The following is a 55,062-nucleotide window of genomic DNA, read 5'->3' on the forward strand; positions in this document are numbered from 1 at the left end:
AGAAGGCACCCCTGCTGAAACCCGCGTGTTCGGCGATCTGCTCGACGGAGGCACCATTGACACCACGTTCGGCGAACAGCGCGCTGGCGGAGTCCAGCAGCTTCTCCCTTGTCCGCGCGCGACTTTCCTCTCGCGTCAGACGCTTCGCCATGCGCACCTCCTCCCGGCGTCCGGGCGACGTTAGCAGCCCGCGTCCGGCCGTTCAGCCGATCTCAGTCGTGCTGCCGGGCGCGGTAGGCCCGCACCTTGTGACGATTGCCGCAACGCTTCATCGAGCACCAGCGCCGTTGCCCGGCCGCGAGGTGTCGACGAACAGCAGGCGGCAGTCGCCCGCCTCGCATTCGCGCATCCGGTCGGCCAGGCCGGTACCGAGCAGGTCCACGATCTCGTGTGCGGCAGCGGCGAGCACCTGCGCGCCGGTCACCGGTCCCAGCCAGGTCCGCGTGCCGTTCTCCGGATCCAGCCCGAGCACGGGGAGTGCTCCGACGCCCTCGTTCACGGCTGCGAGGTCCGCAGTGGACGGTCGCCCGCCTGCGGCGATCGCCCACATCCGGTCGCGGAACGCCTTGAGCCGGAGCAACTCACGAGGGCGGACACGGATCTCGACGTCGTCGAGCGGCGCGGTGGCCGCCAGCCGCGAGCCGATGAGCCAGTCGGCGACGTCGTGGGCCGGTGCAGGATTTCGAAGCGGCCGTACGATCCGGGGGCCGCCGGTGAGGAGCAGTTCGAGGCAGAGGACCCCCGGATCGAATTCGCAGCTCTGCCCGTCCCCGCCGGTGAGCAGCCTCGTGCCGGGTTCCGTGGTTACCGGGACGACGCCGTGGACGAGCATCGCGAGGATGGCGAAATGGCCGTGGGCGAGTCCAAGGACGCGAGTTGGACGGTCGGAGTTCTCCGAGACGGTCGCGTTGCCGATCGCCACCATATGGGACTTCATGCGGAATGGGACTTCATGCGGAGCCGGAACGGCCTCGCGACCTGGCTCGGCGGCGATGTCAGCCTCCGGCCGGAAAAGGGGGCGCCGTACGAAACGACGAGCGGAACCGTCGGCGAAGTACGCGGCTTCCGGGAACACGACCGGGTCCGGCTGACCTGACCCCCGAAGGGTGCGTGCGAGTCGACGATCCCGTTCACCGTCTCCGCCACCGGCGAGAAGACCGCTCTTCGTTTCCACCAGGAGCGGCTTGCCGGGCCGGAAGAACGCGAGGCGCAGCGAATCCACTGGCGCGGCGATCTCGACACGGTCGTCGGCAAACTGGCGCACTAGACCTCGACGTTACTTGAAGTAATACCGTCGCAGGCATGGCCGATACCGCATTGATCGTCGTCGACGTGCAGAACCTGTTCGTGGCCGTCACCGGTGATGAAGGACTCGCGGCCGTGGCCGCGATCAACGAGTACGTCGCGAAAGCCGTCGCGAACGAGTGGCCGGTCTACTACCTCCGGGACTACCGGCCGGACGCGGACACGGACCCGCACGGCGACGACACCCTGCTCCACCCGGCGCTCGATGTCCGCGGCACTGTGGTGGAAAAGGGACCGGGTCACCGGGGCGCCTTGTCAGGATTTCTCCGCCTGCCCACGGACATGAAGGGGCCGGAACTGGGTGCCGGCGGTTTGAGTCAACTGGCGGAACATCTTGCCCGCGACGGGGTCATGGCGCTGGTGGTCACCGGGATCGCGACCGACGTGTGCGTGTCCGCGACCGCGGTGGACGCGGTCCGGCTCGGGTACGAGGTCACGGTGCCGCTGTCCGCCTGCGCGCCCGTTCACGCACATCCCGACGGTGACGACGCAGCCGTCGAAGCGCTGCGCGAAGCGGGTGTGACGGTGATCGCCTGACCGCCGTCGCCGCAGCTCAGACCCCATATCCGCAGGTAGAGCACGATCCTGTACGCTCTCCTGCGGAGGATTGGCCGAGCGGCCTAAGGCGCACGATTGGAAATCGTGTTGGGTGTAAAAGCCCTCACGGGTTCGAATCCCGTATCCTCCGCCATCGAATACCGCCGAACGCCGGATCTTCGCGGCAACACCGCGAAGATCCGGCGTTCGGCTTTTTCCGGCCCCCATGAGGGAGTTGCCGTACTCTGGAGTGGCTGACCCCCCGTCACTGATCGGGTGTCGGTGGCCTCACGCTAGGTTGTGCGCAATCGGCCGTCTGCACGGCCGGAACCGCATCAGAACAACGGCAACCGAGGAGTTCCGCCCCCATGGCCGGAGTGGAAGAAATCCGTGCTGGAATCGCGCTGGCGAACGAAAAGGCGTCCGCCAGCATCGCCGCGTTGCAGCAGGCCGCGCAAGCGCTGGAAGAGGCGCAGCAGTCTCTCGCGCAGGCCACCCAGGGCAGCACCCAGGACGAGGTGGCCCAGGCGCACGGGATGCTCGCCGAGGCGCTGCAAGGCATCACCGGCACCCAGAGCACCATCCAGGCCTGCATGTCATCGGCGGACGCCTACTCCGCGCGCCTCTGACCGTGTCCGCGCTCGAGGAGTTCCACTCCCTGCTCGCCCTGTCGCGGGCGAAGGTCGAGGACGCCGGCGCGCACACGCGGCGCGCACTGGAGTTGCTGGGCGAGGCACGCGCGGCGATCGTCGACGGGCATGAACAGGCCCAGCCGTGGCTGCCGCCGCAGCTGGACGGGGCGCTCGAGAAGATCGGGAACGACGCGGCGCTGCTGTCCACCGCCGGCGAACTGTTGAAGGAGTACGAGGCGCGCCTCTGATGGGGTTCTCCAAGAGCAACGAGCAACGCACGCGCGTGATGAGCGCGCTCGATGCGATGCGCCAGCAGATCGGGCTCGTGCTCGGCGCTGCCCGGGCCGGACGCGAAGTAGCCGAGACGGAACTCGCCGGCTTGGAGCTCGAGCAGAAGGTCGTGCACGCCGGTCTCGACGAGGCGGCGCAGGACGAGGAGATCCTCGCCGCGCTTCGCCGTCCGGCGATGTCGCAGGTCAGCTCGTGGCTCAACACGGTGCGCGCGCAGTTCCACACCGACGCCTCGACCGTGCCGAGGCGGCTGCGCGAGCTGGTCGCGGAGACCTCGGCGGGTGCCGGGCGCCTGCCGCCCGGCGAGTGGCTCGGGAAGATCGGCACGGGATCGGCGCCGCCGGAACTGTGGCGCGTCGGCTCGGCCGCTCTGTCCACTTCGGACCCCCGTGATCGCTTCGACGTCGCGGTGCCGCTGCTCGACGAGTCCCATCTCGCGATCACGCCGGCGCCCAAGACCAGGGAGCAGGTGGACGCGCTCGTCGAGGCGCTGCTGATGCGCGTCCTCAGCTCGGTCGAACCGGGCGCGGTGCGCGTGCACCTGTGGGACATCGGCCAGCTGACGTCGGTGCTGCCGAACCTGTACCCGCTCAGCAAGACGAGCGCGCTCACGCTGTACGACCCGACGCGCCTGCAGGACCTGCTCGACGAGCTGTCCGGGCACATCAGGCGCATCCACGCGCAGGCGATGCAGGCTGGGCACACGTCGCTGCGCGGGATGCGCGCCGCACTGGGGAAGCGCACCGAGCCGTGGCGGATCGCGGTGCTGTTCGGCAACGGCGAGACGTGGGCGACCGAGCCGCTGCGCGAGCTGAAGCGCATCGCGGGCGGCGCGCACGCGGCCGGGATCTCGCTGATCGCGGTGGACGTGCCGCATGTGCTCGGCGGCTCGGTGGAGAACATCCGCCTGCTCGACGAGCGGCGCGTGGTCACCAGCATGACCGGCCCGAACCTGGTCGCCCAGCTCGATCCGGCGATCCCGTCCGGGCAGGTGTCGGGCGCGGCCGGCAAGATCGCGGAGGCGCTGATCGCCAGGCAGGGCGGGCCGCGCTCGTTCGCGGACCTGCTGCCCCCGGAGCTGGGGAAGGCTAATTCGGCCGAGGAGCTGCGCGCGCCGGTCGGGTTCTTCGAGGGGGACCCGGTCGAGGTCGTCATCGGCGACTCGAGCCCGCACGCGCTGATCGGCGGGCCGAGCGGGTCGGGCAAGACGAACTTCCTGTACGCGCTGCTGGGCAGCCTCGCCGCGCGGTACCCGCCGGACGAGCTCGCGCTGTACCTGCTCGACTTCAAGGAAGGCGTCTCGTTCGCCGGGCTCGCCCCCGGCCGCAAGGACGCGACCTGGCTGCCGCACGCCAAGCTGATCGGTGTCAACGTGAACACCGACCGGGAGTTCGGGCTGGCGCTGCTGCGGTTCCTCTCCGACGAGCTGCGGCGCAGGTCGACCGCGGCGAAGGAGCACGAGGTCACCAACCTCGCGGGACTGCGGCAGGAGGACCCCGACGGGCACTGGCCGCGGATCGTGGCCGTGGTCGACGAGTTCCAGTACCTGTTCGCCGGCCGCGACGCGGTGACCAACCAGGCGACGGCGCTGCTCGAAGACATCGCACGGCGTGGGCGCGCGCAGGGCATCCACCTGATACTGGCGAGCCAGGACGTCGCGGGGATCGAGGCGTTCTGGGGCAAGCCCGCGGTGTTCGAGCAGTGCACGCTCCGGATCGCGATGCCGAAGGCGCGCCGCGTGCTCGCCGAGGCGAACACCGCGGCCGTCTCGGCGCCCCGCTGGCACGCGGTGCTCAACCACGACTCGGGGGTGGCGCACGGCAACCAGCTCGCGCACGTGCCGGATGCCAGCGGCAAGGACGTGTTCGCCACGCTGCAGCGGCGCCTGTGGGACGCCTACGCCGACGAGCACGACCGGCCGCGGCTGTTCGACGGCGCGCATTCGCCGGTGCTGGAGCACGTGCCCGCGTTCGGCGAGCTGAAACCGGGTGGCGCGGTGACCGCGCTGCTCGGCCAGTCGATCGACGTCGAGGACACCGCCTGCGGGATCGAACTGGCGCACGCGCCAGGCCGCAACCTGGCCGTGCTCGGTACCGCGGCGGCCGAGGCGCTGTCCATTTTGGACTCGGCGGCGCGGTCACTGGCGCGCCAGTACGAGGAGGGGGCGGTGGAGTTCCTGCTGCGCTGCCCCGTCGAGCGGTGCCTGCCCGCCGTCGAGCGGCTGGCCGAAGACCTCGTCGCGCACGGGCACCGCGCCGTGGTGCTGGACTCGCTCGCGCCGACGCTCGCCGAGCTGGTGGCAGCGGAGCCGGAAACCGCGAAGATCCTGCTGCTCTACGGCGTCGACGCCGAGCTGCCGTCGCTCGAGGTGAAAGAGCCCGGGCAGCTCAAGAGCGGCCTCGACCACCTGCGCGTGGTGCTGAAGCAGGGGCCGGGCAAGGGCACGCACACGCTCGGCTGGTGGCGCGGCACGGCACGGCTCAAGGACACCCTCGGGTTCGGCGGCAACGACGACATCGGCGCGTGGGCCGCGCTCGACGTGCAGGGCAGCGAGCTGAGCCCGTTCGCGGCAGGCCAGGTCGTGCACTGGTCACCGCGGCCGGGCAGGGCGCTGTACTTCGACCGGAGCACGCACGCCACCCCCGAGGTGATCATCCCGTTCCTCCGGCCCGATCGGGAGAACCCGTGAACCCTGACGGAGTGACCGCCGCGATGCGGTACAAGGACATCATCGCCTCGCTGTCGCGGGCGGACGAGGACCTGCGCGCCTGGGAGCGGACCAGGGCGATCGAGCTGGAGGGCGCGATCACCGATGCGGTTGCCTCGGTCGAGGCGGCGCGCGAACGCGAAGAGCGGGCCACCCAGCGCGCCCAGCACTGGTGGCGGATGGCCGCGGACAACGTCTCCCGCCTCCCCTGGCTCGAACTCGACGAGCCGCCCGGCCCGAGCCCGACCGCGAGGTACGACTGGCTCTCCCGCTACGTCGACGGGGTGAAGCCGCTCTACAACGACCTCGTGCAGGCGGTGCTCCAGCTCGGCTGGCGCGCACGCCGCTGAGACGAGCCCTGCGCGAACCGGTGCCGATGCAAGCGCATCGGTTCGCGTCAGGGCGAAGTCAGCCCGCACGCCGGGCGCTCGCGGTGACCGGGCCCGCGAGCAGCAGCGGTGCCGCCATCAGTGCCGCCGCGACCCACGGCAGCGCCGCGGGTGCCCCGCCGAGCACGATCCCGCCCGCCAGCGCTCCCCCGGCGACGGCGCCGTTCCAGCTCGCGATGGTCAGCGACTGCGCGGTATCGGCCGTGCGGCCCGCGAGCGCGGCGGTGACGGCTTGGAACGACGTCGGCGCGCCGCCGAAGGCGAGTCCCCACAACGTGCTCGCCACGAGCAGCACGCCGACGTCGCGGCCGCCGATGGCCAGTGCGGCGAAGCAGCAGGCCGCTGTGGCCGCGCAGCACAGCAGCACGGCGCGCGGGTGCCGGTCGAGCAGGACGCCGACCAGCCACAGCCCGGCCACCGTGGCCAGCCCGAACAGCAGCAGCCCGGTGCTGAGCAGCCCGGCGTGCCCGGTGCGGGCGTAGACCGGGCCGAGATAGGTGTAGAAGAGGTTGTGGCCCAGCGAGAACGCGATCACCAGCGCCAGCAGCGGGCGCAGGCCGGGTGTCCGAAGGACGGTGCGGAGGCTCGCGCGCGTGCCGCGTGCCTCGCCGTCCAGCGGCGGGACGACCGCGGCGACCCACCACAGCAGCGGCACCGCGATGAGCGCCATCACGACGAACACCCAGCGCCAGCCGACGAGGTCGCCGAGCGCGGCTCCGGCAGGCACGCCGAGCGCGAACCCGACCGGGGTGCCCGCCATCGCGACGGCGAGCGCGCGGCCGGACCGTTCGACGGGGACGAGCCGCATGGCGTAGTTCGCGACGAGCGACCACAGCACACCGGTGACGGCACCCGAGACGACCCGCGCCAGCAGCACGAGCGCGAACCACGGGGACACCGCGACGACGAGGTTGGTCACCACGAACCCGGCGACGAGCGCGAGCATGAGCTTCTTGCGCGGCACGCCCGCGGTCATGGCGGTCAGCGGCACCGAGGTGAGCGCGGTGGTGATCGCGTACACCGTGACGAGCTGCCCCGCCGCTGACGGTGAAACGCCGAGATCGGCCGAAGCCGGGAGCAGGATCCCGGCGGGCACGACCTCGGTGAGGCAGCCGAGGAACACCGAGGTGGCCAGCGCCAGTAGCGCGGGCATCGGCAGCTTGGTGGCACGGCCGGGTGGCGCGGCGAGGTTCATGATCGAGTCCCCAACTCTTCGAGCGGCACCCGGCCGCGAGACCCGCACCGGACGGCGCAGGAAGGTGTCCGGCCCGGGATCGCGGCGCGTGCGCCGAAGACGCGGCCGGGTGCCGGGCGGCACCCGGCCGCGGGTCCTACGCCGTGTGGAGCAGGAGGTTGTTCGACCCTTCGCCGGGGTCGGTGACCTTGTCCTTCGTCGCGGCCCCGGTCAGCGCTTCGACGAGCGCGTCCGAGGTCGTGCCGGGATGCGCGGACAGGTACATCGCGGCAACGCCCGCGGCCTCCGCGGACGCGATCGAGGTACCCGACACCGTCGTGCAGGCCGTGTCGCTCCGGCTGTCCGCGGTCCTGATGTCCTTGCCCGGCGCGTAGAGGTCGACGCACCCGCCGAAGTTCGACGACGCCACCCTGCGGTCGGCGGCGTCGGTGGCGCCGACCGTGATCCCGGTCGTCTGGCGCGCCGGGGTGCTGTCGCAGGCATCGGCGCCCGCGTTGCCCGCCGCCGTGGTGTAGGCGAGCCCGAGCTGCGTCATCTTGTAAAGCTGGATGTCGACGACCGTGCCGCCAGGGCCCGCGAAGCTGAGGTTGAGCAGTGCCGGGCGCTTCGCGTTGACGTTGACCCAGTCCAGCGCGGTCAGGATCTGCTCGGAGGTGCCCTTGCCGTCACAGCCGAGCGTCCGCACCGACTCGATCGACGCCTCCTTCGCGATCCCGAAGTTCTTGCCCGCGATGGTGGCGGCGACGCGCGTGCCGTGCCCGTTGCAGTCGGTCCCGCTCTTGTTCCCCGACGGGTCGACGGCGTCGAACGCCGCGTGCGCGCGGCCGCCGAAGTCCTGGTGGCTCGCGCGGACCCCGGTGTCGAGCACGTAGACGTGCACGTTCGCCGCGGTGTTCGGGTAGGTGAAGCGGTGGTCGAGCGGCAGCGCGGGCTGGTCGACGCGGTCCTGACCCCACGACGGCGGGTCGGTCTGTGTGCCCGCCGCGGTGTAGACCTGGTTGGCGCCGACGGTGCTGACGCCCTCGTCGGAGAGGTACTTGGTGTGCTGCTCTTCGGTGAGGTCGGCGGAGAACGCCTGCGAAACGGAGTAGTAGACGCGACGGAGGGTGCCCCCGTACTTGCCGATCATCGCGTTCGCGGCCGCGGTGACCTTGTCCTTGTCCGCGGCCATCGGCTTCAGGCGCACGATGTACACCGCGGTGGCGGCGGTCGTGGCGCTCGAGGGAGCCGCGGTCACGGCGGCCGCGGGCAGCACGCCCATCGCGGCGGCGAAACAGGCCACCAGCACGGCGGCCCTTGGCTTGCGCTTCATGGAGAAACCCTTCGATGCTGCGGGTGGACCACCGCCGGGACCGGTCTGCCCGGTCCCGGCGGCGAAGGCGTCAGAACCTCGGCGGCCTCAGAGGCCGTTGAGCCAGGTGCGGAGGTCCTTGGGGCCGCTGCCCGTGTCGAAGCCGACGACCCGGCTGCCCTTCTCCTTGCCGCTCGCGATGTCGATCAGCGTCGGGATGTACTCGACGTTGTACTTGTTCGCGATGGCCTCGTTCGTCTTGTGATCGCTCAGGTCGACCTTCGCCCAGATCCACTTGCCCTTGTCCGCGGCGTGGTACTTCTCCAGGTACGGCTCCATGTTCTTGCACGGGCCGCACCAGGTGGCGTAGAAGTCCAGCACCACCGGCTTGGTCTTGGACATCTCCATGACCTGGTCGTAGTTGGCCGAGGTGACGTCGACGACGGTGTCGTCCTGCGGCGCGAGCGTCGTCGCGGCCGCGGGGGTCACCGCCGCCCCGCCGACGAGCCCGGCGGTCATCGCGACGGCGGCCACGAGCACGCGCATCCTGCTTCCCATTTTCTCTCCTTCTATTCGGTGCGGTTACCGGAAACCGGCGCGGGTCGCGCCGTCGTCTGGGGCCCTGTCTCGGTCTCGTACCCGGCGGCGACCCAGTCCTCGATCCCCTCGCGGTACTTGCGGACGGCGGTGTAGCCGAGTTCGACGAGGCGCGCGCCGACGAACTCGCTGTTGCGGCAAGGCGTGTTGGCGCAGTAGACGACCACGGCGGCGGACTTGTCCGGCAGCACCGACGGGGCGTGGGCGTCGGTGAACTCCGCCGCCTGCTCGTACGGGAAGCCGGGGATGTTCCGGGCGCCGGGGAGGTGCTCTTGCTCGTAGTAGGTCACCGGCATCGTGTCGACCACGATCACCGCGCCCTCGTCCATTTCGCGCTTGAGCTCTTCGCGCCCGACCAGTGGCAGCATGCCCGTTCCTCCCTGTGTCCGGCGGCGGGCCGGGAAGAGCCGGCTCGCCGCGAGGTAGCTGACGAAGGCCACGATCACCGAGTTGATCGCGGGGATCCCGAAGTCGAAGAAGACCGCGCCCGCGGTGCCCAGCGCCCAGCTGATCAGCGCGGACGGCACCCAGTCGCGGTGCGGTCCCGGCACGGAACCGTGTTCGCGCAGCGCGTCGAAGACCGGACGGCACCGCCGCACGACGAAGTACTCCGCGATGAGCACGCCGGCGACCGGCGGGGTGAGCACGCCGACCGCGGTGAGGAAGCCCGCGAAGTCGTCGGCGATCCCGAACGCGGACGCCGCCGTGCCGAGCACGCCGAGCACGAGCACGACGCGCACGCGGGCGACCTTGCGGCCGAACAGCACGTCCACGACGTTGACCAGGCCGAGCGACGACGAGTAGAGGTTCCAGTCGTTGATCTTGAGGATCGCGGTGGCGAGCACGAGGGTGCCGAGCACGCCCGACGACGAGGTGATGATGCCGACGATGTCGGACGAGGCGGTGGCGTGCGCGAGCAGCACGCCGATCAGCCCGATCAGGTATTCGCCGAGCGTCACGCTGATCAGCGTCTGCTTGACGACGTCGCCGGGGGTGCGGTTGAACCGCGTCATGTCCGGGGTCATCAGCGCGCCGAGGATGAACGCGCCGGACACCAGCGTGGTCGCCGCGCCGAGCGACAGCGGCGGGCCGGGCGGCGGGCCGGAGACCAGGTCCGCGAACGAACGGCTGCTGAGCGCGTCCACGATGGAATAGCCGGCCAGCAGCAGGAACGCGGGCACGGTCAGGTACGCGGTCCAGGCCATCAGGCGGAAGCCGTAGACGGTGATGGCGGTGATCACGACGCCGCCGAGCACCGCCCACGCCCATTCCGGCACGGCTCCGCCGAGCGCGTGCATGCCGTGCGCGAAGATGCCGTTCTGCACGCCGAACCAGCCGGCGAGGCTGATCGCGACGAGCAGGCCGACGAGCGCGGACCCCTTCCGGCCGAACCCGGCCCAGCGGGCGAGCACGGAGGTCGACAGCCCCTCGCGGACCCCGGCGATGCCGAGCAGCACGGTGATCACTTCGAGCAGCACCGAACCGATCGTGATCGCCAGCACGGCCTGCCAGAACGTCATGCCGTAGCCGAGGATGGCGCCGACGATGAACTGCTGGAACGAGGACACCTGGCCGAAGCGCTGCACCGCGACCGACGGCCATGACCGGCGTTCGCCGGCGGGTACCGGCGTGAGCGAATAATCGTCGTGACGGCCGGTCACCGGCTCGCCGCTTCCAGCACGGGCTCGCGGACCACCAGGAATCCCTGCCCCGTATGCGGCCGGAAGGCGAATTCGCGGTCGAAGAATCGTTGCAGGAAGGGCACGCGCTGGTGGTAGACGAACATCGACCCGGTATTTCCGGTGATCGTTCCGGATGCCGCGAACAAGGGCAATTCGGCCAGGAAATACTGGACGGCCAGCCGTAGCCTCGCCGGGTTCGGCCCGGTATCGTTTTTTCCCTGGAGCACCCAGGAGGAAGCACCATAACAAGCCGAGCGGAAAACCCGGTCGGCTTCGAAGCGCTCTTGCACTTCGTTCGCCAGCCTGCGGTAGGCGAGGATGTCGCGGAGCCGCGCCATGCCGAGCACGCGGCTCGCCGGATCGGCGATGCCGATGGCAGTGAGCGCCGAGGTGATCTTGTTGTGCACGTGGCAGGACTGGCGATGTGCCTTCTGCTTCGCCCTCGCGGGCGGGTATCCCATCGCTTCGAGCGTGTACGCGGTGACATCGTCCGGCACGAAGAAATGGAATTCGGCGAAGTTCTCCGCGGTCCACGCGGCAAGCCGGATGAGCCGTTCCGCGGTGAAATAACCGTTGAACGGACTCACGCCGACGCAGGCGTGCGGCGCGTCCGGAAACAAGCGGGCGCAGCCGGACGAGAGAGGACTCGCTTCGAACATGGACGATTCGCCACCTTTCCGTTGCTTTCCCCTGGCGGTCCCGAACGGGTCTGCTCACTGTGGCCGAGTCCGGCGCGCACGGGTAATGCCGACGGGTTATGCCTTCGAGGAGCGCGAGGCCGTCGCGGTGACCGTGCGAATTCCCTACTTTGGTCGGGTGGCGACCACCCTTTCGCAGGTGCAATCGCGGGCGCGCCTCCCATACGGTGATCACCGTGGAGCTTGAACTGAAGCATCTGCACCACCTCCGGGTTGTCGCGAAAGCGGGCAGCCTGAACCGCGCCGCCGCCCAACTCGTCCTCCCGCAGCCCGCGCTCAGCCGTGAGCTCCGGCGGATCGAGCAGCTTCTCGGTGACGAGCTGTTCGAACGCGACCGCACCGGCGTGCGGCCGACGGCGTTCGGGCGGCTGATCCTCGACTACGCGGACGGGATACTGGCGCACGCCGCGAAGATCGGCTCCGATCTCGCGCACCAGTGCGCCCATCGCGCGAAGGCGCTGCGGATCGGCTGGTCGGCGACCGCGCTGTCCGGTCTGCTGCTGGACGCGCTCGACGTCACCGGCAACGGCGACCAGGCCGAGATCCGGACCGCCGAGTCCACCGCGGAGATGATCGACTGGTTCGGCCGCGGCGAACTGGACCTCGCCGTCCTTTCGGAACAGTGCGAGGTGCCGCTTCCCCCGAACACCGGGCGCGTCGACCTCGCCGACGATCCCCTGCTGATCATGCTGCCCGACTGGCATCCGCTGGCGTCGAGCCAGTCGGTCCAGCTCACCGAGCTGGAGCACGAGCGGTGGATCTCGTCGACCGGGCCCGACCGCTGCCGCGAGTTCCTCAAGCGAGTCTGCCGCCCGTTCGGTTTCTCGCCGCAGATCGCGCACCACGTGTCGGTGTCCGGGCCGCGCGACGAAATCGTCCGTTACCAGGGCGATGTGACGCTCGTGCAGACGCTGCGCCCGCTGGCGCCCGGCGTGGTGCACCGGCCGATCTCGGACCTGCTCATGCGGACCAGCCACTTCCTGCTCTACCGGGAGGACAGCCCGATCGCGGCGCGGATCGACGTGCTCGCCGGGCTGATCACCGACGCCTACTGGGACAGCCTCCGCGGTGAGCGGACGTCGTCGCGGGCGTTTCCCGCCGGCCTGCCGCGGCTCGCCACGCGTACCAGCTGAGCGAGCGCGGTGGACATCGAACTGCGGCAGTTGAGGATCCTCACCGCGGTGGCCGAGGCGGGCGGGCTGGCCGGTGCCGCCGTCGCGCTCGGCATGAGCCAGGCGAAGCTCGATCAGCAGATCCAGCGGCTCGAGCGCATGGTGGGGGCCGCGCTGCTGCACGACAGCCCGGCCGGTACGGCGTTCACCGAAGCCGGTGAGGTGCTGCTCGAACACGCCGCGGTGGTGCTGCCGCAGTTCGACCGGATGCTCGCGGCCGCACGAGCCGGTGCGGAAGCGCCCGCGCCGAACGTGGTCAGGATCGGCGCGGTGGCGACGCCGATCCTGCCGAAGCTCATCCACGCGATCGACGAAGCGGTCCCCGGCGCCGAGCTTTCGGTGCGGATCGAGGAGCCGGGCACGGACCTGGCCGAAGCGCTGCTGCGCGACGAACTCGACCTCGCCGTCCTGCGCCAGCACCCGGCGACCGGTGCCGCGCTGCCCCCGGCGCTCGCGTGCTCCCCGGTGGCGACCGAGCCGCTCTTCGTCGGAATACCGCCGGGACACGCTCTCGGGACACCGGTGTCGATCGCGCCCGCCGCGCTTTCGGGGCACCGCTGCGTGCTGCTCGACCAGTCCGTCCAGCCGCTGACGCTGGCGGTGCTCGTGGCGTTCGCCGACGCCGGGGCGGATCCGCGCTTCTGCTACGCCGCGAGCGAATGGGCGGCGCTCTGCCTCGGCAGCGGCACCGGCATCCTGACCGTGACGGCGCCGCCGACGACGCCGATGCCGGGAACCGCGTACCGGCCGGTGCGGTGCGCCGCGTCGATGTCGGCGCTCGTGCTCGCGTGGGTGCCAGGCGGACCGGTCACCGACTGCGCCGCCCGCATCCACGAAGCCGCGATGGAAGCACACGCCGACTGCCTGCGCACGCTCGCCACCGGCCCGTGCTGACACCCGCGGAACGTCGGCTGATCACGAAATTCCCGCGCCACGCGGCGGTTTTTCACGAAGATGACGCTTCCGACCGGAAAACATCGTTCATTCCGGCAAGGATATTGCTTCGCCTGCCGCACCCCGGGAAGTCTTGGACCCGTTCCAGTTAATTCCTTACGAATCACCACGGAGTGTGCAGAATGGCTATCGCGCGCAAACTCGGCGCCATCGGCGTCCTCACCGCCGCGTCCGCGGCGATCGCCCTGTCGGCCACCGGCACCGCCAGTGCCAGCTGGATCGCGGGGACCTACCACGATCCGACCGACTGCCAGTCCGCGGGCAACTGGCTGGCGAGCCAGGGCAGGGCGCACTACTTCCACTGCGACTACGGTATTCGTGCCGGGCAGGGTCCGGAATGGACCCTGGTCGTCGACTGGTGATGAGCTGAGGGACATGGCGGTTCTCGCTGAGCGAGTCGACGAGGACCGCTTTTCCCGGCTACCTCGAATAGCCCAGCACTTTTTGCCGAATAGCCTCAATTTTCGGGGAGGCTCCCGCGTATGTCCTGAAGGTGCCCTTCAGGGACCCGCGGCTCCGCGCTTCCGCACCCATCCCCCAGAAACGACGCACACGCATCATCATCGTGGCCTTCAGGACACCTGCCCCGGAGGTCACGTTCGGGGCAGGCGCTTCGGGAAGACGCGGTCGAACCAGTCGGCCAGGTCGTAGAAGGCGTCGAGGACCGGGTTGCCCGCCGACGGGCGGAACCGCACGAGCTGCGGGTCGTGGTCGCTGGCCTGGTCGGCGAACTCCGCGTTGACGTGCACCACGTCGTAGTCGATCCCCCGCGGTGCGGCGGAGGAAAGGATGTGGTCGAGCACCTGCGAGTTGCCTTCGAACACGTAGCTGTACCGCTCCTGCGGCGGCAGCGTGTCGATCAGCGCCTTCAGCCCGCCGCCCGCGGTGAGCGTCTGGACGGTCTTCGAGAACGGGTAGTCGTTCAGGTCGCCCGCGACGATCACGTTGGCCTCGCGGTCCGCGGCCAGCAGCTTGCCGACGAAATCGCGCACGAGCTGGGCCTGCTGCGCGCGCTGCACTTCGGAGCTTCGGGCCGGGGGCTGGTAGCGGCCCTGGCCCGGCTGGTCGCCGCCCTTCGAGTTGAAGTGGTTCGCGACCACGAACACGGTGCGCCCGCCGAACACGAACTCACCGGCGAGGGGCTTGCGGCTCGCCGTCCACGCCGTGTTCCCCGGCTCGACGCGGCCGGGCGAGACCGAAAGCTGCGGCTTGCCGCGCACGGTGTTCACGGCCACCGGAGTGGTCGCGTCGCCACCTGGCCGGTCGACGAACGACACGCGCGCGGGGTTGAACAGGAAGCCGACGCGGATGTTGCCGCCCGGCTCGCCGCCGTCCTTCTTGTCCTCCGGGTCGATCTCGCGCCACTCGTAGCGCGGGCCGCCCGCGGCGGCGATCGCGTCGGTGAACCGCTTGAGCGTCTGGTCCGCGGCCACCACGCCGTCGCCGTTGCCGTCGGCCCCGTTGTTGTCCTGGATCTCTTCGAGCGACACGATGTCGGGGTTCGCGAGGTTGTCCACGACGCCGTGCGCGAGCTGGTCGAACTTGGCCTGGTCGTCGACCGCGGACAGGTTCTCCACGTTGTAGGTCGCGACCGCCAGCTCGCCGGTGCGCTGCTCGCGGGTGACCTCGCGCCGCAGGCCGTTGTCCTTGACCTGGCCGAGTTCGCTCGCGAAGAGCGTGTAGCCGCCGAAGCTGTCGAACTCGAGCGGGCCCGAGGTGCGGCCGGTGAGGGTGTCGCCGGTGTTGGCCTTCGGGAAGGGGCGCTCCGCGAACGGGATGATCGACTCGACCTTCAGCACGCCGGTGTTCTGCTGGTCGTACCCGCCGTAGAGGGTGCCGCCGCGCGGAGTCGGGCGCTGCTGCGGCTTCGTCGTCACGTACAGCTCGCCGTATTCGGTGCTCCGGCCGACGATGCGGGCGTCGGAAACGCTGACGATCTCGCTCTCGTGCGCTTCCCAGAAGTCGAGCGCGTACTTCGACGGTTCGAGGGTCAGCGGTTCGATGCTGCCGCCTGCCTGCGGCGCGAGCCGCGACGGCACGCTGTCGGGCGCCAGCGCCGCCGGTGCGGGCAGCGGGTTGTGCGAGGACCCGACCGTCCACTTCGCACTCGTCAGCTCGGTGAGCGACTGGTAGTTCGACGTGGCCGGTGCGTCGGGGTAGAACTCGCGAACGGTGCCGCTCGCCGTCACCGCATCGCCGACGGCGACCGCGGGCGTGGTCGATCCGGTGAACACGAACAGGCCCTCGCTGGTGCGCGGGTCGGCGTCGGGCACCGGGTCGGTGATCCAGAAACCGCGCGCCGAGCCGAACGTCCGCAGCGCCGTGACCACGCCGGTGACCTCGCTGACCTGCTTGTCCTTGAACGGCGAGAGACGGGTGACGCCTTGGATGCCGTGGATCTTCGCGGGCGTGCCGGGCGGTTCGGGGTCGCCGCCGGGGGTCTCGCCCTTCGCGTTCGTCGGCGTCGGGGCGCCTGCCGCGAAGTCGGCCGCGTTGTCGTCGGTGTCGGTGAGCCGCGCGCCGCGCGCCACCGAGGTCGTGTTGGTCGTCGCCGCGGCCGCGGTGCCCTCGCGGACGGCGGCGCCGCCGAATCCGACGAGGTCGCGCACGGTCGCCTCCGCCGCGCAGTCGGCCGCGGTGCGGCAGGTCAGCGGCTGGGCGGAGGCGACCAGCGCGACGGTGCCCGCGGTACCGGACAGGTTGATCGCCCCGGTCGCGTCCGCGGCGGGCAGCGCGGTCGTGCCGCCGCTTCCCTTGGCTTCGGCGACGAGGTAGCGGCCGCCGGGCTGGACCGCGCCGGTGAGCGGGGTGACCTGCCACTTGCTCGCCGGGCCCGGTGCCGCGGGCAGGTACTGGACGCTCCAGCCGGTCAGGTCGGCGGGGCCGGTGCCCCTCGTGGCCAGCTCGACGAAGTCGTTGGTCAGCGTGGCGCCGCTGTTGCCGCCGCCCCCGTACACCTCGGCGAGCACGGCGTCGGCGCTCGCGGCGGAGGCGGTGGGCACGGTGCCGCTCACCGCCAGTACGGCCGCACCCGCCAGCACACCCAGTTTCCGGCGATATGTCACGCTGCGTCCCCCTAAATATCAAGCGGTCGAGGCATGTTCCCCCGAATCAGCGAGCAACGGTACGTCGAAGTGGCAACGATTCGTGATACTTCCGCTGAACTGATCCAGTCCGCGTCCTTCGAGCGACGCCCGAAACTCGGCCTTCGCGACGCGCGCGCATGGTGATGGTGATGCCCTGAAGGTGCCCTTCACAGCATCGGATTCCCTCAACGGCACCTTCAGGGCATGCCACCCCAACCTTGGCATTGGCCCAGTGGTCTTGGTCAGAATTGGAACTTCTACCTGGTCAATCGGCGACCTACGGTTACCGGCGTGACTTCCGCACTGGTTCCTCCCGCAGGCCCGGCCCGGGTGCTGGCCGTGGCGCAGCTGACCAACTCGGTCGGCGACGGGGCGTACTACGTGACGTCGGCGCTGTACTTCACCAGGGTCATCGGGCTCTCCCCCGCGCAGGTCGGGCTCGGGCTGACGATCAGCTGGGCGGCCGGGTTCCTCGCCGCGACCCCGCTCGGCCACCTCGCCGACCGGCACGGGCCGCGGGCCACCTCGATCCTGCTCGCGCTGACGACGAGCGCGTGCGTCGGCTCGTTCCTGTTCGCGCGGTCCTTCCCGGCGTTCACCGGGGTCGCGTGCCTCTACGCGAGCAGCCAGTGCGGGCTCACCGCCGCGCGGCAGGCACTGCTGGCCGGGCTCGTGACGGCCACCGAGCGGACCAGGATCAGGGCCTACCTGCAGTCCTCGACCAACGCGGGGCTCGCCGTCGGCGCGGCGCTCGGCGGGGTCGCGCTGCGCGTCGACACCCCGGCCGCCTACCTGGCCGTCTTCGGCATGGACGTGCTCGCCTTCCTCGCCGCGGCCGCGGTGCTCCGGCGGGCGCCGCACGTACCACCCGCACCCGTCTCATCGGGACGCGAACCGAAGCTCGCGGTGTTGCGCGACGCGCCCTACGCGGTGGTGTCCTTCCTGAACATGCTGATGCTGCTGCACATCCCGCTCATCGGACTCGCGATTCCACTGTGGATAGTCGAGCGGACGCAGGCGCCGGCCTGGCTGGTTTCGGCGCTGCTGGTGCTCAACACGCTGAGCGTGGTCGCGTTCGGAGTTCACATCGCCCGCCGCGTCACCGGGACGGTGACGGCGACGCGATCGGTGCGCCGAGCCGGTCTCGTACTGCTGGCTTCTTGTGCGGTGTTCGCGGTGTCGTCGGCCTGCGGTTCACCGTGGGTGGCCGCGGCGGTCCTGCTCGTCGCCGCGGGGGTGCAGACGCTCGGCGAGATGATGCAGAACGCGGGCGGCTGGGAGATCGGGTTCGCACTGGCACCCGCCGGGAAACAGGGCCAGTACCAAGGGTTCTTCGCCTCCGGGTTCGCGGTCGCCAGGATGCTCGGGCCGTTGCTGCTCACCACGCTCGTGCTCTCGTGGGGGCCGCTCGGCTGGCTGCTGCTCGGCGTCGTGTTCGCGGCCGCGGGCATCGCGATGGGCCCGGCGACGCGCTGGGCGGAGCGGACGCGGCGGGCAGGCGAACTCGTCACCAGCTAGATGTACACAAAGGACTCGAACTTTCGAGTCCTTTGTGTACGACGGGTCAGAACGGCCGGTCGCCCTCGATCGCGACGCGCTCGGCGACGCGGGGATGCGGGTGGTAGTCGTTCACCGCGTAGTGCTGGGTCGCCCTGTTGTCCCAGAACGCCACCGAGTTCTCCGCCCACTTGAACCGGACCTGGTACTCGGGCACGTGCGCCTGCTGGAACAGGAAGTGCAGCAGGCGATCGCTCTCCTCGCGCGGCAGCCCGACGATGTGCGTGGTGAACGCCTGGTTCACGAACAGCGTGCGCCGCCCCGTTTCCGGATGCGTGCGCACCACCGGGTGCGCCACCGGCGGGTAGTCGTCCTGCCACGCGGCGAGCAGCGCGGGATCGGCGAACCGGTCGAACCCGGGGAGGTAGTCGTGCACCGCGCTCCGCCCGTCGATCCGCTCGCGGACCTCCGGCGGCAGGTTGTCGTACGCGGCGGCCATGTCGGCCCACATCGTGTCGCCGCCGACGGGCGGCACTTCCACCAGGCGCAGCACCGAACCGAGCGCCGGGTTCGGCCGCCAGGTGACGTCGGTGTGCCAGATGTTTTCGTAGCCTGGCATCGACGCGCCCCGCGCGAACCGGGTGACTTCGTCGGTGTCACCGGCGGGGATGAACGGGTTCGTTTCGAGCGGGCCCCAGTGCGCCGCGAACGCGCGCTGCTGGGCCGGGGTGATCCGCTGGTCGCGGAAGAACAGCACCTTCCACTCCAGCAGCGCGCGGTTGAGCTCGGCGCGCAACTCGGGCGTCAGCTCGGTGCCGAGGTCGAAGCCGTGGATCTCGGCGCCGATCACGGCCCCGAGCGGGCGCAGGTCGAACAGGTCGTACGGACGCGGTTCGGTGCCGGGGAGGCGGCGAAGGACCCGCGGGCCTTCGAGGAGGCCGCCCTCGGGCACGACGGCCTCGCGCAGGGCAGGGGTGGACACGTCAACGGACACAGGGGTACCTCACTGTAGTTCGGGGGAATTTCGTTTCGGGTGCGGAAAGGAGCGGCTTACTTCGGCGGTGAGCCGAGACGGCCGCGCCGCACGAGCAGGGCGGCGGCACCGAAACGAACCGAGCGCCAGGGAAGGCGACGCGGACACGGGACAGCTGTGTGTTCCCGAACGGTTGACATGCCCTGATGATCAGCCCCACGCCGGGTCAGCGTCAAGGCTTCCAGCATGTGGACGGGTGCACCGCTAGGCCATCCAGCCCAACTTCGCACGAAGGCGTGTGGGCGGCACTCGTGCGGGTAACCACTTCGAATCCACCTTGGCAGAAGGGAGATCCACTGATGGCCGAATCCGGGATCGGCGCGAGCGAAGCGCTGGCGAAGGCGCGCAAGGCCGCGGGCAAGCTCAAACGCAAGGAAGCGGCGGTGTACTGGGCGACCATGGCGCAGACCGCCGTGCTCACCGAGATCCGCGACGAGCTGCGCGCGCTGAACCAGCGCTCCGGCGGCGTCACGCTGCCGGACGACGCGCCGGCGAAACGGCGCACTTCCGTTGCGGTGCACCAACCCTAGCGTTGTCTGAACCAATCCATTCCGCCCATTCGGGGGGCGAGGAGGTTCGTCATGCTGCCCATTCTCCTGATCCTGTTGCTGGCACTCGCACTCGGCGGCGCCGGGTTCGCGGTGCACGCGCTCTGGATCGTCGCGGGGGTCATCCTCGTGGTGTGGCTGCTCGGGTTCGTCATCCGGCCGGCCGCCGCGGCGGGAGGACGTCGTGCCCGCTGGTACCGCTGGTGAAAGAAAAGGGCCCCGGCCGGGGCCCTTTTCTTTCACTTCCCGATCGAGAACGCGTCGAGATCATGCTTGTTGGACGGCCCCCGCACGGCCCACAACCGCGCGTCGTGCCAGAAGTACCGGAAGTCCTGGGTGATCGGGGAGCCGCCGCTCCGGGTCCGCAGCGGGTAGGTCTCGACGGGGCCGGGTGCGCCGTCGGCGAGGGCGAACCGGGCGATCCGCTGGTCCCCGTCGGACTTCGCCGGTGACACCAGCGTCACCACCGAGTCGCCTTCCACCGCGAGCGGCATGATCGCCCTGCCGTCGGAAAGGGGCCGTTCCCACTTCCGCGCCCCGGACGCGATGTCGTAGGCGACGAGCTTGTTGGTGCCGTTGAGCGGAATCGCGGTGACCGTCACGAACAGCCCGCCGGAGATCAGGAACCGGCGGCCCGGCTGGCGGTTGTCCGTCGCGTCGACGCCGACACCATCGCCTGCCAGCGATTCCGCGGTGCCAGGGTGCCCCGCGTCGATCGCACCGACCTTGTCGAACTTGTCGTCCAGCACGATGTAGACCGCTTTGTCGGCGCCGCGGCTGACCAGCGCCACCGGTGGATCGGCCGACACCAGGCGCGGGTTGCTGAACCCCTCGCCGCGGTCCTTCGAGCTGTAGTCGACGCCCTGGCCGAGCGTGCCGGTGGCGGGATCCAGCGTGGCGAAGGTGATCGCGGGATCGGAGATGAACCCGCTGATCGAGACGATCAGGGACTGCTTGCCGGGGACCATGCCGGTGATCGAGCTGCTGCCCGAGTCGCCGCCGGTCGGCTTGACCACCGGCTTCATCCAGCGCTGCCGGCCGGTGGCGAGGTCGAGACCGGCGGTCGCGTACTTCTGGCCGATCACCACGACGTCGCCCATGATTTCGAGCGCGGCGCCGGTGGGCTTGCTCGGGCTCGCGCCCTGCGGCAGGTCGATCGGCTGCTGCCAGCCGAGCTGCCCGGTCTTCACGTCGAGCATCGCGGCGAACTTGCACACCGGGTCGCCCTGCTCGGTCTGCTCCTTGCCGAAGGCGACCGGCAGCCGGTCGTTCACCACCCTGGTGCCCGCACCGCAGAACTTGCCGCCGTCGGGCGCGGGTGCCCGCCACGCCTGCTTCCCGTCGGCCTCGCCGAACGCCGTGATCGCGCCTTCGTGCGCGACCACGACCGTGCTGCCGACCTCCCACGCGCCGAGGCCCTTCTCGTACTCGGGCCGGTCGAGGTGCAGTTGCCAGTTCTTCGACGCGGGCGCGGGCTGGTCCGGACCGCCCGCCTGTGACGGCGCGGGGTCCGAGTCCGAGGTGAGCACGATCGGCACCGCCACGGCGGCGGCGACCACGATGACGAGCACGGGCGCGAGCCACAGCCAGAGCTTCTTCTTTCGCGGCGGTGGCCCGCCGGGCGGCTGGTTCCACTGGCCGTAACCGGGCTGCTGCTGGGGATACTGGCCCTGCTGGGGGTAGTGGCCCTGCGGCGGGTACTGGCCTGGTGGCTGCCCCTGCGGGAAACCGCCCGATGGCGGGTAGCCCGGCGGCTGGTTCTGGTTGCCCTGCCAGCCGGGATGCTGCTGCCCCATGTGTCGCCCTCTCTGACCGTGCCCCCACCGCGGCCCGGATCGTAGACCGGCCGCGCGGCCGCCGTCGCCCGAACAGCCCGTTCGTGTCATTCCCCGGCCCCCTGCCGCCGGTGTGCGAGGATTCGCCGGCTCTGGCTGGTGTCGAACGGGGTTGTGGTGCGGGTGCGGAAATGGCTGCCGGGAGCGGCCGTAGCAGCGGTTATGGCGGTTTCGGGCTGCGCGGCGGCCGCGGACGCGGGGATGACGGCCCCACCGGTCCCGACTCCGTCGAATCCGGCGAAACCACCCGCGTCACCAACGTCACAGTCGCCGGTGCGGCAGCAGCTCGCCGAGCTGGCGGTCGCGCCGCGCGGGTCGATGCAGGGCTACTCGCGCGAGCGGTTCCCGCACTGGACCCAGCAGGGCGGCCACTGCGACACCAGGGAAACGGTGCTCAAGCGAGCCGGGCAGGGCGTCACCACGGAGAAGAACTGCAAGGTGCGCACCGGAACCTGGACCAGCCCGTACGACGGCGGCACCTGGACCGCACCGTCCGATGTGGACGTCGATCACATGGTCCCGCTCGGCCAGGCCTGGGTCAGCGGCGCGCGCTCGTGGACGACGGAGCGCCGCCGCGAGTTCGCGAACGACCTGGTGCGCCCGCAGCTGTTCGCGGTGACCGACAACGTGAACCAGGAAAAGTCCGACAAGGCCCCGGACCAGTGGAAACCGCCCTCGGTCGCGTTCTGGTGCACCTACGCGACCGACTGGGTGACCGTGAAGCACTACTACGGCCTGACCGTCACCGACGCCGAGAAGGCAGCGCTCGCGAGCATGCTCGACCGCTGCGGTTGACCCGCCCAGTCACTCCCGGGGCGTCGTACCGGGGGTGTACGACCTCGCGGCGAATGACTCCCTCCGTGCGATGCCCTGCCGCACCCGCTGTCCCTAGCCTCCGGGTATCGGAAACGGAAGAGGAGTCCCCATGTGGAGACGCACAGCACTGGTCGGCGCGGTCCTTGCCTTGGCGCTGACGGGAACCACGGTCGCGCGGGCCGATGCCACGCTCACGCTCGCCGAACCTTCCGGGCCGCACCGGATCGGCAGGGCGGTGCTGCACCTGACCGACACGGGCAGACCCGACCCGTGGGTGCCCGCTGGCGACCGGGAGCTGATGGTCTCGCTCTGGTACCCGGCACGGACGCCCTCGAAAGTGCCGGCGCCGTACATGACCCCCGCCGAGTCCAAGCTCTACCTCGAAGCGGACCAGCCGGACCTGCCGTCCGACCTGTTCAGCAAGGTGGTGACCCATTCGACCGTCGATGCCGAGCCGCTGCGTGAGCGCGGCGGGCTGCCGTTGGTCGTGCTGTCACCGGGCTTCGGCTTGCCGCGTGCCACGCTGACCGGCCTCGCCGAGGAGCTCGCCAGCCGTGGCTATGCCGTCGCCGGGATCGGGCACAACTACGAGGCCGCGGCCACCTCGTTCCCCGACGGCCACACGACCTCCTGCGTGGTGTGCGCCGACCGGGACTACCCCAGGATCGGCGCGGTCCGCGCCGAGGACGTCTCCTTCGTGCTCGACCAGCTCACCGGAAGGCACCCGGCCTGGCCGGGCGGCGTACCGATCGACACCGGCCGGACCGCCATGATCGGGCACTCGGCCGGTGGCTTCAGCACGATCCCGGCCATGCTGCGCGACCCGCGCGTCAAAGCGGCGGTGAACATGGACGGGAACTTCCGGTACCCCAACGACATTCCGGTGGACCGGCCGATGCTGATGCTGGGCGGTCCCGGCCACGTACCCGCCGGCCAGGACCCGACCTGGGGCAAGACCTGGACTCAGCTGACCGGGTGGAAGCGCTGGCTGACCGTCGACGACATCGGGCACCTTTCCTTCACCGACCTGGCGCCGCTGGCCGAACAGCAGGGCATCCCGCTCCAGCACCTCGACGGTGCTCGCGTCGACACCATCATCCGCGCCTACCTCACCGCGTTCGTCGACACGCACCTGCGGCACACCAGTACGCCGCTGCTGAACGGCCCTTCACCGTGCTTCCCGGAAGTACATTTCCACCGGCCCTAGCGCTGTGTTGTTCATCGACCGGACCTCGCGGCACTCGGAGGTAGGTGAGCGGGTGGTGGGCGCCTTCGGCGCGGACCGCAGGTGGGCACCATGCGAGGTCTGATGGCTGGCTCGCGGGCAGGTCTGGGGTTGCCCACCAGAAAAATGACGGAGGCGACGTGGTCCGCGTTTTCCGCGGGTCACGTCGCCTCCGGCGAGCGGTAGCGGTGGGATTTGAACCCACGGACGGGGGTTGCCCGTCACGCGCTTTCGAGTGGCGCTCCCCCGCGTACAGCAGGGTTCAGCGACCGTCCAAGCGCTGGTGAAGCCCCGATGTTGGACGCTCACGACCGACCGTGCGCCGGCGTGAATGAGACGGAAACTGAGACTGTTAGGTAGTGCGACGAGGGATCCAGCTCGTCCCGGATGTGCAGGTCATTCCCTGAGCAGGGCTCCTCCGGCATCGCTCGACTCTAGTGCCACCGCCGAGCCCGCTCCCCTGGCGTGTTACCCCGCATAGAGATCACAGCAGTCGTAGCCTAGCTCTGGTGCGCTAAGAGTAGGAGACTGGGATGCTGGAGCAGTGGCACGCAGACCAGCTACTTCGTGCACGCAAGGTGTACAGTAGATCACTGCGTGTTGACCTCGAACAGGGAGCTGATCATGACTACGCCGTCGAGAGCGACGATGGTAATGACCACTTCCTGCTTGATGTCAGACGTTCGCTGCGCAACCCGCTCAAGGCTCGGTTTCAACTTCGGTATCGGCGTGACATCGTGCTAGCGCGACTATGTACCTCCGTACCGCATGGCAACCCCGACGGCACGGTGATTGGATTTCCACACCTTCACAAGTACCGAGAGGGCGACCTCGACAAATGGGCCGAGACAGTAGATAATTTTGCCGACCCCGCAGAGGCGCTGAACTTCTTCTGTCGCGAGATTAATTTACCCGAGCCCGAACTGCAAGGAGGCTTGACGTGAGCAGGAATTTGCTTGCTGACTCCTACATTTCTTGGCTTAAGAATGAAGTCAGCGAAGAAGTAATTGATAGCAAGGTATCCGAACTGACTACGCCTTTTCTTGATCGACACAACGATTACATCCAAGTCTACGCCGAACAGCAAGAGAACAATTCCTACCTACTGACAGACGACGGCTATATCACGTCGGAACTCAGGTCCAGCGGCGTAGACGGCAAAGGAAGCCGCAGAGAAGAGCTATTCTCTGAAATATTGAGTGGCCATGGCGTAGTACTTGAAGGATCCGAGCTACAAACTAAGGCAACCTCAGACGATCTTGGCCAGAGGTTACATAGCCTCATTCAGGCAATGCTCAGCGTTGACGACATGTTTGTGCTTTCCCAGCCAAGCATCCATGGCCTCTTCATGGATGATGTTGCAAACTTCCTGGAAGAAAAGAACGTCCGTTATATCGCAAGAGCCAAGTTCTCCGGAAAGAGCGGCCTGGACCATCTTGCCGACTTTGTTATACCCAAGTCAAAAGGTGCCCCAGAGCGGATAGTGCAGGTTATAAATACCCCACGTCGAGACCGGGTTCAGAATATGCTTTTCTCGGTGAGCGACACAAGAGAAGCCCGTGCTAACATCCAGTTCTTTGCCCTTATTAATGACAGGAAGTCGAAGATTACCCCAGAGATAGCGCAAGCTTTCGAAAACTACTCAGTCAAGGCGCGCGCATGGTCTAAGCGGGAAGAACTAGTCGATGAACTTGCCGCCTAGATTCAGACTCAATTCTTAAGAAATTATTTCAAGAACACATTAGCGGGCGCCTCGTTAGCCAACAAATTTGCTATCTGCTGCGCCGCAACGGAGTAACATAAAAGAATTTCCGGCACGGTTCGTGCCGAATGCGGACTAACTACTAGCCCGGAGCATCTCGACAACGGATACGCTGCCAAGAATTCGTGCGGCCACCGGTACGCCGGGCACTGCCCGAGGAAACACGGGGGCGGAATGGTGACGGCCGAAGTGAAATCGCGTGCGGGTAAGCGCACGATCGGGCTCCCGGCCGCGTTGGTGAAGATCCTGAAGGACCACCGCGGTAAGCAAGACGTCGAGCGCCAGCGCGCGGGTGACATGTGGCACGAAGAGGGCTGGGTTTTCACGAACCACGTGGGACGACCCACCCATATCAGGGTGGACCACGGATCGTGGAAAGCGCTCTTGAAGCGGGCAGGGGTGCGCGATGCCCGCCTTCACGACGCTCGGCACACGGCCGCAACGATGCTGCTGGTGCTCGGTATCCCCCAACGGGCGGTGATGGACGTCATGGGCTGGTCCGAGACGTCGATGACGACGCGGTACCAGCACATCACCACCGAGGTCACCGCTGCGATTGCCGACCAGGTTGGCGGGCTCTACTGGACGCCGGAGAAGCCTGCCGACGACGAGGACGACAGCGGCGACGAGGACGGCCTGCCAGCGGCCGTTTAGGGGCAAGTGAGACGGAAACTGAGACGAACACCTACTGAGACAGCGAAACGCCGGTTCCCCCGACTTCGGGGAACCGGCGTTTCGCCTGTTCAGAGCGGTAGCGGTGGGATTTGAACCCACGGACGGGGGTTGCCCGTCACGCGCTTTCGAGGCGCGCTCCTTCGGCCGCTCGGACACGCTACCGCCGACTAGGTTACTGCACGGCGTTCGCGCGCCCACAACCCCCCGTCACGCAGGCGAACGGCCCGCCCCGAGCTGGGACGGGCCGTTCGCGAGCGGGCTGGGTCAGTTGCCGAACTTGTCCTTGGCGTCCTGGACGGCGCCCTGAGCCTTGTCGCGCAGGTCGTGCCCGGCTTCCTTGACTTCGCCGGAGGTCTGGTCGGCCTTGCCCGAATCGCGAAGGTCGTCGTTGTCCGTCGCGTTGCCGAGCTTCTCCTTGGCCGTGCCCATAGCCTGCTCGGCCTTGTCCTTGGCCTTGTCGAAGATGCTCACGAGAGGGTCCTCCTTCATCGGGGAGGCCGATCCGTTCGAACCGGCCTCGACCTGGGACTACCCGTGCCTTTCGCGGGCTAATCGTCGCGTCACCCCTCCGGGTGGCGGCGCCGTTCGGCGAAGAAGTCCTCGACGAGCGCGGCGCACTCGTCGGCCAGTACGCCGCCGACGACCTCGGGGCGGTGGTTGAGCCTGCGGTCGCGCACCACGTCCCACAGGGAGCCGACCGCGCCGGTCTTCGGCTCCCACGCCCCGAAGACCACGCGTGCCACGCGGGCCAGGACGAGCGCGCCCGCGCACATCGTGCACGGTTCGACGGTCACCGCGAGCGTGCAGCCGTCGAGCCGCCAGCCGTCGCCGAACACCGAGGCCGCCTGCCGCAGCGCGAGCGTTTCGGCGTGCGCGGTCGGGTCGCCCAGTTCTTCCCTGGCGTTGCGGGCGCTGGCGAGGACGGCACCGTCGGGTGCGTAGACGACGGCGCCGATCGGGATGTCGTCGCCCGCACCGCGCGCGACGGCGAGTGCCTGCCGGATCGCGTCGGGGTCCGACGGCATGGTCAGAGCTCGTCGAGCAGCGCGGTGAACTCGTTCTCGAACCCGCAGCGCTGCGCGATCATCTGGAGCTGCTCGTCGGGGTACAGCTCGACCTCGCCGACGATCACCTGCAGCTCGGCACCGGGCAGCCCGAGGTCGGCGAGGACCTCCAGGTCCCCTTCCGGCCAGACGGACTCGTCCTCTTCGTCGGGCGGGTCGACGCGCAGCAGGTCGAGCACGTCGGCGGCGATGTCGTAGTCCAGCGCCGCCGCGGCGTCGGACAGCAGCAGCGAGGCGCCGCGCGGGCTCGGCCGCACGATCACGAAGAACTCTTCGTCGACCGCGAGGAGCCCGAAGACCGCGCCGGTCGACCGCATCTTCGCCAGCGCGGTGATCGCCGCGTCCAGCTCGGCGAGTGCCGCGTTGTCGAGTGCGCTGCATCGCCACCGGCCGTCTTCCCTGACGACGGCCATCGCGAAGCCGGCGACCGGCTCTTCTCCCGCCATGGGCATACCGTATACCGGGCAGGTGCCACGCGGAGCACGCCACGACGTGGCCGGGAGATGCCAGTATCGACGGCATGACCGGACCAACGGACCTGCCGTCGCTGCCCGACGCCCGCCTCGCCGGGCTGCTCGCCGAGGCGCGCGAGCTGCACCCGAAAACCGTCGAGCTGCGCCGGGCGATCCACCGGTACCCGGAGGAAGGGCTGCACCTGCCGGAAACGCTGGCGAAGATCGAGGCCGCGCTCGAAGGACTGCCGCTGGAAACCACCGCCGGCAAGGGCAGCACGGCGCTGACCGCCGTGCTGCGCGGCGGCAGGCCCGGCCCGGCGGTGCTGCTGCGGGCGGACATGGACGCGCTGCCGCTGCACGAGGAAACCGGGCTCGGCTTCGCCTCCACGGTGCCGGAGTCGATGCACGCCTGCGGCCACGACGCGCACGTCGCGATGCTGGTTTCCGCCGCGCACCTGCTCTCCGCGCACGCCGGGGAGCTGGCCGGGTCGGTGGTGTTCATGTTCCAGCCGGGTGAGGAGGGCTACCACGGCGCGCGGCACATGATCCACGAAGGCGTGCTCGACGCGGCGGGCGAACAGGTCGAGCGGGCGTTCGCGCTGCACGTCTACGCGAACCTGCCCTCGGGCGTGATCACGACCAGGCCGGGGCCGTTCCTCGCCTCGGCCGACAGGTTCTCCGTGCGCGTCACCGGGAAGGGCGGGCACGGGTCGGCGCCGCACCAGGCGATCGACCCGGTGCCGGCGGCCGCGGCCATGGTGGGCGCGCTGCAGACGATGATCACGCGGCGGGTCAGCGTGTTCGAACCTGCCGTGGTGTCGGTGGCCAGGATCGCCGCCGGGACGACCAGCAACATCATCCCCGAGGTCGCCGAGCTGGAGGGCACCATCCGCACGCTGTCCGAGCGGACGCGGGCGCTGGTGCGCGAGGAGCTGCCGAAGGTGTGCGAAGCGATCGGGCAGGCGCACGGCTGCCGCGTGCTCGCCGACGTCGAACCGGGTTACCCGGTGACCGTGAACGACCCGGCGGAGGCCGCGCGGGTGCTGGCGCTCGCCGGGGACGCGCTCGGCGAGGAGCACGCCGAGCCGATGCTGGACCCGCTGATGAGCGCCGAGGACTTTTCCTATGTGCTGCAACGCGTTCCGGGCGCGATGGCGTTCCTCGGCGCCTGCCCTCCCGGCACCGGGCCCGCCGACGCCGCGGCCATCCACTCGAACCGCGTGCTGTTCGACGAGGACGCGCTGGACCACGGCGTCGCGATGCACGCGGCCTTCGCGCTGGACGCACTGCGCTGACCCGATGGACTGTCCACAGTGGAACTCGGCGGGGCGGCGGTGACCGTGCGGCGGAAGGCGGGCGTCGACCTGCCGTGGCTCGTCCCCGGCGCACTGCTGCCGGACAACTGGGACGAGGGCGGGCAGCCGGCCCGGCGGACCGTGCGGGACTGGCTGGTCGACGTCACGCTCTTCCTCTGCTCCCTGCTGGGCGGTGGCGCCATGCTCGTGCTCGTGGTGCAGGGCGGGCTGCTGCTCACCCCGGCCGAGTTCTACTCCGACCTGGCCTTCGGCGGGATCTCGTGCCTCGCGGTGTTCCTGCGGCGTGCCCGGCCGATCGGGTTCGCCGTCGGCACCGCGGTCGCCTGCACGGTCTCCACGGTCGCGTTCGCGCCGTCGCTGATGGCGATCTTCACCGTGGCGGTGCACTTCCGCGCGACCGTCGCGCTCGTGATCACCGCGCTCAACGCCGCCGCGGGCACCGCGTACTTCCTCATCCTGCCCGGCCGGGACTCGCTGTGGTCCCAGGTGGCGCCGGTGTACGCGCTGCTCCTCGCGTTCCTGGCCTGGGGCATGTTCGCCCGCGCGCGGCGTCAGCTCGTGTTCACCTTCCGGGAGCGCGCCGACCGGGCGGAGGCGGAGCGCCGCCTGCTCCAGGAGCGCGCGGAACGGGTCGAGGAGGAGCAGCGGCTGCTCGCGGACAGGGCGCGCCAAGAGGAGCGGGCGCGGATCGCCCGCGAAATGCACGACGTGCTGGCGCACCGGGTGTCGCTGATCGCGCTGCACGCCGGTGGCCTCGAAGTGCGGCCGGACCTGCCCGCCGACGACGTGCGCTCGACCGCGGAGCTGATCAGGGGCAGCGCGCGCCAGGCACTGGTCGAACTCGGCGACGTGATCGGCGTGCTGCGCGACGACGCCGAGGGGGCACCGTCGAAGCCGGCCAGCCCGCGCGACATCCCGAAGCTCGTCGAGGAGTCCGAGCTGGCCGGCGCCCCGGTGCGCCTCGACTTCGACGTCACCCGGTACGAGGACGCGCCGGACCCGCTCGCCCGCGCCGCCTACCGCGTGGTGCAGGAAGCGCTGACGAACGTGAACAAGCACGCACCCGGCGCCGAAACCACCGTGTCGGTGACCGGCGGGCCCGGTGACGGCCTGCGGGTGACCGTGCGCAGCGCGGCCGCGGCGGAGCCGGACGACCGGCTTCCCGGTTCCGGCAGCGGCCTCGCCGGGCTGAGTGAACGGGTCGGCCTGGTTGGCGGCACACTGTCGTACGGACCGGGACCGGAGGGGAATTTCGTGGTGGACGCGAAGCTGAGGTGGGACGCGTGAGCCCCGTGCGGGTGCTGCTCGTCGACGACGACGCGCTCGTCCGCGCCGGCCTGCGGACGATCCTCTCCTCGTCCGACGAGATCGAGGTGGTCGGCGAGGCCACGGACGGCGGCGACGCCGTCGAGGCCGCGCTCGATTCGCGCGCGGAGGTCGTGCTGATCGACATCCGGATGCCGGACCTGGACGGCATCACCGCCACCGCGAAACTGCGCGAACTGCCGGAGCCGCCGCAGGTGATCGTGCTGACCACGTTCCACCTCGACGAGTACGTCTTCGGCGCGCTGCGCGCGGGCGCGGGCGGCTTCCTGCTCAAGGACACCCCGCCGAAGGACATCGTGCGCGCGGTGCACTCCGTCGCCGCCGGCGACGCGATCCTTTCGCCCGCCGTGACCAGGACCCTGATCGAGCACTTCGGCGGCACCGCCGGCACGGACGGCCGCGATGCGGCCAAGGCGGTGCTCGACGGGCTGAGCGAACGCGAGCGGGAGGTCGCCGTCGAGGTCGGCCGCGGCCGTTCCAACGCCGAGATCGCCGCCGGGCTGTACCTCAGCGAAGCGACCGTGAAGGCGCACGTCTCCCGCCTGCTCGCCAAGCTCGGCGTCAACAACCGCGTGCAGATCGCGATCCTCGTCCACGACGCGATCAGCGGTTAGCCCCGCCGCACGAAAGGGCTCCACAGTCCCGGAACGGTTTCGTCGGCCACCGCGAGCGCGCCGTCGAAACCGGCGTCCCGGATCAGGTAGGCGGCGCCCTTGCCCGCCGAGGTCGCCACGACCACCGTCGCCAGGCCGGACAGCCGCTGCGTCGGCGAGCGGCGGATCGTCATCGCGAGCACGCCGTCGCGGCGCAGTGCCACGGTCCGCCGGTCCGCCGTCCCGGCGCGGACGACCAGGTACCTGCCGCGCACGCGATGCCCGAGCGCCCGGTAGGCGTCCGCGGCGAGCAGCAGCGCGACGGGGACCAGCGCGACCGCCGCGACCGCGGCCACGGCGACCAGTACCGGCTGGACCAGCGCACCGACCAGCGCCAGCACGGCCGCCGGCACGAGCACGACGAGGACGGCGCGCAGCCGCCGCCTGCGCAGCGCCGCTTTCGGGTGCGGTTCGAGCCACGCCTCCGCGGTCGGCGGCGGGGACTCGCCCACGATCTCCGCGACGATCCGGTTCGCCTCGGCCGCGGGCACGGCCGGGGTCACCGACTTCAGCCGCGGCCCTTCCCCGGGCTCCGCGTCCATGCCCGAGGAGATGAGGTCGACGCGCGCGGCGCCCGCAGAGCGCATCAGCATCGTCTCGACGAGTTCGACGCCGCGCACGCGGCTTTCGTCGAGCGAGAGGTTCCGTTTCGTCAGCAGGCCGCGCCGCACGTGGAAGGCGCCGTCCTCGGCGCGTTCGAACCGGTAGCCCCACCATTCGTCGGCGAACGCGACGAGGCAGCCGAGTACGCCCAGCACGATCAGGCCCGCGGCGAGCACCGCGAGCACCTTCCACAGTTCGAGTTCGCCGAACAGCCCGCGAACCCACGCGAAGACGTCGTTCGGCCTGATGCCGAAGACCTCCAGCGCGCGGATGCCGGCCCCGGCCAGGATGGCGATGCCGAGCACGCCCGTGACGGTCAGCGGCGAGTACCTCAGCCACGACCACCTCAGCTCGGCGAGCACGCCCGCACCGCGCCGCGGCTCGCCGGATCCGGTCACCAGGCCCGCGCGAAGCCGCTCGGCTTCGTCCTTGCGCAGCGCGGCGAGCTTCAGCTCCTCGCCGTCCTGCCGCTGCCCGGTGCCGACGCGCAGCACCACGAGCCCGAGCATCCGGTGGAGGGGGTTCGCGGTGACGTCGACCCGCCGGACCCGGTCCAGCGGGATCGACTTGTGCCGTCGCGCGAGGACACCCCTGCGCAGTTCGAACCGCTCCCCGGTGACGCGGAACCGGGTGGTCAGCACGTCCACCGTCTCCCCGAGCAGCACCAGCACGAAGATCCCGGTGAGGATCCCGAGCCGGGTGAACGCCTCCTTGCCGAGGTTCCCGCCGGTGAACACGGCGTACACGGCCACCGACAGCACCGGCGGCACCAGCCACTTCGCGTTGACGGCCAGCATCCGCCAGCTCAGCCGCCGCCACGGCACTTCGGGGGTTTCCGGAGGCGCCTCCGCGGTCATGTCGCGTCGCCGGGGGTCGACTGGGTGACCGCGGTCAGAGTCCGGACCACGTCCTTCGCGACCTCGTGCGACAGGCCCGCGATCTTCACCGCGCCCGCCGAGGACGCGGTCGTCACGGTCACCGTGGCCAGTCCGAAGAGCTGCTGCAGCGGGCCCCGTTCGGTGTCCACCGTCTGGACGCGCGAGAGCGGCGCCACCCGCCACTCCTGCCAGACCCAGCCCGAGGACGTGTACACCGCGTCGGCGGTGACCTCCCACCGGTGCACCCGGTACCGCACGCGCGGCATCAGCACCAGGTAGGCGGCCGCGGTCAGCACGGCCACCACGGCGATCGCCGTCAGCAGTGCCCCCGGCAGCACCCCCCGCAGCCACACGGCGCACCCCGCCACGACGGCGAGCAGGACCACATCGGTGATCGCGGCCCGCACGGTCCACCAGCGCATCGCGCGCGACGGCACCCGGTGCCGCGGCGGTACCAGTTCCAGCGGCTCGCTCATGCCCGGAGCCTCCGCTGCTTCGCGGCGTCCAGTGCGGCGATCAGCAGCACCGCGAGCACGACCGCGCCGCCGGGCACCAGGTAGGCCCACGGCCCGCCGAGGTCCAGCCCGGCCGTCACCTTCCGGTAGAGGCCGGTCTGGTCCGTGCCGAACACGCGCTGTGCCAGCGGCACCACGCCGAAGAGCCCGCCCGCGACGCAGCAGAGCACCATGCCGAGGTCATAGATGCCGCCTCCCCTTTTCGTCGCCATCCAGACCTGGTTCCTTTCCGCGTCGCGGGCGGGCATCTCCGGGAATGAAGTTATCGAGCCCGGAACGGCACCGGCAACAGAAACCACGGGGAATGAACTTTCGACGGCGCGAAATAGCCGACGGTAGCGGGAAGCCCGGTCGAAACCGCTGGTCACGTCGCCCGTTGGAGCGCGACCCCTGCGAGCGGAATGCCCTTCACCGCCGCCCGGCCCGAATCTCGTGACCAAAGTATTAATACCAACGGAGGAAAGGGGCCGGAAAACGTCTCCATCCCCCTTCGCGACTCCCTGAAGGCAAGAGGATCACTCGCAGTGACTCCCGTCCCCGCGAGACGGGCCCGCGAGTTGGGGTTTCTAGGGGTTTTCACCGGCCCGGAACTGCTAGAACACTCGGTGAAGGCAGGTGCTTCCCGACTGGCTGGGGGATGACGACGTGACAGGCAACGACGACGCGGCACTGTGGATCCGGCGGTTCCACCCGGCGCCGGACGCACCCGTGCGGCTGGTGTGCCTGCCGCACGCGGGCGGCTCCGCGAGCTACTTCTTCCCGGTCTCGCGATCGCTCTCCCCGAAGGTCGAAGTGCTGGCCGTGCAGTACCCGGGGCGGCAGGACCGCAGGCGCGAGGAGTGCATCGGCACCCTCGCCGGGCTCGCCGACGCGATCGCGCCGCTGCTCGACGCGTGGACCGACCGGCCGCTGGCGCTGTTCGGCCACAGCATGGGCGCGTCGCTCGCCTTCGAGATCGCGCTCCGGCTGGAACAGCGGGGCACCGTTCCGGTGAAGCTGTTCGCTTCCGGGCGCCGCGCCCCGTCCCGGTTCCGCGACGAGCGGGTGCACGAGCGCGACGACGACGGCCTGATCAAGGAGATCAAGGCGCTCTCCGGCACGGACTCGCAGGTGCTCGACGACGACGAGATCCTCCGCTCGGTGCTCCCCGCGATCCGCAGCGACTACAAGGCGGCCGAGACCTACCGCTTCGAATTCACCGACGGCGGCCCCAAGCTCGAGACCCCGATCCACGCGATGGTCGGCGACTCGGACCCGAAGGCGACCATCGACGAAGTGCGGGCGTGGGGCGAGCACACGACCGGCGACTTCGAGCTGGACACCTACGGCGGCGGGCACTTCTTCCTGAACGAGCACGCGCCGAAGGTCATCGACACCATCTCGCGAACGCTTTCGGCGATGTCCGGCCCGCGCTGAGCTCCAGCGGCCGCACGGGACCAGACCAGCACGGGCACATCCGACACCGGCACGAGGGACGTCATGACACTTTTGGCCAGTGACACCGCCACCGAGGCGCCGCCGGACTTCCGCGCACCGGCGCACCGCCTCGCCCAGCTGCTCGACGCCGGTTCGCCGGTGCCGCTTCCCGGCGAGGACAACGAGGGCGTCCACGCCGTCCGCGGCCGCATCGACGGCAGCCCGGTCGTGGCCTTCTGCACCGACGCCACCAAGATGGGCGGCGCGCTCGGCCTCGCCGGGTCGCAGCGGATCGTGGAGACCATCGACATCGCGGTGCGCGACCGGTGCCCGGTGCTCGGGCTCTGGCACTCCGGTGGCGCGCGGCTCGCCGACGGCGTCGAGTCGATGCACGGCGTCGGCCGGATGTTCGCGGCGATGACCAGGGCCTCGGGCAAGGTGCCGCAGATCTCGGTGGTGCTCGGCCCGGCCGCGGGCGCCGCGGCGTACGGGCCCGCGCTCACCGACGTGGTGATCATGGCGCCCGCCGGCCGGGTGTTCATCACCGGGCCGGACGTGGTGCGCAGCGTGACCGGCGAGCAGATCGACATGGAGGGCCTCGGCGGGCAGGACGCGCACGGGCGCCGCTCCGGCGTCGTGCACATCACCGCCGAGTCCGAGCCGGCGGCCTACGACCGGGCGCGGCTGCTCACCGGCTACTTCGCCAAACCGGGCCTGTTCGACATGCAGGCCGCGCGCGAGTCCCGCGACCTCGCGGCGCACCTGCCCGAATCCCCGCGCCGCGCCTACGACGTGCACCCGCTGCTGAAGTCCCTTTTGGACACTCCGGAGCGCAGCGAGTTCCTGGAGTTCCAGCCGAAGTGGGCACCGAACATGGTGATCGGGCTCGGCAGGCTGTCCGGGCGCTCGATCGGCATCGTCGCGAACAACCCGCTGCGCAAGGGCGGCTGCCTCGACTCGCTGTCGGCGGAGAAGGCGTCGCGGTTCGTGCGGCTGTGCGATTCGTTCGGCATCCCGCTGCTGGTCGTGGTGGACGTGCCGGGCTACCTGCCGGGGGTCGGCCAGGAATGGGACGGCGTGGTGCGCCGCGGCGCGAAGCTGTTGCACGCCTTCGCCGAGGCGGTGGTCCCCCGGGTCACGCTGATCACCAGGAAGTCCTACGGCGGCGCGTACATCGCGATGAACTCGCGCTCGCTCGGCGCGACGAACGTGTTCGCGTGGCCGGAGTCCGAGGTGGCCGTGATGGGCGCCGAGGCGGCGGTGGAAGTGTTGTACCGCAAGAAGCTCAAGGCCGCCGCACCGGAGGACGTGGCAGCGCTGCGCGCCTCGTTCATCGAGGAGCACAGGGAAAACGCGGGCGGGGTCGCGCGCGCGATGGCGCTCGGCGTCGTCGACGAGGTGATCGAGCCGACGGAGACGCGGCACCGCGTCACCGCGGCACTGGCCGCGGCGCCCGCCGGACGCGGGCACCACGGCAACATCCCGCTCTGACCCGCCGGCACCGATTCACCAGTGCTTCTCCCGCGAATTCTGGAAACTCACCCAGTATTGCGCCGGCAGCCAGTACGGAAACCGCGCGATCGTCACTTTCCGCTGCCCGTTCCTGACGCTCGCGCGTTTTTTCCGTCCGCGTTGACACGATTGCGAAATGCGGACTGAGCACTAGGGGTACCCCTAGAAGCGACAGCGGGGCAGGCTTCGGGCGAACGGGCGGCAAGACGCCGCGATGCCGACCGGACGCACCGCAGGGACGCCTGGTGTGAACCAGCTCACCATGCTGGTGCAGAGGGATTTCTCGGCCCTTCCGACCGGCGCGGGCGCGGCGGCGCGAGCCGTCGCGGAATGCCGGGCGACCGCCTTTGCGCGGCCGTTTTCCGGTTTTCCACTCCATCGACCGGCGCGCCGGTCGCTGCTAGTTTGACAATCGTGACCCGCTCGGCCGGGCGGTATTCCTGGGGAACCCGGCCGGTCGCACCGCATATCGGGGGAAGGGACGAGTCGCCATGGTTTTGACCGAACGGGCGGACGAGCTGGCAACCTTGACCGCCCTTTTCGACGACGCGGCGGGCGGTGCCGGGAACTGCGCGCTCGTCAGCGGGCCCGTCGCCTCCGGCAAGACCGAACTGCTGACCGTGGCCGCTGCCGTGGCGGCCGGACGAGGGGCGGTCGTGCTGACCGCGCTGGGCGCCGCGGCGGAACGCGGCACGCCGCTGGCCCTGTTCAGCCAGCTCATCACCGACGCGCCGCTCGACCCCGCGGCGAGGGAACGGGCCGAACGCCTGCTTTCCGGGGCCTCGCGCGGCGAAGGCTCCGGGCACGTGCGCACGACGGTCGTGCACGAGCTGTCCGCACTGCTCGCGGGACTCACCGCCGAGAAGCCGGTGGTGCTCGTCGCCGACGACATCCAGCACGGCGATCCCGCTTCCCTGCGATGCGTCCTCGCACTCGTCAAGCGGCTTCGCGCGGCGCGCGCCACGGTGCTGCTCGGGGAGACCGACCAAACCCGCGATGCCGATCCCCTGTTCCACTCCGAGCTGCTGCGCCAGCCGCACTCGCACCGCGTCCGGCTCGCCCCGCTGAGCCTCGCCGGGGTCCGGACCGCGCTCTCCCGCCGGGGATCCGGCCCCGCCGCGGAGTTCCACTCGGCCAGCGGCGGAAACCCGTTGCTGCTCAAGGCGTTGCTCGAAGACCACGACACCGCCCTGAGCACGCTCGGCGCCGGGCACGACTGGGCGCCGGTGGCCGGCGAGGCCTTCCGGCGAGCCGTGGTGACCTGCCTGCGCCGCGGCGACGACCTCGCGCTGCGCGTCGCGCGCGGGATCGCCGTGCTCGGCGGTGACGCGGACAGCCACGACATCGCACGCCTGCTCGACCTCGATCCGGCGCTCGCCGCGGGTGCGACGCGGACGCTGACCGCGGCGGGACTGCTGGCCCCGAACGGGTTCCGGCACCCGGCGGCGCCCGCCGCGGTGCGGCACGACCTCGGCCCCGCCGCACTCGCCGCGCTGCACGGGAAAGCGGCGGAACTGCGGCACGAGCGGAACGCGCCCGCCACCGCCGTCGCCGAACACCTGCTGGCGGCGGGCGGGCCCGCGAAGCCGTGGGCGGTGCCCGCCCTGCGGGAGGCCGCGCACCACGCGCTGCTCGGCGATCGGGTCGAACCGGCCGTGCGGTACCTCGAACTCGCGCTGCGGCTGTGCGGCGACGAGGCCGTGCGCGCGGAAGTCCTGGTCGCGCTGGCGGACGCGGAATGGCGGATCGACCCCGCTTCGACCGCGCGCCGGATGGGAGCGCTGGTGGCGGCGGTGCGCACCGGGCACCTCGACGGCGCGCACGCGCATTCCGCGCTGCGCCACCTGTTGTGGCACGGGCGCGCGGAGGAGGCCGCGGAGGTCCTGCGCCGGTGCCACGGCGAGCACGGCACCTCCCGCGCCGCGGACCTCATCACCACCCGCCGGTGGCTCGCCGTTTCCCATCCAGCGCAGCTCGAACGGGCGCCGAGCCCCCGGATTCCCCGGCAGGGCACCGGAGCGCGCACCGGGCTCGCCCCGGTGGTGGAGGCCGACCCGCGCCGGACGGCGACCAACGCCCTGCACGCCGTGCTCACCCGGGGAGCGGTCAAGGAGGCGATCGCCGGGGCGGAACAGGTGCTGGAAAGCGTGCGGCTCGGCGACAGCACGATCGACCCGATCGAAAGCGCGCTGCTCACGCTTCTCTACGCGGACCGCGCGGGCAAGGCCGGGCCGTGGTGCGACCTCCTGCTCGCCGAAGCGGCCGAACGCGGGGCTCCGAGCTGGGAAGCGGCACTTTCCGCACTCCGCGCGGAAACCGCGCTCCGGCTCGGCGACGTGCCCGCGGCCGCCGCCAGTGCGAGGACGGCGCTCGCGCACCTGCCCCCGTCCGGCCTGGTCCCCGCCGCGGGCGTGGCACTGGGCGCGCTGGTGCTCGCCTTGACCGCGGAGGGCGAACACGCGGAGGTCGCGGCGCTGCTGGCCGAACCGTTGCCGCGCGCGGTGGTGGAGTCCAGGGCGGGGCTCCACCTGCTGTACGCGCGGGGTCAGCACCGGCTGGCGACGAACCGGCTCCACGCGGCGCTCGCCGACTTCCGGCTGTGCGGCGAACTGATGACGCGGTGGCGGCTGGACGTGCCCGCGCTGGTGCCGTGGCGCTCGGCGGCGGCCGAAGCGCATCTGCGCCTCGGCGAGCGCGCCGCGGCGGAACGGCTCGCCGTCGAACAGCTCGCCCGCTGCGGCGACGGGCACTCGCGCTCGCGCGGCATCTCGCTGCGCGCGGCGGCGAACCACGTGGCCGATCCCGGGAAACTGCTGCGCGCGGCGGAGCACGAGCTGGTGGCCTGCGGTGACCTGCTGGAGGTGGCGCGGGTGCGCGCGGAACTCGCCACCGTGCGGCAGGGCGGGGGAGAACCGGCGGAAACCTGCGGCGGCGAGCACTGCGCGCGGTGCGTGCCCGGTTCGCACCCCGGCCGCGCGGCCTCCGGCGCGGCCCAACGCGACGGGGGTTCCCGCAGGCGGGGCCGCACCCGGCAGGCGACGGCGCTGACCGACGCCGAGCGCCGCGTGGCCGAACTGGCCGCGCTGGGGCACACGAACCTGGAAATCGCGCGGAAGCTCTACATCACGGTGAGCACCGTGGAGCAGCACCTCACCAGGGTGTACCGGAAGCTGAACGTCCGGCGGCGCACCGAGCTGCCGATCGGGCTGCAGGTGGCGGCCGACGCGGCCTTCGCCGCCAACTGACTACACTGTGGACAGTGCTTTACGCTACTTTTTGTTGTCGCGCAACATGAATGACCTTTTAGTACACAATGGATAGTTGTGCTGTCCGGCACGGGGAAACGGCACCGGAGCCCGGCCGGGTCGCCGTTCGCGCACGCGTCGTCACCTCCGTCCGCGGGCACTGGCAGGATGAACCCCCGTGCGAGACGTATGTGTGATCGGCCTCGGCTTGATCGGCGGCTCCGTGCTGCGCGCCGCCTCCGCGGTCGGCAGGACGGTTTGGGGCGCGACCTCCTCCGAGGGGGACGCGGCAGCCGCGCGCGCTGACGGCTACGACGTCATGGAAGTCCCCCAGGCGCTGCGGCGCGCCGGCGACCAGGACGCGCTGGTCGTCCTCGCGGTGCCGCTGCCCGCGATCGAACCGGTGCTCCGCGAGGTCGCCGAGAGCGCCCCGTCCGCCGCGCTGACCGACGTCACCAGCGTCAAGGGCCCGGTGCTCGACTCGGTGCGCCGGTTCGTGCCGTCGGCGCGGTTCGTCGGCGGGCACCCGATGGCGGGCACCGCGGAATCGGGGTGGCGCGCGGGCAACGCGGCGCTGTTCGGCGGCTCGGCCTGGGTGGCCTGCGTCGAGGAGGACACCGACCTCGGCATCTGGGCCGAAGTCGCGCAGCTCGCGCTCGACCTCGGCGCGCACGTCGTGCCGATCCCCGCCGACTCGCACGACGAAACCGTCGCCAGGATCTCCCACCTGCCACATCTGCTCGCCGCGGTGCTCGCCGCGGTCGGCGCCCAGGGCGGGCCGCTGGCCATGTCGCTCGCCGCCGGCTCCTACACCGACGGCACCCGCGTCGCGGGCACCCGCCCCGAACTCGTGCGCGCGATGACCGAAGGCAACCGCCACGCGCTGCTGCCCGTGCTGGACGAGGCGCTCGGCAGGCTCGGCGCGATGCGCGGCTCGCTCGCGTCGACCGGCGGCCTCGCCGTCACGATCAACGCGGGCAACGAAGGCGCGCAAGCGCTTGCCGCCACCCGTGACGTGCACCGGGCCGGGGTCAGGGTGAACCTCGCGGCGCCCAACGCCCGCGAAGGGCTCTGCGCGCTCGGCGAACGCGGCGGCCGGGTCACCTCGCTGGCTGGCGACACCGCCATCGGCGAAGTGAACTGACCTTCGCTTTTCCCTGAAGGGCACCTTCGCGGCATGAGCAGCCGTGCTCGCGAAGGTGCGAGAAGCAGCGCCAGAGTCGACAGGACGCCCCGTGGCGGGGGCGAAGCCCCGAAGGAGCGTTCTCGGCGCTCAGTACCGCGAATCCGGCCCCGCAACGGCAGTCCCGGTGCCGGGGCTCGGCGTGCTCAGGCTCCCGGAGCCTGAGCACGCCGGGACCGGCCCGCTGTCACTGGGGCGGCGCGGGCGGGGGCTGCTCGCCGCCGCCGTCCTGGCCGCCTTCCTTGTTCTTGTTGAGGAAGTCCTTGGCCTTGCCGCTGGCGCTGTCGATCTTGTCGGAGTGGTCGCCGAACTTCGACTTCGCGAAGTCGCTCGCCTTGTCGATGCCCTGTTCGACCTTCTCGCCGTGCTGCTTCAGCGCGTCGGTGGCCTTGTTCTTCAGTTCGTCGAAGTCGATGCCCATCTTGGAACTCCTTCGCGGCGGGCCGCGGACGGTCCGGGCCCTTCCACCCGTCCATCCCAACCCCCGGCGCCGGATCTCGCAACGCGAACTCACCCGGCCCGGGGTAATCCCGAGCGGTCGCGCCTGGTCAGGCCCGTCGGCGCGACGACGGGAGGAACCGGCGCACGAGGCGCATCGGCGACCGTTCGGCGAGATCGGGCCCGCGCACCGCGTCGAACACCGTGGTCAGCTGGTCCACCACGCCGGAAAGCTGCTCGGTCTCGGGCACCGGCAGCGACCGCGGATCCCGCTGCTCGCGGATCGACGTCGCGATCTCGGTCAGCGCGGTCGTGAGCAGTTCGATGTCGCTCTCGCCGGGGCGCGGAGCGCCGTGCTCGACGGTCACCACGACCTCGGTCACCGAGTCCGTCACGCGTTCCAGCCCGGCGATCACCGGCCACCACGCCACCGCCTGCCGTCCCGCCGCCGACGGCTCCACCACCACCTGCTGGAAGGCGGTCCGCAGATCCGCGAGCGCACGGTACGCACGGCGGCGCGCGCGGGAGCGTTCGGCCAGGTCACCAGTGCCCGCAAGCGCTTGCGTCACGTATGTCGCGACGGTTTCGCAGGTGTCCGCGAGCCTGCCGCCGACCCGCGGCCGCATGCTGCCCGGCCACAGCAGGTAGCCGAAGACGAGCACGATCACGCAGCCGAGCACGGTGTCGACGAGCCGCGCCACGACCACCGACCAGTCACCGTGGCTCGACAGGTCCATCTGCAGGATGATCAGCGGGGTCACGAAGGCGCTGAGCACGCCGTAGTTGCGGACCTTGCCGATCGCCACGCCCGTCGCGAACAGCGCGATCAGCACGACCAGCGGCCAGCCCTGCGCGCCGAGGCCCAGCACCGCCGCGCCGATGCCGACGCCGACCACGGTGCCGATACCGCGCAGCACGGCCCGCCCGAACACCGAGCCGAAATCCGGTTTCAGCACGATGCCGACGGTGAGCGTCAGCCAGTAGGAGCGTTCGAGCGGCAGCAGCAGCCCGGCGACCTCCGCGAGCGCGACGCACAGGCTCAGCCGCAACGCGGCGATCCAGGTCAGCGGGCCGGAGATCAGCGACTCCGCCCATTCGCGGAAGCGGGCCGTCGCCGGGACGCGCGCGGGCCGCTGGCGCGACGCACCGGCCGGGATCCTCGCCAGCCCCGCCTGCAGCGGGTGGTACCGCTCGTCGAGCCCGGGTGGTTCCGGCACCGGCTGGTCCGCGAGCACGGACGCGGCGACCGAGGTGAGGTAGCCGACCGCCTCCGGCGGCCCCGACCGGCCCGCGTTGACCATCGCGACCGAGGCCTCCACCGCCGGCGTCGACGCGGACAGCAGGTTCAGCAGCTTGCGGTACGCCGCGTCCCGGCCGGACAGCCACGACCGCGCGGTCAGCAGCCGGTCGTACGCGGTGTTCATCGCGGTGGTGAGCTGGTTGCGCGCCGCGCGGGAGGTGTCCGCGTCGGTCGCCGAAAGCATCGCGGCGAGTTCGATGTAGACGTGCGCGACCGCGGTGCGCTCGGGGCTCGTCGCCCGCCACGTCCAGCCGACCAGCGCGACCGACAGGCTCCACACCGCGCCGATGAGGAAGCACAGGAGCGAAACCTCGATCCGGACGCCGGTCGCGTGCTGGCCGGTGCCGATCACGCAGAACACGAACAGCTGCAGGCCCGCCACCGACGCGTTGCTGCCCGCCGCGCTGATCAGCGCCGACACCGCGGCCACCAGCACCACGGCCGCGATGGTCGCGGCGAGGCTCGCGCCGCTGACCAGGCCGATCAGGTAACCGGCGCCCGCCGCCGCCGTCGCGCCGCCGAGCCGTCGCAGGCGGTACCGGTAGGGGCCGGCGGCCTCCGACAGCACGGTGGGCAGCGCGCCGGTCGACGCGAGCGCGCCGAGCCCGATGTTCCCGAACGCGTACCCGACGGCCAGCGGCACCGCGAGCGCGATCGGCGCGCGGAGCGCCCTCGTCCACGGCACCGGCTCGCGCTTGCTGCGCAGCAGGTGCACGAGCCAGTGCGGGGCGGCGAAATCCGGGCGCTTGCTCACCGTCACATCTTGACCCACGGCTACCGCACTGGCGTTATCTTGCGGCCAACAACACCGATCACGGAGGTCCGCGATGGCCCGGAAGTTCTCGTTCGAGGTCAACCGCACCAGCAGCGCGCCACCGGAGCGGCTGTTCGCGCTCGTGGCCGACGGCGCGCGCTGGTCGGACTGGGCGAAACCGCTGATCATCCAGTCGAAGTGGGCCCGTGAAGCGGAACGGCCCGGCGGCATCGGCGCGATCAGGTGCGTCGGGCTGTGGCCGGTGCTGCTCCGCGAGGAAACCGTGGAGTACGAACAGGATCGCAAGCACGCCTACCGGTTCGCGGGCTTCGCGCCGGTGCGGGACTACCTCGGCGTCGTGACGTTCACACCGACCTCCACCGGCGGGACGGACGTGCGCTGGTCCGGCTCGTTCCACGAGAAGGCGCCCGGCACCGGCGCGCCCGCACTCGCCGCGTTCCGGACCGTCATCCGGTTCCTGTCCTCGCGCCTGGTGAAGGCGGCCGAGCGGTAGCCGGTGCGTCGGGTCACTTTCCGCAACCCATGATCGACTTGAACGTCCCCCGATCGTGTAGTTGGCATCGCGGAAATCTCGACAGAGCAAGCAAAAAAGGGGACGTACTGTGACATTCGCTCCATCTCGTCGTCGCCGTGCGCTGGGGGCCCTGGCTCTGACCCTGAGCCTCGGGCTGGCCGCGTGCTCGACGGACACGCCCGCCGGACCGCCGCCACCACCGCCTTCGCAGGACAACCCGGCACCGGCGGGCCCGCAGTTCGTGCCGCCGTACCGGTTCGGCGACGCGCAGGAGAAGGCACCGCCGCTCGCGAACGGTGAGACCCCGGTGCTCCGCCGCGTCCCGACCACCAAGCCGTACGTGTTCATCACCATGGACGACGGCGCGGTGAAGGCGCCCGAGGCGCAGCAGCTGATCCAGCAGTCCGGCACGCGGCCCGTGCTGTTCCTCAACCAGCGCTACGTCAAGGGCCACGAGGCGTACTTCCGGTCCATCCTGGACAGCACCGGCGCCGAGCTCGGCGACCACACGGTCGACCACCCGAACCTGCGCGGCAAGTCGTTCGACTTCCAGCGCAAGCAGATCTGCGACACCGCCGACGCTTTCGAGCAGGAGCTGGGCAGGCGCCCGGCGCTGTTCCGGCCACCGTTCGGCAACTACGACCAGACCACGCTGCGCGCCGCCGTGTCGTGCGGCATGCGGGCGACCGTGCTGTGGACCGCCTCGGTGAACGACGGGCAGGTCCAGTTCCAGTCCGGCACCAAGCTGAAGCCGGGCGACATCGTGCTCATGCACTTCCGCAAGACCTTCGCCGAGGACTTCACCGCCTTCCTCGACCAGGCGCGGCGCGACGGCCTGACCCCGGTCCCCCTCGCCGACTTCCTCGCCGCCTGAAACCCGCGCGACGTTTAGCCCGCTAAACGCAGCCCAGGCCCCCCGTGGCCGCCCGCGACGGTTAGCCCGCTGAACGCGCTCCGGGCCTGCCACGGGCGGATCCGGGCAGCCGCGCCCGCCGACGACGTTTAGCCCGCTAAACGTCGCGGGCGGGGTCCCACCGCGGGGCTGGCCGCCGGGGACGGTTAGCCCGCTGAACGCAGGTGGGGGTCAGCCTGCGCCGAGGCAGAGGAAGGGGCGGCGCAGCGGGTCCGCGGCGGTGGCTTCGGCGAGCGCGAGCGCGGGTGAGGTGCCGGCCGCGAGCAGCCGGTGCAGGTCGTGCATCGCCTCGGCGGCGGCGTGGTCGCCGACGCGGGAAATCGCCCCGATCACCGTGCACGAACCGCTCGCGAGCAGCGTGCCCGCGAACCCCAGCGGCTCCTCGCCCGGCCGGATGTGGCTCATCGCCAGCTCGCACGCGGCCAGCACGACGCGGTCCGGCGGACTGCCGAGGCGCGCCGTTTCGTGCGCGAACAGCGGTCCGTCGACGAGTTCCAGCCGGGAGAACAGCGCGTTCGCGGGTTCGTGCGCACCGTGCGCGACGAGATGCGCCAGCCCGGAACCGTCGAGTGCCGCGAGCACCTTGCCGCTGGTCGCCGCTGGACCGTCGACGAGCGTCGCATTCGGGTAGACCTCGCGGAGCTTCCGCACCTCGCCGAGCGCGCCGGGCACACCGGGCCCGCCCGCGAGCACCACCGTCGGCGCGCCGAACCCGCGCGAGCGCGCGCCGACCCACGCGGTCGCGGACGGCACGATCGAGATCGGCTTGCCGCGCAGGGTCGGCAGCGCGGGCCACGGCAACGCGTAGAGCGGCCCGGACGGCACCAGCACGAGTTCGCGGTCGCCGATGAGGTCCGCGATCGGCTCGACGAGCATCCGGTCGAGCAGCCGGGCGCGGTGGTTCGCGGACGCGGTGACGGCTTCGACGAGCGGGGCAGGCAGGTGATCCGGCGCGAGCGCGTTCAGGTCCGCGTGCAGCTGACGGGTCGTCTCGAAGATCTCGGCGCGGTCGCCGAGCCGCACCAGGCGGAAGCGCCCGTCGCGGACGACGACCGCGGCGAGCGAATCGCGATCCGTGCCGAGGCTGACCAGCACGCGGTCGCCGAGCTGCTCGACGACCTCCTCCGGCGAGCAGACCGGACGCGGCCGCCCCCACGGCGTCGTGGACCAGCCGAGCCTGCTCGCCTCGCGCTGCAGCCAACGGTAGCGGTGTTCGAGACCGGTGGCGCGCTTGCCCGCGAGCCGGTTCTGCTGCGCGGTCCGCTGCACGTGCCGCATCTCGGTGAGGTGCTGCGCCAGCACCGGGTCCTCGATGATCGGCAACGGCTCGTACCGGTACACCTGCGCCCGCGTCCGTTCCTGCCAGGCGAGGAGCCGTCGCGCGCCGGACCCCCCTCGGCCACGGTCGAGCACGAGCGAACAGGCGAGCCTGCCGAGTTCGAGCCCGTGCACCGCGGTGCCGCACACCAGGTCGAGCCCGCCCATCCGGTCGCGCACGCGGCCGAGTTCGGCGAGCCCGGCGCGGGCCTGCGCGAGCGCCGAGCGCGGACGGCCGGTGGCGACGGCCAGTTCGGCGCGGCACAGCCGCAGCAGCATCCGGTGGTCGACCGGCGTGGTCTGGCGCGGGGTCGGCACCTCGGCGAGCAGCGCGGTGGCCGTCTCGGTCGCGCCGCGGCGCAGCTGCAACCGGACGGCCAGCATCCTGGCGACGCCCGCCTCGTCGCGCAGCCCGAGTTCACCCAGCTTCGCCGCCAGCTCCCGCAACGCGATGGGCAGGCGCGCGGGTGGTCTTCGCGCGGCATCACCGAGCGCGGCGCCCGCTTCGGCGCGGAGCCTGGTGAGCGACGCGATCCCCGCCCACGGCGCGTTGCCGCGACGCAGGAAGCGCTGGCGGGCGGCCCCCGCCAGCCGCCGCGCGAGCGCGTAGTCGCTGTCGAGCAGCGCGGACGCGGCGCGCGCGACCTCGGCTTCGGCGACGTCCTGGAACGCCTTGGCGGCGCGCAGTTCGGGCAACGCCTCGTCGAGATGACGAGCGGCGTCCTCGGCGAGCCCGGCGGCCAGCAATGCCTTCGCCTGGTCCAGCCGCAGGCGCGGAAGCCAGCCAGGCGCCTCCGATTCGTAGATCCGCGCCGCCTGCTCGTAGTGCCGCAGCGCGTCCGGGATGTCGCCGACGAGCTGGGCCTGGTCACCGAGCGCGTGCCGGACCTTGCCCTCCAGCCTCGCGAGCCCGTAGTGCACCGCGAGGTCGAGGCTGCGACGGAGATCGGCGAGGGCGGCGCGCGGGTTGTTCAGGTCCACGTGCACGTGCGCGCGGTTCAGGATGGTGCGGGTGAGCAGGGTGCCGTCGTCGGTGACCTCGCGCTCGAGTTCGGGGATGATCGCGTCGAACAGCGCGAGCGCGTCGGCGAGCTTGCCGGTGCGGAACAGGATCACCGCGCGCTGGAGCCCGATGACCGCGCCCTGGGTGCTCTTCGCCGGTCCGTCCGGCAGCTCGGCCAGCACGGCCCTCGCGGAGTCGAGATGGGCCAGACCCGCTTTGGTGGAGCCGCTTTCCGCCTCCGCCGACGCGAGGCTGATCAGGATGCGGGTGCGCAGCACCAGGTCCGCCACGCCGGACGACCCGCCCGCGCGGCGATCGAGCTTGCGCAGCGCGCGGTTCAGCAGGCGAAGCGCGTCCGCGGGTCGCGCGTCCACGGCCGCCGTGATCGCACGCCGGTAGAGGTCATCTGGCACACGCCCTATCTGAGCACAAACCCCACCCGCTGTGGAGCGAACCGCTTCAGAGCACCACGGCAGGAGTAACGACGGTGCGGGTCGACGCCTTCCCGCCGACGTGGACCACGATCTGGGTGGTGCCGCACGGCACGTCGTCGAGCACGAAACGGCCGCCGACATCGGCGGTGGTCGAGGACGCGCCGTGCTCGGCGACCCTGATCTCGACCCCGTGCGCGCCCGCGGGCACGAGCCAGCCGTCGATCCGGTGCGCCGCGCCGACCTTGGTGAGATTGATCATCACGGTCAGATCGCTGACGGTGAAGGTGATCGTGCCCTCGTCACCGCCGCGCACCCCGGCGAGGGTGCCGTCGCGCACCCAGCGCGCGACCTCGACGTCGAGGTTCTCCAGTGCCATCGCGAACTGCACCCGTTCGACGAGGTCCGCCGGCGGCGCGTCGAACTCGTCGACGATCCGCCCGATGTCCTCGAGCAGCGCTTCGTCGGACATCCCGCCCGATCCCCGCATCTCGTTCATGCGCCGCCCCCTTCGGTTTCCAGCAACTCGCGCATCGTCTTGAGGCAACGTCCCCGGGTCGGGCCGATGCTGCCGTGCGGCATGCGCAGCGCTTCGGCGACGAGACGGTATTCGGCACGGCCCGCCAGCACGGTCAGGCGGATGATCTCCTGGCAGCGCTCGGGCAGCCGGGTGAACACCTGCCACAGCAGGCGGTCACGATCGGCGCGCAGCGCTTCGGCCTCCGGGGCCGGGTGACCGCTCGGCATCGACTCGGCCATCTCGTCGGTGAGCGGGACCGGGGACGGCTTGCGGCCGTGCGACCGCTGCGCCTCGCGACGCGCGGTGGTGATCAGCCAGCCCGCGAGCGCCCTCGGCTCGGTCACCTTCGCCAGGTTGGTGAACAACGCCAGCCACACCGTCTGGACCACGTCCTCGGCGGTGGACGCCTCCACCCCGTTCGCCCGCGCGACGTGCCACACCAGCGGCGTCAGCTCCGCCACCAGCCGGTTCATCGCGTTGCGGTCACCAGCGCGCGCGGCGTGCACGCACGCGGCGTACAGCTCGTGCCCGTGGAGCCCTTCCCACGGTGGATCCGCCTCGACGGTTCGCGTCTCGGTCACGGTTCGTGCCCCCTCGACTCGCCCACAACTCAGCGTTGGCAGTATCGCGGGCTCACCGGGGTAAAGAGGCGGGTGGGTCAGTGCTGGATACACGGAGTCACTCATTCGGAGCAGCGGACAGGACGAAGGTAAGCGTTCGCCGCGGCGCCTGCTCCCAAGGACGGATCAGGTCCGCGTGGAGGGGAAGCCGGCCGGCGTCGACGATGTCCAACACGTCGAACGCCAGCCGGCGAACCCCACCCGCACCAGGTGGCCCCGCCCCCGCGACCACCTGCCCCCTTTTTGGGTGGCCCTGTTCCCCGCCGCCGTGCCCGCGGTATTCGTCATCGACCAGGTGCACTCCCCTCGGCAGCCGGCACAGCCACCGAAACCCGCTCGACGGGGTCTCCGGGAGCGAAAGCTCCACGGTGTCTCCCGCACGCACGCGAATCACCTCCCCGGCATTCGCCCGCGTGATCCGAATGAGCACGACGCCCCCCGGGGCTCAGGGCGGCGGCAGCCGGCGGCCCCCTCGGCTGCCGGCTACCGCCTGCCTCGGCGAGGCGGTCAGACCAGGATCTGGTCGATCTGGCCCGACGCGTCCTCGTGGTAACTCAGTGGCAACCGGTTGTTCTTCGCCAGCAGCGCCAGCAGCAGCAGGTTGCCGTTGCCCGCCTCGGACGCCATCGACAGCCGCTTCCACCCCGCACCGGGAACCCACGCCCACACCCCCGGTGAGGTGGCGGCGAACACGTGCGTGATGAAGCGGCGGTGCGCCCAGCCGTCACGGCCGGTCGTGGCGACCGGTCCCGGCTGCGCGGGCTGGCCCGCGGGCGGCGTCGGCTGTCCCGCCGGGGGGCTGTACGGCTCCCACGACATCGGTGCGACAACCGGGGCACCGGCAGGCGGGCTGTAGGGCTCCCACGACGTCGGCGCCACAACCGGAGCACCGGCAGGCGGGCTGTACGGCTCCCACGAGGTGGGGGCGACAACCGGAGCGCCAGCGGGTGGGCTGTAGGGCTCCCACGACGTCGGCGCCACCACCGGAGCGCCAGCAGGCGGGCTGTACGGCTCCCACGAAGTGGGGGCCATCGGCGGCGCCCATTCCGGCGGGGCCGGCGGCGCGTCGGGGTGCGGCGGTGCGGGCGCTTCCACGCCGTTCGCGGTGGCGGTGTCGTCCGGGACCGGCTCGGTGTTCGTACTCATGCAGTTCCCCTGTTCTTTCTTCACTGCCCGATGCGGAGCATCGCGAGTTCGTCGTTGTCGATGAACGGCGCCACGGCCGAACCGCGCGCACGCGGATCGGCGAGCATGGCGAGCGCGGTCGCGGTCCCGCGCGGCCCACCGGAGAGCCGGGCCCAGCCGGCCTGCTCCAGGTAGACCCAGGCATTGGCGTCGTGCGCGCTGGTGAACAGCCGCAGCGCGCGCTGCGGGGGCAGCCACGCGCGCAGGTTCACGCCCGTGCACCCCAGCGTCGTCGGCCGTGCGGCCGGATAGTCCTCGAGATAGCCCTCGCCGTAGGCGATGCGGACGTAACCGCCTTCGCCCCACTCGGTGCCCCACGAGTTCTTCGCGATCCAGCAGCCTTCGACGTCGTCCCACCCGACGAGCGCGACGCAGTGGCCACCGCTCGTCTTCTCGGTGGTGTGCCGGTACACGCCGCCGGTGTAGTGGAACAGGTCCTCGTAGATGACCAGGCACGCGGCGACCGGCCCGTACCCGTAGAGGTGGTGCTTGATCGCCGCCGGGTTGCCGCTGAGGTCGACGACCTCCTCGGCGCGCGCGAGCCGGTCGAGCCAACCCGGGTTCAGCGCGCCCGAACCGTCTTCGCGGTACGGGTAGCAGTCCTCGAAGGCCACCCCGTGGGTCATCGCGTCATCGAACAGTTCGTCCGGCCACGACCCGTCCGGGTGCAGGCTTTCGCGAGCCGCCGCGTAGTCGAAGTGCAGCTGCGCCTCGGACAGGTCGAGGCCGAGGCCGCGCGCGCCGCGGGTGTAGGCGGCGGTGCCTTCGAGCGTCGCCGCGGTCGCGAACGCCGCGCACGAGCCGCACTCGCCCTGGTCCTTCACCGGCGTGGCGAACCCGAGCTGCCGCAGGTCGAACCGCGCGGGCAGCACCTCCGACGGCGCCACGCTGGAGATCACCTGCTGGCCGGTGGCCGCCCTCGCGGCGGACAGCATGCGGTCCGGCTGCTCGGCCCTCGCGGTCAGCTCGGCGTCGTCCGGCCACGGCACGCCGAGCCGCGCGGCCCGTGACTCGGCCGAAAGCCTGCTGAGCGAGGTCTCTCCGGCGTGCCAGGAGCCACCCTCGGCAAGCGATTCGCGGACAGCCGCGATTTCCGCCCGGTAGGGGTGGTCGGCGGGCATGCGGGGCTCCGTTCGTGCTCGCGGGTTCCTCAAGCAGTGTCGCCCCATAGGACGCAGGAAGGGAGCCCACGGATACACGCTCCGGCGTTTTTTTCCAGAGATTTCCGTAGCCGCAGGTCAGCGCGACACCACGGTCACACTTCTGCACGCAGCGCACTCACCGTCAGTGACCGGGCGGAATCGAGCCGTGCAGTTGATCGTGGTCGCGTGTTCAGCGCGTCACGAGGGGTAGCGCGGCTCCGGCCAGCTGGTCGCCCCAGATCCGGTAGGCGGCGGGCCCCGGGTGGAAGCCGTCGGCGGCGAAGGTCGCCGGATCCAGCATCGCGGCCGGCATCGGCACGTACCGGACGCCGGGTACCGCGGACAGCTCCGCGGCGGCCGAGGCGAGCACGCCGGAGCGGAGCCCGAGCACGGCGCGCAACGGCTGGGGCAGCGCGGGGAAGCGGCCCATCGGCGGTACCCCGGCCAGCACGACGGGCACCGGGCCGAGCCGCCGCCGCACCCCGGTGACCAGCCGCAGCAGGTCCCGGCGGAACGCCGCGCCCGACCGCAGCTCCGTCGTGTCGTTCACGCCGAGCGCGATGACCACCAGATCGGCCCGCGCCACCCGCGGCAGAAGCTCGGCGTGCACCACGCGCGCGTTCGCGCCGGTCCTGCCGAGCGCCTGCCAGCGGACCGGGCGCCCGGTCCGCGCCGCGAGCGCCGCGGCGACACTGCCGGTGAGCGCGCGCTCGTGGTCCGGCGCGCCGACACCATCCACAGTGGACTCCCCGATGGCGAGCAGTGCCAGCCCGCCGCCGTCGCCGCCCGTCACCGGGCCGTCCGCACCGGGCAGGCGCGGTGTCGTGCGGCGCACCCGCAGCCCCTGCGCGAGCAGCATCGGGGCGAGCGCGACCGTGGCCGTGCCCGAAACCGCGTTCGAGAAGCGCGCGTTCCGCATGCTCCGCAGACTAACCGCACTCGTCTCCGGTGCCGGATGGCCGGAGGCGGGTCCGCCGGATTCCCTGAAGGTCGCCTTCGGGGAATCCGGCGCCACGAACGCCACCACGGCACCTCCGCACCGGCACCGATCCGCAGGCGCTGTCCGGCGCGCGCCTTCCGCTGCCGGGGAGCAGCTCGCCGGGCGACTCGCGCGGCCCGTGCCGGAGCGCGGTCAGGGGTGACCGAGGTCCCGGATGCGCTCGTCCCGCCACCGCTCGATGAGCGCCGGGATCTCCTTGGCGAGGTACATGAAGAAGTCCCTGGTCTGCTCGATCCGCGCGCCCGCCCTGGTGTCCTTGCCGACGGCGTCGATACCGCTCTCGAGCGCGTCGGCGAGCCCGGAGTAGACCGGGTCGCGCTTGCCGATGATCTCGTACCAGAAGTCGTCGCCGATCAGGTAGTGGTCACGCCGCTCGCCCGGCTTGCGCTCGCGGTGCGCCATGCCGATCTGCATGAGGTACCGCGTGGCACCGGACACCGCGGCGGGGCTGATCTGCAGCGCCTCCGCGATTTCACCGGCCGTCATCTCACCGTCGTCGTCGGCGAGGATGGCACTGAACACCCGTGCGGGCATGCGCGCCATCCCGGCCTGCGTGAGGACGAGCGCGAACTTCTCGACGAAGCGGCGCGCCGCCTCGTCGTCACGGGCGTCGGGGTCGCGTTGCGACTGGGGCCTGCTGGACATGCCGATCATCCTCTCCGACGGCCAGGATGCCGATCATCCCATCCATACCTTTTCTTAACTTCACAAGTTTGTGAAACAAGTGTAGCTTCTCGGTCATGGACAACGCCATTTCCGTGTCCGGCCTGACCAAGTCGTTCGGGCGGACCAAGGCCCTCGACGGGCTCGATCTTCAGGTAGCAACCGGCGAGGTGCACGGCTTTCTCGGCCCGAACGGCGCGGGGAAGTCGACGACCATCCGTGTCCTGCTCGGCCTCCTCCGTGCCGATTCCGGCACCGCCCGCCTGCTCGGCGGCGATCCGTGGAAGGACGCGGCGAGCCTGCACCACCGGCTCGCCTACGTCCCCGGCGACGTCAACCTGTGGCCGAACCTCTCCGGCGGGGAGGTGATCGACCTGCTGGGGCGGCTGCGGGGCGGGCTCGACCAGCGCCGCCGCAAGGACCTCATCGAACGCTTCGACCTCGACCCAAGGAAGAAGGGGCGCACCTACTCCAAGGGCAACCGGCAGAAGGTCGCGATCGTCGCCGCGCTCTCGTCCACAGTGGACCTGCTGGTGCTGGACGAGCCGACCTCCGGGCTCGACCCGCTGATGGAGGCCACCTTCCAGTACGCCATCCAGGAGGAGCGCGAGCAGGGTCGCACGGTGCTGCTCTCCAGCCACATCCTCGCCGAGGTGGAGGCGCTGTGCGACCGGGTGAGCATCATCCGCAACGGCCGCACCGTGGAGACCGGCACGCTCGCCGATCTCCGCCACCTCACCCGCACGTCGATCTCGGCCGAGCTGGCCGGCCCGCCGAACGGTCTGTCCACACTGGACAACATCCACGATCTCAAGGTGGAGGGCACCAAGGTCCGCTTCGACGTGGAGACCCGGTCGCTCGACGAGGCGCTCAGCCAGCTGACGAAGGTCGGTGTGCGAAGCCTCACCAGCCAGCCGCCGACGCTCGAAGAGCTTTTCCTCCGGCACTACACCGACGAGGCGAGCAACGGAAAACGCGAGGCCGCGGCGAAATGACATCGGCGACCGAGCACGCTCCGAAGAACACCGCCACCCCGCCGCGGCGGGGTGCGCACGAGCTGAAGCCCGCTGGGGGCGGCGCGCACTCGTTTTCCGGTACCTGGCAACTGATCCGGCTCGCGCTGCGGCGCGACCGGGTGGTGCTGCCGATCTGGATCGTGGTGCTCGGCATCATCCCGGCCGGCACCGTCGGCACCTACGAATCGCTCTACCCGACGGTCGAATCGCGGGCGCCACTGACCGCGGGCCTCGGCGCGAACCCGTCGGTGAACCTGTTGTACGGCCCGGCTTTCGACCTGTCCACGGCTGGTGGTTACACGGCGTGGAAGTACGGCACGATCCTGCCGCTCCTGCTGGCACTGGCCTGCGTCTTCACCGTCACCAGACACACCAGGCAGGAGGAGGACACCGGGCGGCTGGAGCTGCTCGCCTCGGCGGTGGTCGGCCGGTACGCCGCGCTTACCGCGGCCGTCAGCGTCGCGGGCGCCGCTTCGCTGGTGACCGGGCTGATCATGACGGCGGGCCTGCTCGGCGTCGGCCTCCCCGCCGCGGGCTCGGTGGTGCTCGGGCTCGGCGCGGCGCTCACCGGCTGGGTGTTCGCCGGGGTCGCCGCGATCGCGGCGCAGCTCGCCGAGTTCTCCCGCACCGCCAACGGGATCGGGTCCGCCGTGCTCGGCGCGATGTTCCTGATCAGGGCGCTCGGTGACTCGGCGAAGGACGTGAGCTGGCTTTCGTGGCTCTCGCCGATCGGCTGGGCGACGCAGCTCCGGTCGTTCGCGGGCGAACGGTGGTGGGTGCTGCTGCTCCCGCTCGCCGCGGCCGTGGTGCTGACCGGGATCGGCTACGCGCTGCTGCCGCGCCGGGACGTCGGCATGGGGATCATGCCGACGCGGCCGGGCCCCGCGACGGCGGCGCGAAGCCTCGCCTCGCCGTTCGCGCTCGCGTGGCGGCTGCACCGCGGCGTGCTGCTCGGCTGGGTGATCGGGTTCGCCATCGTCGGCGGGGTGTTCGGCTCGCTGGCCGCGGGCGTCGGCGACGTCATCGGCGGCTCGGACCAGACGAAGCAGATCGTCGAGCGGATGGGCGGTTCCGCCGGGCTCGTCGACTCGTTCGTCGCCGCGATCCTCGGCATCTTCGGCATGGTGGCCTCGCTGTACGCGGTGCAGGCCACGCTGCGGATGCGCTCGGAAGAGACGGCGCTGCGCGTCGAACCGCTGCTGGCCACGAAGGTCGGCCGCCTGCGCTGGGCCGCGGGCCACCTGGTGTTCGCGGTGCTCGGCAGCGCACTGCTGGTGCTGGTCGCCGGTGCCGCGTCCGGGTTGTTCCACGGGCTGCGCGTGCACGACGTCGGCACCCAGCTCCCGCACGCGCTCGGCGCGGCCGCCGCGCAGATCCCCGCGATCTGGGTCGTGGCCGGGGCGGCGGTGCTGCTGTTCGGGTTCGCGCCGAAGCTCTCCTCGGCAGGCTGGGCCGTCGCGGCGCTGTTCCTCGCGATCAGCATGTTCGGCCCGATCGCGAACGCCTCGCAAGTGGTGCTCGATATTTCGCCGTTCTCCCACATCCCGAAGCTGCCCAGCGCGCCGTTCACCGCGACGCCGCTGCTGTGGCTCACCGGTGTCGCCATTGCCGCCTTCGTCGCGGGTCTCACGGCCTTCCGCCGTCGCGATATTTGATATCGGTCGATAGCTGGTATCGGTCGTCGAAATTTGCGCCGCCGGCGGCGTGGGCACGGGCGGGGATCCGTTCGGTGGAAGGAAGTCCAGCAAGCGCGACCGGCGCCTTCTCGCGATTGCGCGACATCAGCGTGGATGCCGGACCGAGTCTTTCGCATTTCGATTGCCGGGACGATCGGGCGCTTCGCGAGTTGCGTTGGTGTGACACATCGCACCCGCGGCACACCTATTCACTTGTTCGGCGTCTTTCCCTGCAAAACAAACTTCCGGTGAATCGTTCACCGCAAGGCCTTTTGGAGGGAGAGTTCTCATGAATCGCAAGGGAATCGTCCGCACCGTCACGCTCGCCGGGATCGCTGCCTCGATCGGCCTGACCGCCGCGGTGACCGCGACCGCCGCTCCGCAGGCCGGCCCGGTCACCACCACCGCCGATCTCGACGGCAACGGCGAGATCGAAACCGTCACCACCACGATGGC

53 protein-coding genes, 2 tRNA genes and 1 pseudogene (1 of these 56 cut by a window edge) are annotated in these 55,062 nt (G+C 70.9%); 29 read left to right on the forward strand and 27 right to left on the reverse strand.

The window, feature by feature from the left end; all coding sequences use genetic code 11:
* On the reverse strand, positions 1 to 151 hold the beginning of the coding sequence (locus tag ABD256_RS33130) for a TetR/AcrR family transcriptional regulator (RefSeq protein WP_344428186.1). It extends 461 nt beyond the left edge of the window; 151 of the gene's 612 nt are visible here — the first part of the coding sequence; its start codon is at positions 149 to 151; the stop codon falls past the left edge of the window.
* A gap of 61 nt (positions 152 to 212) precedes the next feature.
* A pseudogene (locus ABD256_RS33135) lies at positions 213 to 937 on the reverse strand (CGNR zinc finger domain-containing protein).
* A gap of 15 nt (positions 938 to 952) precedes the next feature.
* Between ABD256_RS33135 and ABD256_RS33140 the strand changes: the two are divergent.
* The 7 genes from ABD256_RS33140 to ABD256_RS33170 all read left to right on the forward strand — a co-directional run bounded on the left by ABD256_RS33140 (position 953) and on the right by ABD256_RS33170 (position 5,822).
* On the forward strand, positions 953 to 1,096 hold the full coding sequence (locus ABD256_RS33140) for a hypothetical protein (RefSeq protein ID WP_344428192.1): 144 nt from the start codon (positions 953 to 955) through the stop codon (positions 1,094 to 1,096).
* A gap of 206 nt (positions 1,097 to 1,302) precedes the next feature.
* Positions 1,303 to 1,842, forward strand: coding sequence for a cysteine hydrolase family protein (locus ABD256_RS33145; protein WP_344428195.1), 540 nt, complete (start codon positions 1,303 to 1,305; stop codon positions 1,840 to 1,842).
* A gap of 64 nt (positions 1,843 to 1,906) precedes the next feature.
* A tRNA-Ser gene (locus ABD256_RS33150) sits at positions 1,907 to 1,996 on the forward strand.
* A gap of 214 nt (positions 1,997 to 2,210) precedes the next feature.
* Entirely contained in the window at positions 2,211 to 2,471 is a 261-nt protein-coding gene (locus ABD256_RS33155) for a hypothetical protein (RefSeq protein ID WP_215548220.1), read from the forward strand.
* Between the two features lie 2 nt (positions 2,472 to 2,473).
* Complete coding sequence (locus tag ABD256_RS33160) at positions 2,474 to 2,722, forward strand: hypothetical protein (protein WP_344428200.1); 249 nt, start codon at positions 2,474 to 2,476, stop codon at positions 2,720 to 2,722.
* Complete coding sequence (locus ABD256_RS33165; protein WP_344428202.1) at positions 2,722 to 5,454, forward strand: FtsK/SpoIIIE domain-containing protein; 2,733 nt, start codon at positions 2,722 to 2,724, stop codon at positions 5,452 to 5,454. Before ABD256_RS33160 ends, ABD256_RS33165 begins: the two co-directional genes overlap by 1 nt.
* Positions 5,451 to 5,822: a hypothetical protein gene (locus ABD256_RS33170; protein ID WP_344428205.1), complete on the forward strand. Its 372-nt coding sequence runs from the start codon at positions 5,451 to 5,453 to the stop codon at positions 5,820 to 5,822. Before ABD256_RS33165 ends, ABD256_RS33170 begins: the two co-directional genes overlap by 4 nt.
* Before the next feature lie 58 nt (positions 5,823 to 5,880).
* On the opposite strand, the gene ABD256_RS33175 is transcribed toward ABD256_RS33170, so the two are convergent.
* The 5 genes from ABD256_RS33175 to ABD256_RS33195 all read right to left on the reverse strand — a co-directional run bounded on the left by ABD256_RS33175 (position 5,881) and on the right by ABD256_RS33195 (position 11,285).
* Entirely contained in the window at positions 5,881 to 7,056 is a 1,176-nt protein-coding gene (locus ABD256_RS33175) for an MFS transporter (protein ID WP_344428208.1), read from the reverse strand.
* A gap of 136 nt (positions 7,057 to 7,192) precedes the next feature.
* Positions 7,193 to 8,368 carry a S8 family peptidase gene (locus tag ABD256_RS33180; protein WP_344428211.1) on the reverse strand — a complete coding sequence of 392 codons (1,176 nt, stop codon included), beginning with the start codon at positions 8,366 to 8,368 and terminating at the stop codon, positions 7,193 to 7,195.
* An 87-nt stretch (positions 8,369 to 8,455) separates the two neighbouring features.
* Complete coding sequence (locus tag ABD256_RS33185) at positions 8,456 to 8,905, reverse strand: thioredoxin family protein (RefSeq protein WP_344428214.1); 450 nt, start codon at positions 8,903 to 8,905, stop codon at positions 8,456 to 8,458.
* Positions 8,906 to 8,916: 11 nt separating this feature from the next.
* A complete protein-coding gene (locus ABD256_RS33190) occupies positions 8,917 to 10,605 on the reverse strand; it encodes a cytosine permease (protein ID WP_344428217.1) in 1,689 nt (562 codons plus the stop codon).
* Positions 10,602 to 11,285, reverse strand: a complete 684-nt coding sequence (locus ABD256_RS33195) for a tRNA-dependent cyclodipeptide synthase (RefSeq protein ID WP_344428220.1) — start codon at positions 11,283 to 11,285, stop codon at positions 10,602 to 10,604. Before ABD256_RS33195 ends, ABD256_RS33190 begins: the two co-directional genes overlap by 4 nt.
* A gap of 215 nt (positions 11,286 to 11,500) precedes the next feature.
* On the opposite strand from ABD256_RS33195, the gene ABD256_RS33200 reads away from it, so the two are divergent.
* The 3 genes from ABD256_RS33200 (at position 11,501) to ABD256_RS33210 (ending at position 13,812) form a co-directional block, all read left to right on the forward strand.
* The gene (locus ABD256_RS33200) at positions 11,501 to 12,457 is read left to right on the forward strand and encodes a LysR family transcriptional regulator (protein WP_344428223.1); all 957 of its coding nucleotides are present in this window, start codon (positions 11,501 to 11,503) and stop codon (positions 12,455 to 12,457) included.
* Positions 12,458 to 12,466: 9 nt separating this feature from the next.
* Positions 12,467 to 13,390: a LysR substrate-binding domain-containing protein gene (locus ABD256_RS33205; RefSeq protein WP_344428226.1), complete on the forward strand. Its 924-nt coding sequence runs from the start codon at positions 12,467 to 12,469 to the stop codon at positions 13,388 to 13,390.
* 182 nt (positions 13,391 to 13,572) lie between these two features.
* A complete protein-coding gene (locus tag ABD256_RS33210; RefSeq protein WP_344428229.1) occupies positions 13,573 to 13,812 on the forward strand; it encodes a hypothetical protein in 240 nt (79 codons plus the stop codon).
* 231 nt (positions 13,813 to 14,043) lie between these two features.
* On the opposite strand, the gene ABD256_RS33215 is transcribed toward ABD256_RS33210, so the two are convergent.
* On the reverse strand, positions 14,044 to 16,515 hold the full coding sequence (locus tag ABD256_RS33215) for an endonuclease/exonuclease/phosphatase family protein (protein WP_425546563.1): 2,472 nt from the start codon (positions 16,513 to 16,515) through the stop codon (positions 14,044 to 14,046).
* Positions 16,516 to 16,827: 312 nt separating this feature from the next.
* Between ABD256_RS33215 and ABD256_RS33220 the strand changes: the two genes are divergently transcribed.
* A complete protein-coding gene (locus tag ABD256_RS33220; protein WP_344428232.1) occupies positions 16,828 to 18,054 on the forward strand; it encodes an MFS transporter in 1,227 nt (408 codons plus the stop codon).
* 46 nt (positions 18,055 to 18,100) lie between these two features.
* Here the strand turns inward: ABD256_RS33220 and ABD256_RS33225 are convergent, their stop codons facing one another.
* Positions 18,101 to 19,027, reverse strand: coding sequence for a TauD/TfdA dioxygenase family protein (locus ABD256_RS33225; RefSeq protein ID WP_344428235.1), 927 nt, complete (start codon positions 19,025 to 19,027; stop codon positions 18,101 to 18,103).
* Between the two features lie 338 nt (positions 19,028 to 19,365).
* Here ABD256_RS33225 and ABD256_RS33230 point away from each other — a divergent pair, with 338 nt between their 5' ends.
* On the forward strand, positions 19,366 to 19,596 hold the full coding sequence (locus ABD256_RS33230; protein ID WP_344428237.1) for a hypothetical protein: 231 nt from the start codon (positions 19,366 to 19,368) through the stop codon (positions 19,594 to 19,596).
* A 51-nt stretch (positions 19,597 to 19,647) separates the two neighbouring features.
* Positions 19,648 to 19,821, forward strand: a complete 174-nt coding sequence (locus tag ABD256_RS33235) for a hydrophobic protein (RefSeq protein WP_344428240.1) — start codon at positions 19,648 to 19,650, stop codon at positions 19,819 to 19,821.
* Positions 19,822 to 19,853: 32 nt separating this feature from the next.
* On the opposite strand, the gene ABD256_RS33240 is transcribed toward ABD256_RS33235, so the two are convergent.
* Positions 19,854 to 21,410, reverse strand: coding sequence for an outer membrane protein assembly factor BamB family protein (locus tag ABD256_RS33240; protein WP_344428243.1), 1,557 nt, complete (start codon positions 21,408 to 21,410; stop codon positions 19,854 to 19,856).
* A 240-nt stretch (positions 21,411 to 21,650) separates the two neighbouring features.
* Here ABD256_RS33240 and ABD256_RS33245 point away from each other — a divergent pair, with 240 nt between their 5' ends.
* The 5 genes from ABD256_RS33245 to ABD256_RS33265 all read left to right on the forward strand — a co-directional run bounded on the left by ABD256_RS33245 (position 21,651) and on the right by ABD256_RS33265 (position 25,906).
* Positions 21,651 to 22,244 (forward strand): HNH endonuclease family protein, encoded by a 594-nt coding sequence (locus ABD256_RS33245; protein ID WP_425546564.1) that lies wholly within the window; start codon positions 21,651 to 21,653, stop codon positions 22,242 to 22,244.
* Positions 22,245 to 22,374: 130 nt separating this feature from the next.
* Complete coding sequence (locus tag ABD256_RS33250) at positions 22,375 to 23,472, forward strand: alpha/beta hydrolase family protein (protein ID WP_344428246.1); 1,098 nt, start codon at positions 22,375 to 22,377, stop codon at positions 23,470 to 23,472.
* 551 nt (positions 23,473 to 24,023) lie between these two features.
* On the forward strand, positions 24,024 to 24,434 hold the full coding sequence (locus tag ABD256_RS33255; RefSeq protein ID WP_344428249.1) for a DUF6978 family protein: 411 nt from the start codon (positions 24,024 to 24,026) through the stop codon (positions 24,432 to 24,434).
* Complete coding sequence (locus ABD256_RS33260) at positions 24,431 to 25,192, forward strand: DUF1828 domain-containing protein (protein ID WP_344428252.1); 762 nt, start codon at positions 24,431 to 24,433, stop codon at positions 25,190 to 25,192. Before ABD256_RS33255 ends, ABD256_RS33260 begins: the two co-directional genes overlap by 4 nt.
* Positions 25,193 to 25,426: 234 nt before the next feature.
* A complete protein-coding gene (locus ABD256_RS33265; RefSeq protein WP_344428255.1) occupies positions 25,427 to 25,906 on the forward strand; it encodes a tyrosine-type recombinase/integrase in 480 nt (159 codons plus the stop codon).
* A gap of 95 nt (positions 25,907 to 26,001) precedes the next feature.
* On the opposite strand, the gene ABD256_RS33270 is transcribed toward ABD256_RS33265, so the two are convergent.
* The 4 genes from ABD256_RS33270 to ABD256_RS33285 form a co-directional block, all read right to left on the reverse strand.
* Positions 26,002 to 26,089 (reverse strand) — tRNA-Ser (locus tag ABD256_RS33270).
* A 102-nt stretch (positions 26,090 to 26,191) separates the two neighbouring features.
* A complete protein-coding gene (locus ABD256_RS33275) occupies positions 26,192 to 26,398 on the reverse strand; it encodes a CsbD family protein (RefSeq protein WP_344428258.1) in 207 nt (68 codons plus the stop codon).
* Between the two features lie 89 nt (positions 26,399 to 26,487).
* On the reverse strand, positions 26,488 to 26,952 hold the full coding sequence (locus ABD256_RS33280; RefSeq protein ID WP_344428261.1) for a nucleoside deaminase: 465 nt from the start codon (positions 26,950 to 26,952) through the stop codon (positions 26,488 to 26,490).
* A gap of 2 nt (positions 26,953 to 26,954) precedes the next feature.
* Complete coding sequence (locus tag ABD256_RS33285) at positions 26,955 to 27,437, reverse strand: tRNA adenosine deaminase-associated protein (RefSeq protein WP_344428263.1); 483 nt, start codon at positions 27,435 to 27,437, stop codon at positions 26,955 to 26,957.
* A gap of 74 nt (positions 27,438 to 27,511) precedes the next feature.
* Here ABD256_RS33285 and ABD256_RS33290 point away from each other — a divergent pair, with 74 nt between their 5' ends.
* From ABD256_RS33290 to ABD256_RS33300, 3 genes are read left to right on the forward strand one after another with little or no spacing between them, the layout of a single operon-like run.
* On the forward strand, positions 27,512 to 28,741 hold the full coding sequence (locus ABD256_RS33290) for a M20 metallopeptidase family protein (protein WP_344428265.1): 1,230 nt from the start codon (positions 27,512 to 27,514) through the stop codon (positions 28,739 to 28,741).
* Positions 28,742 to 28,759: 18 nt separating this feature from the next.
* Positions 28,760 to 30,049 carry a sensor histidine kinase gene (locus ABD256_RS33295; protein ID WP_344428267.1) on the forward strand — a complete coding sequence of 430 codons (1,290 nt, stop codon included), beginning with the start codon at positions 28,760 to 28,762 and terminating at the stop codon, positions 30,047 to 30,049.
* Positions 30,046 to 30,702 carry a response regulator gene (locus ABD256_RS33300; protein WP_344428270.1) on the forward strand — a complete coding sequence of 219 codons (657 nt, stop codon included), beginning with the start codon at positions 30,046 to 30,048 and terminating at the stop codon, positions 30,700 to 30,702. Before ABD256_RS33295 ends, ABD256_RS33300 begins: the two co-directional genes overlap by 4 nt.
* Here ABD256_RS33300 and ABD256_RS33305 read toward each other — a convergent pair.
* The 3 genes from ABD256_RS33305 to ABD256_RS33315 are packed head-to-tail and all read right to left on the reverse strand — an operon-like array spanning position 30,699 to position 32,985.
* Complete coding sequence (locus tag ABD256_RS33305; RefSeq protein ID WP_344428273.1) at positions 30,699 to 32,201, reverse strand: PH domain-containing protein; 1,503 nt, start codon at positions 32,199 to 32,201, stop codon at positions 30,699 to 30,701. The two genes, ABD256_RS33300 and ABD256_RS33305, sit on opposite strands and share 4 nt — an antisense overlap.
* A complete protein-coding gene (locus ABD256_RS33310) occupies positions 32,198 to 32,698 on the reverse strand; it encodes a PH domain-containing protein (RefSeq protein ID WP_344428276.1) in 501 nt (166 codons plus the stop codon). Before ABD256_RS33310 ends, ABD256_RS33305 begins: the two co-directional genes overlap by 4 nt.
* Positions 32,695 to 32,985: a hypothetical protein gene (locus tag ABD256_RS33315; RefSeq protein WP_344428279.1), complete on the reverse strand. Its 291-nt coding sequence runs from the start codon at positions 32,983 to 32,985 to the stop codon at positions 32,695 to 32,697. Before ABD256_RS33315 ends, ABD256_RS33310 begins: the two co-directional genes overlap by 4 nt.
* Positions 32,986 to 33,382: 397 nt before the next feature.
* Here ABD256_RS33315 and ABD256_RS33320 point away from each other — a divergent pair, with 397 nt between their 5' ends.
* The 4 genes from ABD256_RS33320 to ABD256_RS33335 all read left to right on the forward strand — a co-directional run bounded on the left by ABD256_RS33320 (position 33,383) and on the right by ABD256_RS33335 (position 40,054).
* Positions 33,383 to 34,153, forward strand: coding sequence for a thioesterase II family protein (locus ABD256_RS33320; protein WP_344428281.1), 771 nt, complete (start codon positions 33,383 to 33,385; stop codon positions 34,151 to 34,153).
* A 63-nt stretch (positions 34,154 to 34,216) separates the two neighbouring features.
* Complete coding sequence (locus ABD256_RS33325; protein ID WP_344428284.1) at positions 34,217 to 35,644, forward strand: acyl-CoA carboxylase subunit beta; 1,428 nt, start codon at positions 34,217 to 34,219, stop codon at positions 35,642 to 35,644.
* 512 nt (positions 35,645 to 36,156) lie between these two features.
* Positions 36,157 to 38,910: an ATP-binding protein gene (locus tag ABD256_RS33330; RefSeq protein ID WP_344428287.1), complete on the forward strand. Its 2,754-nt coding sequence runs from the start codon at positions 36,157 to 36,159 to the stop codon at positions 38,908 to 38,910.
* Positions 38,911 to 39,103: 193 nt separating this feature from the next.
* Positions 39,104 to 40,054, forward strand: coding sequence for a prephenate dehydrogenase (locus ABD256_RS33335; RefSeq protein WP_344428347.1), 951 nt, complete (start codon positions 39,104 to 39,106; stop codon positions 40,052 to 40,054).
* A gap of 226 nt (positions 40,055 to 40,280) precedes the next feature.
* Here the strand turns inward: ABD256_RS33335 and ABD256_RS33340 are convergent, their stop codons facing one another.
* The gene (locus tag ABD256_RS33340; RefSeq protein ID WP_344428290.1) at positions 40,281 to 40,514 is read right to left on the reverse strand and encodes an antitoxin; all 234 of its coding nucleotides are present in this window, start codon (positions 40,512 to 40,514) and stop codon (positions 40,281 to 40,283) included.
* Between the two features lie 127 nt (positions 40,515 to 40,641).
* On the reverse strand, positions 40,642 to 42,585 hold the full coding sequence (locus tag ABD256_RS33345) for an FUSC family protein (protein ID WP_344428292.1): 1,944 nt from the start codon (positions 42,583 to 42,585) through the stop codon (positions 40,642 to 40,644).
* Between the two features lie 73 nt (positions 42,586 to 42,658).
* On the opposite strand from ABD256_RS33345, the gene ABD256_RS33350 reads away from it, so the two are divergent.
* Positions 42,659 to 43,099: an SRPBCC family protein gene (locus ABD256_RS33350; protein WP_344428295.1), complete on the forward strand. Its 441-nt coding sequence runs from the start codon at positions 42,659 to 42,661 to the stop codon at positions 43,097 to 43,099.
* A 151-nt stretch (positions 43,100 to 43,250) separates the two neighbouring features.
* Entirely contained in the window at positions 43,251 to 43,994 is a 744-nt protein-coding gene (locus ABD256_RS33355; RefSeq protein WP_425546565.1) for a polysaccharide deacetylase family protein, read from the forward strand.
* 210 nt (positions 43,995 to 44,204) lie between these two features.
* Here the strand turns inward: ABD256_RS33355 and ABD256_RS33360 are convergent, their stop codons facing one another.
* The 8 genes from ABD256_RS33360 to ABD256_RS33395 all read right to left on the reverse strand — a co-directional run bounded on the left by ABD256_RS33360 (position 44,205) and on the right by ABD256_RS33395 (position 51,896).
* On the reverse strand, positions 44,205 to 46,766 hold the full coding sequence (locus tag ABD256_RS33360; protein WP_344428301.1) for a CHAT domain-containing protein: 2,562 nt from the start codon (positions 46,764 to 46,766) through the stop codon (positions 44,205 to 44,207).
* Positions 46,767 to 46,812: 46 nt separating this feature from the next.
* Positions 46,813 to 47,283 carry a carboxypeptidase regulatory-like domain-containing protein gene (locus tag ABD256_RS33365; protein WP_344428304.1) on the reverse strand — a complete coding sequence of 157 codons (471 nt, stop codon included), beginning with the start codon at positions 47,281 to 47,283 and terminating at the stop codon, positions 46,813 to 46,815.
* Positions 47,280 to 47,885: an RNA polymerase sigma factor gene (locus tag ABD256_RS33370; RefSeq protein ID WP_344428306.1), complete on the reverse strand. Its 606-nt coding sequence runs from the start codon at positions 47,883 to 47,885 to the stop codon at positions 47,280 to 47,282. The genes ABD256_RS33365 and ABD256_RS33370 overlap by 4 nt, the downstream gene beginning before the upstream one ends.
* 97 nt (positions 47,886 to 47,982) lie before the next feature.
* Entirely contained in the window at positions 47,983 to 48,354 is a 372-nt protein-coding gene (locus ABD256_RS33375) for a protease inhibitor I42 family protein (RefSeq protein ID WP_344428309.1), read from the reverse strand.
* A gap of 77 nt (positions 48,355 to 48,431) precedes the next feature.
* Complete coding sequence (locus ABD256_RS33380) at positions 48,432 to 49,070, reverse strand: hypothetical protein (RefSeq protein ID WP_344428312.1); 639 nt, start codon at positions 49,068 to 49,070, stop codon at positions 48,432 to 48,434.
* A gap of 20 nt (positions 49,071 to 49,090) precedes the next feature.
* Positions 49,091 to 50,230: a C1 family peptidase gene (locus ABD256_RS33385; protein WP_344428315.1), complete on the reverse strand. Its 1,140-nt coding sequence runs from the start codon at positions 50,228 to 50,230 to the stop codon at positions 49,091 to 49,093.
* 211 nt (positions 50,231 to 50,441) lie between these two features.
* On the reverse strand, positions 50,442 to 51,170 hold the full coding sequence (locus ABD256_RS33390; RefSeq protein ID WP_344428318.1) for an SGNH/GDSL hydrolase family protein: 729 nt from the start codon (positions 51,168 to 51,170) through the stop codon (positions 50,442 to 50,444).
* A gap of 213 nt (positions 51,171 to 51,383) precedes the next feature.
* A complete protein-coding gene (locus ABD256_RS33395) occupies positions 51,384 to 51,896 on the reverse strand; it encodes a GbsR/MarR family transcriptional regulator (RefSeq protein WP_344428321.1) in 513 nt (170 codons plus the stop codon).
* A gap of 95 nt (positions 51,897 to 51,991) precedes the next feature.
* On the opposite strand from ABD256_RS33395, the gene ABD256_RS33400 reads away from it, so the two are divergent.
* Positions 51,992 to 52,909: an ABC transporter ATP-binding protein gene (locus ABD256_RS33400; protein ID WP_344428324.1), complete on the forward strand. Its 918-nt coding sequence runs from the start codon at positions 51,992 to 51,994 to the stop codon at positions 52,907 to 52,909.
* Positions 52,906 to 54,585, forward strand: a complete 1,680-nt coding sequence (locus ABD256_RS33405; protein ID WP_344428326.1) for an ABC transporter permease — start codon at positions 52,906 to 52,908, stop codon at positions 54,583 to 54,585. The genes ABD256_RS33400 and ABD256_RS33405 overlap by 4 nt, the downstream gene beginning before the upstream one ends.
* The last annotated feature ends 477 nt before the right edge of the window (positions 54,586 to 55,062 follow it).

This window comes from Amycolatopsis minnesotensis (assembly GCF_039529815.1).
GTDB classification, from domain to species: Bacteria; Actinomycetota; Actinomycetes; order Mycobacteriales; family Pseudonocardiaceae; genus Amycolatopsis; species Amycolatopsis minnesotensis.

Bases quoted from the DNA above. Each gene is read 5' to 3' on its own strand.
- ABD256_RS33395 (WP_344428321.1), bottom strand. From the start codon at position 51,896: ATGTCCAGCAGGCCCCAGTCGCAACGCGACCCCGACGCCCGTGACGAC.
- ABD256_RS33185 (WP_344428214.1), bottom strand. From the start codon at position 8,905: ATGGGAAGCAGGATGCGCGTGCTCGTGGCCGCCGTCGCGATGACCGCC.
- ABD256_RS33145 (WP_344428195.1), top strand. From the start codon at position 1,303: ATGGCCGATACCGCATTGATCGTCGTCGACGTGCAGAACCTGTTCGTG.
- ABD256_RS33240 (WP_344428243.1), bottom strand. From the start codon at position 21,410: ATGGGGCAGCAGCATCCCGGCTGGCAGGGCAACCAGAACCAGCCGCCG.
- ABD256_RS33180 (WP_344428211.1), bottom strand. From the start codon at position 8,368: ATGAAGCGCAAGCCAAGGGCCGCCGTGCTGGTGGCCTGTTTCGCCGCC.
- ABD256_RS33155 (WP_215548220.1), top strand. From the start codon at position 2,211: ATGGCCGGAGTGGAAGAAATCCGTGCTGGAATCGCGCTGGCGAACGAA.
- ABD256_RS33195 (WP_344428220.1), bottom strand. From the start codon at position 11,285: ATGTTCGAAGCGAGTCCTCTCTCGTCCGGCTGCGCCCGCTTGTTTCCG.
- ABD256_RS33245 (WP_425546564.1), top strand. From the start codon at position 21,651: ATGACGGCCCCACCGGTCCCGACTCCGTCGAATCCGGCGAAACCACCC.
- ABD256_RS33380 (WP_344428312.1), bottom strand. From the start codon at position 49,070: ATGAGTACGAACACCGAGCCGGTCCCGGACGACACCGCCACCGCGAAC.
- ABD256_RS33330 (WP_344428287.1), top strand. From the start codon at position 36,157: ATGGTTTTGACCGAACGGGCGGACGAGCTGGCAACCTTGACCGCCCTT.
- ABD256_RS33235 (WP_344428240.1), top strand. From the start codon at position 19,648: ATGCTGCCCATTCTCCTGATCCTGTTGCTGGCACTCGCACTCGGCGGC.
- ABD256_RS33385 (WP_344428315.1), bottom strand. From the start codon at position 50,230: ATGCCCGCCGACCACCCCTACCGGGCGGAAATCGCGGCTGTCCGCGAA.
- ABD256_RS33265 (WP_344428255.1), top strand. From the start codon at position 25,427: ATGGTGACGGCCGAAGTGAAATCGCGTGCGGGTAAGCGCACGATCGGG.
- ABD256_RS33165 (WP_344428202.1), top strand. From the start codon at position 2,722: ATGGGGTTCTCCAAGAGCAACGAGCAACGCACGCGCGTGATGAGCGCG.
- ABD256_RS33140 (WP_344428192.1), top strand. From the start codon at position 953: ATGCGGAGCCGGAACGGCCTCGCGACCTGGCTCGGCGGCGATGTCAGC.
- ABD256_RS33400 (WP_344428324.1), top strand. From the start codon at position 51,992: ATGGACAACGCCATTTCCGTGTCCGGCCTGACCAAGTCGTTCGGGCGG.
- ABD256_RS33340 (WP_344428290.1), bottom strand. From the start codon at position 40,514: ATGGGCATCGACTTCGACGAACTGAAGAACAAGGCCACCGACGCGCTG.
- ABD256_RS33390 (WP_344428318.1), bottom strand. From the start codon at position 51,170: ATGCGGAACGCGCGCTTCTCGAACGCGGTTTCGGGCACGGCCACGGTC.
- ABD256_RS33365 (WP_344428304.1), bottom strand. From the start codon at position 47,283: ATGAACGAGATGCGGGGATCGGGCGGGATGTCCGACGAAGCGCTGCTC.
- ABD256_RS33255 (WP_344428249.1), top strand. From the start codon at position 24,024: ATGCTGGAGCAGTGGCACGCAGACCAGCTACTTCGTGCACGCAAGGTG.
- ABD256_RS33305 (WP_344428273.1), bottom strand. From the start codon at position 32,201: ATGACCGCGGAGGCGCCTCCGGAAACCCCCGAAGTGCCGTGGCGGCGG.
- ABD256_RS33310 (WP_344428276.1), bottom strand. From the start codon at position 32,698: ATGAGCGAGCCGCTGGAACTGGTACCGCCGCGGCACCGGGTGCCGTCG.
- ABD256_RS33250 (WP_344428246.1), top strand. From the start codon at position 22,375: ATGTGGAGACGCACAGCACTGGTCGGCGCGGTCCTTGCCTTGGCGCTG.
- ABD256_RS33175 (WP_344428208.1), bottom strand. From the start codon at position 7,056: ATGAACCTCGCCGCGCCACCCGGCCGTGCCACCAAGCTGCCGATGCCC.
- ABD256_RS33350 (WP_344428295.1), top strand. From the start codon at position 42,659: ATGGCCCGGAAGTTCTCGTTCGAGGTCAACCGCACCAGCAGCGCGCCA.
- ABD256_RS33290 (WP_344428265.1), top strand. From the start codon at position 27,512: ATGACCGGACCAACGGACCTGCCGTCGCTGCCCGACGCCCGCCTCGCC.
- ABD256_RS33210 (WP_344428229.1), top strand. From the start codon at position 13,573: ATGGCTATCGCGCGCAAACTCGGCGCCATCGGCGTCCTCACCGCCGCG.
- ABD256_RS33280 (WP_344428261.1), bottom strand. From the start codon at position 26,952: ATGCCGTCGGACCCCGACGCGATCCGGCAGGCACTCGCCGTCGCGCGC.
- ABD256_RS33285 (WP_344428263.1), bottom strand. From the start codon at position 27,437: ATGGCGGGAGAAGAGCCGGTCGCCGGCTTCGCGATGGCCGTCGTCAGG.
- ABD256_RS33405 (WP_344428326.1), top strand. From the start codon at position 52,906: ATGACATCGGCGACCGAGCACGCTCCGAAGAACACCGCCACCCCGCCG.
- ABD256_RS33325 (WP_344428284.1), top strand. From the start codon at position 34,217: ATGACACTTTTGGCCAGTGACACCGCCACCGAGGCGCCGCCGGACTTC.
- ABD256_RS33230 (WP_344428237.1), top strand. From the start codon at position 19,366: ATGGCCGAATCCGGGATCGGCGCGAGCGAAGCGCTGGCGAAGGCGCGC.
- ABD256_RS33315 (WP_344428279.1), bottom strand. From the start codon at position 32,985: ATGCCCGCCCGCGACGCGGAAAGGAACCAGGTCTGGATGGCGACGAAA.